The organism is Streptomyces sp. NPDC059897, assembly GCF_042730865.1.
In the GTDB taxonomy this organism is placed as follows: Bacteria; Actinomycetota; Actinomycetes; order Streptomycetales; family Streptomycetaceae; genus Streptomyces.
This window is the reverse complement of sequence record NZ_JBHWKQ010000062.1, coordinates 1-42,999: the sequence shown is the minus strand read 5'-3', so window position 1 is coordinate 42,999 and position 42,999 is coordinate 1. Positions and strand designations below refer to the sequence as shown.

At 69.2% G+C, this 42,999-nt stretch carries 32 protein-coding genes and 1 tRNA gene; 20 read left to right on the top strand and 13 right to left on the bottom strand.

Annotated features, from left to right (window positions below; translation table 11 throughout):
* Window positions 1-63 precede the first annotated feature (63 nt).
* The 4 genes from ACFV9W_RS36965 to ACFV9W_RS36950 form a co-directional block, all read right to left on the bottom strand.
* On the bottom strand, window positions 64-3,264 hold the full coding sequence (locus ACFV9W_RS36965) for a type I restriction endonuclease subunit R (protein ID WP_385770078.1): 3,201 nt from the start codon (window positions 3,262-3,264) through the stop codon (window positions 64-66).
* A 19-nt stretch (window positions 3,265-3,283) separates the two neighbouring features.
* A complete protein-coding gene (locus ACFV9W_RS36960; protein ID WP_385770076.1) occupies window positions 3,284-4,474 on the bottom strand; it encodes a restriction endonuclease subunit S in 1,191 nt (396 codons plus the stop codon).
* A gap of 83 nt (window positions 4,475-4,557) precedes the next feature.
* A complete protein-coding gene (locus ACFV9W_RS36955) occupies window positions 4,558-6,570 on the bottom strand; it encodes an N-6 DNA methylase (protein ID WP_385770074.1) in 2,013 nt (670 codons plus the stop codon).
* A gap of 92 nt (window positions 6,571-6,662) precedes the next feature.
* Entirely contained in the window at window positions 6,663-8,894 is a 2,232-nt protein-coding gene (locus ACFV9W_RS36950; protein WP_385770072.1) for an N-6 DNA methylase, read from the bottom strand.
* A 152-nt stretch (window positions 8,895-9,046) separates the two neighbouring features.
* On the opposite strand from ACFV9W_RS36950, the gene ACFV9W_RS36945 reads away from it, so the two are divergent.
* The 8 genes from ACFV9W_RS36945 to ACFV9W_RS36910 all read left to right on the top strand — a co-directional run bounded on the left by ACFV9W_RS36945 (window position 9,047) and on the right by ACFV9W_RS36910 (window position 19,635).
* Window positions 9,047-10,273, top strand: coding sequence for a DNA sulfur modification protein DndB (locus ACFV9W_RS36945; protein ID WP_385770070.1), 1,227 nt, complete (start codon window positions 9,047-9,049; stop codon window positions 10,271-10,273).
* 138 nt (window positions 10,274-10,411) lie between these two features.
* Entirely contained in the window at window positions 10,412-10,930 is a 519-nt protein-coding gene (locus ACFV9W_RS36940) for a hypothetical protein (protein WP_385770068.1), read from the top strand.
* Window positions 10,927-11,613 (top strand): hypothetical protein, encoded by a 687-nt coding sequence (locus ACFV9W_RS36935; protein ID WP_385770066.1) that lies wholly within the window; start codon window positions 10,927-10,929, stop codon window positions 11,611-11,613. The genes ACFV9W_RS36940 and ACFV9W_RS36935 overlap by 4 nt, the downstream gene beginning before the upstream one ends.
* 49 nt (window positions 11,614-11,662) lie before the next feature.
* Complete coding sequence (locus ACFV9W_RS36930) at window positions 11,663-12,805, top strand: Fic family protein (protein ID WP_385770064.1); 1,143 nt, start codon at window positions 11,663-11,665, stop codon at window positions 12,803-12,805.
* Between the two features lie 141 nt (window positions 12,806-12,946).
* Entirely contained in the window at window positions 12,947-14,419 is a 1,473-nt protein-coding gene (locus ACFV9W_RS36925; RefSeq protein WP_385770062.1) for a DUF3375 domain-containing protein, read from the top strand.
* Window positions 14,416-15,039 (top strand): DUF4194 domain-containing protein, encoded by a 624-nt coding sequence (locus tag ACFV9W_RS36920; protein ID WP_385770060.1) that lies wholly within the window; start codon window positions 14,416-14,418, stop codon window positions 15,037-15,039. Before ACFV9W_RS36925 ends, ACFV9W_RS36920 begins: the two co-directional genes overlap by 4 nt.
* Window positions 15,036-18,452 (top strand): ATP-binding protein, encoded by a 3,417-nt coding sequence (locus ACFV9W_RS36915; protein WP_385770058.1) that lies wholly within the window; start codon window positions 15,036-15,038, stop codon window positions 18,450-18,452. The genes ACFV9W_RS36920 and ACFV9W_RS36915 overlap by 4 nt, the downstream gene beginning before the upstream one ends.
* Window position 18,453: 1 nt before the next feature.
* On the top strand, window positions 18,454-19,635 hold the full coding sequence (locus ACFV9W_RS36910; protein ID WP_385770057.1) for a Wadjet anti-phage system protein JetD domain-containing protein: 1,182 nt from the start codon (window positions 18,454-18,456) through the stop codon (window positions 19,633-19,635).
* A gap of 432 nt (window positions 19,636-20,067) precedes the next feature.
* Here ACFV9W_RS36910 and ACFV9W_RS36905 read toward each other — a convergent pair whose 3' ends face one another.
* A complete protein-coding gene (locus ACFV9W_RS36905) occupies window positions 20,068-21,021 on the bottom strand; it encodes a hypothetical protein (protein ID WP_385770055.1) in 954 nt (317 codons plus the stop codon).
* A 165-nt stretch (window positions 21,022-21,186) separates the two neighbouring features.
* On the opposite strand from ACFV9W_RS36905, the gene ACFV9W_RS36900 reads away from it, so the two are divergent.
* A tRNA-Arg gene (locus ACFV9W_RS36900) sits at window positions 21,187-21,267 on the top strand.
* An 84-nt stretch (window positions 21,268-21,351) separates the two neighbouring features.
* Here the strand turns inward: ACFV9W_RS36900 and ACFV9W_RS36895 are convergent.
* The gene (locus tag ACFV9W_RS36895) at window positions 21,352-21,729 is read right to left on the bottom strand and encodes a nuclear transport factor 2 family protein (protein ID WP_385770053.1); all 378 of its coding nucleotides are present in this window, start codon (window positions 21,727-21,729) and stop codon (window positions 21,352-21,354) included.
* A 262-nt stretch (window positions 21,730-21,991) separates the two neighbouring features.
* Here ACFV9W_RS36895 and ACFV9W_RS36890 point away from each other — a divergent pair, with 262 nt between their 5' ends.
* From ACFV9W_RS36890 to ACFV9W_RS36875, 4 genes are all read left to right on the top strand, one after another.
* Window positions 21,992-22,291, top strand: coding sequence for a WXG100 family type VII secretion target (locus tag ACFV9W_RS36890; RefSeq protein ID WP_385770051.1), 300 nt, complete (start codon window positions 21,992-21,994; stop codon window positions 22,289-22,291).
* 70 nt (window positions 22,292-22,361) lie between these two features.
* Window positions 22,362-22,667 (top strand): hypothetical protein, encoded by a 306-nt coding sequence (locus tag ACFV9W_RS36885; protein WP_385770049.1) that lies wholly within the window; start codon window positions 22,362-22,364, stop codon window positions 22,665-22,667.
* A gap of 31 nt (window positions 22,668-22,698) precedes the next feature.
* Entirely contained in the window at window positions 22,699-23,394 is a 696-nt protein-coding gene (locus tag ACFV9W_RS36880) for a hypothetical protein (RefSeq protein ID WP_385770047.1), read from the top strand.
* Window positions 23,395-23,404: 10 nt separating this feature from the next.
* Window positions 23,405-24,733 carry a hypothetical protein gene (locus tag ACFV9W_RS36875; RefSeq protein WP_385770045.1) on the top strand — a complete coding sequence of 443 codons (1,329 nt, stop codon included), beginning with the start codon at window positions 23,405-23,407 and terminating at the stop codon, window positions 24,731-24,733.
* 85 nt (window positions 24,734-24,818) lie between these two features.
* Here ACFV9W_RS36875 and ACFV9W_RS36870 read toward each other — a convergent pair whose 3' ends face one another.
* Window positions 24,819-29,204, bottom strand: a complete 4,386-nt coding sequence (locus ACFV9W_RS36870) for an FtsK/SpoIIIE domain-containing protein (protein WP_385770080.1) — start codon at window positions 29,202-29,204, stop codon at window positions 24,819-24,821.
* 212 nt (window positions 29,205-29,416) lie between these two features.
* Between ACFV9W_RS36870 and ACFV9W_RS36865 the strand changes: the two genes are divergently transcribed.
* Window positions 29,417-30,367, top strand: coding sequence for a hypothetical protein (locus tag ACFV9W_RS36865; protein WP_385770043.1), 951 nt, complete (start codon window positions 29,417-29,419; stop codon window positions 30,365-30,367).
* A gap of 38 nt (window positions 30,368-30,405) precedes the next feature.
* Here the strand turns inward: ACFV9W_RS36865 and ACFV9W_RS36860 are convergent, their stop codons facing one another.
* Both ACFV9W_RS36860 and ACFV9W_RS36855 read right to left on the bottom strand, forming a co-directional pair.
* Window positions 30,406-30,993, bottom strand: a complete 588-nt coding sequence (locus ACFV9W_RS36860) for a sigma-70 family RNA polymerase sigma factor (protein ID WP_385770041.1) — start codon at window positions 30,991-30,993, stop codon at window positions 30,406-30,408.
* A gap of 146 nt (window positions 30,994-31,139) precedes the next feature.
* The gene (locus ACFV9W_RS36855; protein ID WP_385770039.1) at window positions 31,140-31,913 is read right to left on the bottom strand and encodes a LamG domain-containing protein; all 774 of its coding nucleotides are present in this window, start codon (window positions 31,911-31,913) and stop codon (window positions 31,140-31,142) included.
* A gap of 219 nt (window positions 31,914-32,132) precedes the next feature.
* On the opposite strand from ACFV9W_RS36855, the gene ACFV9W_RS36850 reads away from it, so the two are divergent.
* The 4 genes from ACFV9W_RS36850 (at window position 32,133) to ACFV9W_RS36835 (ending at window position 35,468) form a co-directional block, all read left to right on the top strand.
* Window positions 32,133-32,645, top strand: coding sequence for a toxin-antitoxin system HicB family antitoxin (locus ACFV9W_RS36850; protein ID WP_385770038.1), 513 nt, complete (start codon window positions 32,133-32,135; stop codon window positions 32,643-32,645).
* Window positions 32,646-32,740: 95 nt separating this feature from the next.
* On the top strand, window positions 32,741-33,583 hold the full coding sequence (locus tag ACFV9W_RS36845; RefSeq protein ID WP_385770036.1) for a DUF4097 domain-containing protein: 843 nt from the start codon (window positions 32,741-32,743) through the stop codon (window positions 33,581-33,583).
* A 107-nt stretch (window positions 33,584-33,690) separates the two neighbouring features.
* Window positions 33,691-34,683 (top strand): ATP-binding cassette domain-containing protein, encoded by a 993-nt coding sequence (locus ACFV9W_RS36840; RefSeq protein ID WP_385770034.1) that lies wholly within the window; start codon window positions 33,691-33,693, stop codon window positions 34,681-34,683.
* A complete protein-coding gene (locus ACFV9W_RS36835) occupies window positions 34,680-35,468 on the top strand; it encodes an ABC transporter permease (RefSeq protein ID WP_385770032.1) in 789 nt (262 codons plus the stop codon). Before ACFV9W_RS36840 ends, ACFV9W_RS36835 begins: the two co-directional genes overlap by 4 nt.
* 63 nt (window positions 35,469-35,531) lie before the next feature.
* Here ACFV9W_RS36835 and ACFV9W_RS36830 read toward each other — a convergent pair whose 3' ends face one another.
* From ACFV9W_RS36830 to ACFV9W_RS36815, 4 genes are all read right to left on the bottom strand, one after another.
* Window positions 35,532-36,440, bottom strand: a complete 909-nt coding sequence (locus tag ACFV9W_RS36830; RefSeq protein ID WP_385770030.1) for an SPFH domain-containing protein — start codon at window positions 36,438-36,440, stop codon at window positions 35,532-35,534.
* A 91-nt stretch (window positions 36,441-36,531) separates the two neighbouring features.
* Window positions 36,532-38,262, bottom strand: a complete 1,731-nt coding sequence (locus ACFV9W_RS36825) for an FAD-dependent oxidoreductase (RefSeq protein WP_385770028.1) — start codon at window positions 38,260-38,262, stop codon at window positions 36,532-36,534.
* A 16-nt stretch (window positions 38,263-38,278) separates the two neighbouring features.
* A complete protein-coding gene (locus ACFV9W_RS36820; protein WP_385770026.1) occupies window positions 38,279-40,210 on the bottom strand; it encodes an AMP-dependent synthetase/ligase in 1,932 nt (643 codons plus the stop codon).
* A 187-nt stretch (window positions 40,211-40,397) separates the two neighbouring features.
* Entirely contained in the window at window positions 40,398-41,066 is a 669-nt protein-coding gene (locus ACFV9W_RS36815; protein WP_385770024.1) for a TetR/AcrR family transcriptional regulator, read from the bottom strand.
* A 113-nt stretch (window positions 41,067-41,179) separates the two neighbouring features.
* Between ACFV9W_RS36815 and ACFV9W_RS36810 the strand changes: the two genes are divergently transcribed.
* Both ACFV9W_RS36810 and ACFV9W_RS36805 read left to right on the top strand, forming a co-directional pair.
* Window positions 41,180-41,647, top strand: a complete 468-nt coding sequence (locus ACFV9W_RS36810; RefSeq protein ID WP_385770022.1) for an SCP2 sterol-binding domain-containing protein — start codon at window positions 41,180-41,182, stop codon at window positions 41,645-41,647.
* Window positions 41,648-41,668: 21 nt separating this feature from the next.
* Window positions 41,669-42,883 (top strand): acyl-CoA dehydrogenase family protein, encoded by a 1,215-nt coding sequence (locus ACFV9W_RS36805; RefSeq protein ID WP_385770020.1) that lies wholly within the window; start codon window positions 41,669-41,671, stop codon window positions 42,881-42,883.
* The last annotated feature ends 116 nt before the right edge of the window (window positions 42,884-42,999 follow it).

Genomic DNA, 42,999 nt, shown 5'->3' with positions numbered 1-42,999 from the left:
GGTGCCGGGGATGCCCCGGCACCGCTCGCTCGCCTGCTCCCTGAGACATGACGGACCTGTACGTCAGAACCCGTCGTCGACCCCTTCTTCGCGGCGGATCATCCGCCAGGCGGCCTTGCGCGCACTGCGGTCGAGGCTCGACTTGAAGCCCTTGTCACCGCCGAAGTACTGGCGGCCGAGCCCGGCGATGGTGTCGATGTGGTCGGCCATCTTATCCTCGAAGACGTCGTCGAAGACCAGCCCGAAGTTGTCCACATCGTTGTTGGCCACGGCGGCGGCGCGCACCTTCGGATCGGCCTTGGCCTCCTCGAAGGGGCGCAGGACGTCCTGTTCGGTGAACTCGGTGCCGAACTTCTCGTTGAACTTCTCAATGAGCTCGGACAGCAGTGACTTCTCCACCTCCTTGGCGCCTCCGGCTCCGTCGCCAAACCCCTTCAGGTCTGCCGCTCCTTCGGAGCTGAGCGATACGTCGTACTCGCCGGTCTTCTCCACCCGCATGTGGCTGAGGTCGACTTCACCTATGTCCACGCCACCGTCCGCACGCCGCGGCAGCCGGTTGAGCAGATGACGGCCGTAGAGGTGCAGCCGCTCCAACTCGGCGTCCTGGTACGGCACGATCTGGGCGAGGAACCCGTACTTGCGCACGTAGTCGTTGAGGTTGGCGCGGAAGTCCTCGGCGGTCTCCACCTCCTCCTCGTCCTCGCTCTCCATCAGGGCGGTGAACCGCCCGACGGCCGGGGACAGGAACCGGTACAGCTCGGCGTGCAGCTTCTCCCACTTGGCCTGGGAGCCGCCCGCCTTCTGCTTCGCCTCGAAGTACGCGGCGGCGAACTCGTCCATCTCCTGCTCGGCGAGCACCGGCGCGGACATCACGCGTCCCTGCGCGGTGTACAGCAGATTCGGGTCGGAGGGGAGGGTGTTCGCCTCCTCGAAGTACGGGCGGAAGGCATCGCGAATGTCCTCGGCCTCGTTCACGAAGTCCAGGACGGCGAGGTCGGACTGCGCCTTGCGCTCGGCGGTCCGGTTCAGCCGGGACAGCGTCTGCACGGCGGCGATACCGGTCAGCGTCTTGTTCACGTACATCGTCGTCAGCAGCGGCTGGTCGAACCCGGTCTGGTACTTCTCCGCCACGACCAGGATCTTGTACTCGGGTTTGCCCCGGCCGCCCGCCTTGACCGCCTTGTCGTCAGCGCGCGTGTACGCGAACGCCTCGGGCAGCGCGCTCTCGGCGAGCCCGCCGTTCTCCTTGCTCTCGGTGGTCTCCTCACCGTCGACGGTGAGCGAGCCGGAGAAGGCGACCAGTACCCCGAGGTCCGGGTACTTGGTGTCGTAGTCCCGGTCCTTGATATAGCTCCTGATGGCGCGCGCCATCTGCACGGCTGACTGCCGTGACGCGGTGACGACCATCGACTTGGCGCGCCCGCCGAGCCGGCCGCGGGTGTGCGTGACGAAATGCTCCGCAATCACCTGCGCGTGCTGCGCGACGGTCGAGTCGTGGGTGAGCGCGTACCGGGCGAGCAGGCCGTTCGCCTTCGACGGGTCTACCTCCTTCTCGTCCGGGTTCTGGTTCACCAACTTCCAGTACGTGTTGTACGTGACGTAGTTGCGCAGCGGGTCGAGGATGAAGCCCTCCTCGATGGCCTGCCGCATCGAGTACGTGTGAAAGGGCCGGTACTTGGCTTCGCCGGCGATGTCGTCGAGCGTGCCGAAGAGTTCGAGGGTCTTGGCCTTGGGGGTCGCGGTGAAGGCGAAGTAGGACAGGTTCGCTGCTTTTGAGCGCTCGTTGGCCTTGCCCTTGAGCTGGTTGGTCAGCGACGACGTGGCTGCTGAAGTCGCGGGGGCCGTGGTGGCGCCGGGGTCCTCGGAGTCGGAGTCCAAGCCGAGGTCGCGCAGGGCAGCCTTGACGGCGGTGGCGGCGTCACCGGACTGCGAGGAGTGAGCCTCGTCGACGACGATCGCGAACCGGCTGCCCGCGATCTCGGTCGGGTTGCGCTTGATGTAGTCGAGCAACGCCGGGAACGAGTGCAGCGTGACGGTGACGATCTTCCCGGTGTCCCGGGACAGCGCACGGGCGAGCTGTTCCCCCTTGGCCCCGCCCTTCTCATCGATCTTCACGACGAGCCCGGCGGTACGCGAGAAGCTGCCGACGGTCTCGCGGAGCTGGGCATCGAGGTTGCGCCGGTCGGTGATCACGATGACCTTGTCGAAGACCGGCTCACCGGGGGTGACACGTGCGGTGGTGACGGCGTCCTGGTCGAGGGCGCGCGGGTCGGTGTCCGCGTGCAGATCGGACAGGCGATGGGCGAGCCAGCCGATGGTGTTGGACTTGCCGGACCCGGCGGACGCCATGATCAGGTAGTTCTGCCCGGAACCGTGGTGGGCGGCGTGCGCGGTCAGCTTCTTGACGACGTCCCACTGGTGGTAGCGGGGGAAGATCGTGGTCCGGCCGGCGCCCTTTTTCTGCTTCTGCTGATGCACGAAGCGTTCGAGGAGGTCTAGCCAGTTCTCCCGCTCCCAGACCTGTTCCCACAGGTAGGAGGTGGCGTACGCGCCGAACGCGGTGGGGGCGGGGTTGCCGGCGCCGCCGGGCCTGCCCGGGCCCTCGGAGCCGGTGTTGAAGGGAAGGAAGCGGGTGTTCTTGCCCTTGAGCTGAGTGGCGACGAAGACGAGATCCGGGTCGACGGCGAAGTTCGCGACGACCCGCTTGGCGAAGATCAGCTCGGTCGGATCGCGATCGGCGCGGTATTGCTCCTTGGCGTGCTCGACGCCCTGTCCTGTGAGCGGGTTCTTCAACTCGGCGGTGGCGAGCGGGATTCCGTTCAGGAACAGGGTCAGGTCGAGACGGTGGCCCCAGTCGGCCTGCTTGGTGGCGTACGGGAGTTCGCGTACGACGGTGAGGCGGTTGGCCCGGTAAGGGGCGAGGATCGCCGGGTCGGCGACGAGATTCGGCTTGAAGTAGGCGACGCGGAGCTTCACGCCGCGGTCCTTCACGCCTTCCCGGAGGACATGGAGGACGCCGTGCTCGGCGATGGCCTGGTCGAGCCGGCGGGCGAAACCGCGCTGAGCTTCGGCCTGACCGCCGTAGACGTTCGCGAGCTCGTACCACTCGTCGGGTTGGGTGCGGCCGATGAAGGTGCACAACTCGTTTGTGTCGAGGCCGAGTTCGGGGCGGTAGTCCTCGGGGTTCGCCTCGCGCCAGCCGCGGTCGAGGAGGGCGTCGACTATGGCGGAGCCGAACGCTTTCTCGTGGTGCACGTTGCTCATGGGGTCGGGACTCCGTCCATTATTCTGTTACGTTGCGGCCACTGGCGGTGGAGGCGTCGAATTGGCCGGTTACGGCGGCGGTGATTAGGGATTGGCGGCGTTCCGCGAGCAGAAGATTCTGCCGCGCGATCTTGGTGCGCAGGTCATCCAAACTTGCACGCTGCTGACCGACGTGCCGGACCGCCTTGTTCTGCGCGTCGAGATCCGCAGCGGGAAGGGGCCAAGCTTTGACTTCCTCGAAGCGGATATTTGCCATGGATTGAGAAGCACCGTTCGAGGAGGCGGCGCATAGGTCACGGATTCTAGTTCCTCGCGCCACCATCGCCACGAATTCCCCTGTCATACGCTTATCTAGGTGCACTCGAAAAATCTTGTCCGAGAGGAGAAGCTTTGCTCGCGTCTGGCCCACGACAGCCGTCGAGCCAACGAGCTGAGGTGTATTCGCTCGGGTGATGAGAAGATCCCCCGCCTGAACCTCGTGCTTGATGTCCGGCTCCAAATCTGGCGGGAGCCGCTTGTTCTCGTCGTGGATGAAGCGCCCTGGACGGAGGCAGCTGACCTTGAGAACACCCCACTCGTCCAGACCCGCAGACACTGCCTCTGCTTGGGGGCTCGTTCCTTGGTCGACGCCGAGAAGGAATCTCCTAAGAGGGACCACCCCCCAGCGCTCGGCGAGTCGATCGACCGCCGAGTCGAGTTGCGCCCTCTCTCGCTCGTCAAGCTTCTTCGCGACTTGTTCCTGCAAAAGGACCAGCTTGTCTATGCGAGAGGTCTCGGCGTCGAGGAAGTCGGCGATGCGGCGCTGCTCCTCCAGCGGAGGGAGCATTACTCGTAGCGAGCGAAGCCAGTCATTGTCGATCTCTACTTGGTTTGGGCGAACGCCTCGCGACAACGAAGAGTACTCCGCCGTGTAAGCACCGGATCGGAAGAGCCAATTGAGGAACCGATGGTCCTCGTCATGGGTTGGGCGAAAGCAGATGTAGTGACCGGACACGATCCCTCGGTAGGGAGATACGCCGACCGACCCTTGCCATGCCTTCATGCGGTTCACGACGAACCATCCCGGGTGAATCAGCTGGTAGATACTGCGGTCCAGCGCAGCCTTGTTGAAGTTATCGGCGCGCCCCTCCCGCCGTACTACGCCATGCTCGCGGTATACGCTGAGCAGCTCCTCATCGGGATGGTCAACATCCTTGATTCGCTCGAACATTGACCAGAGTGGCACTGAGCGCCAGTGAGGCGGCCAGGTCACAGGAGAGCCACTGGACAAGCGGTGCGTGTCTCCACTGAGCATCATTCCGCAACCTCCCCCAACAGCCCCTGAATCTCCGCCTCCAGCGCCTTCAGTTCCGCATCGATCTCCGCCAACGGCCGCGGCGGCTCGTACACGTAGAAGTGCCGCGTGAACGGGATCTCGTAGCCGATCTTCGTCTTCGTGTGGTCGATCCACGCGTCCGGGACATGCGGATGCACCTCGCGCTTGAGGTACTCCTCCACTTCTTCGCCCAGCGGCACGTTCTCGTAGTCCCGCAGCTCCGGGTCCGGTTCAGCCGAGCCCTTCACCTTCTGGACCTCGCCCTCGGGGTCCCGTACCCCGACCGCCTCGCGCATCGCCTTCATGAACGGGGCGCCGCCAGGCCAGAGCAGCCCGGCCGCCACCACCGCGTCCTTCAGCGCGACGAACGCCTCCGACTTCGTCGCCCAGGTCGAGCCGAGCAGCGAGCGCAGGGCCGACACGAACGCCTCCGGGTCCGGCACCACTCGCTGCACCGGCTTGGACTCCGTCAGCGCCGCCAGCGTCTCCTCCGTCACCTCGAACCGTAGCTTCAACGGCCGCTCCACCATGATCCGTTGGTAGCCGAAGGCCGAGTTGTCGAAGACCTTCACCTTGCCGTGCAGCGGGTGCTCGGCGTCCCCCGCGACGTCCACCGCCTCCGCGTACAACCGCGTGATGTCGGCGATGTGGTTGGGCTTGCCGTTCTTCCCGTTGCCCAGCTCCTTGCGCTTGTCGCCCAGCGACTTGCGCATCTTGACCCACTGGTCGCGGGCGTCCAGCAGCACGACCTTGCCTTTGTGGTCCGGGGCCTTCCGGTTCGTCAGGATCCAGAAGTACGTCGAGATGCCCGTGTTGTAGAAGAGCTGGTCCGGGAGGGCGACGATCGCCTCCAGCCAGTCGTTCTCCAGGATCCAGCGGCGGATCTCCGACTCTCCCGAGCCGGCCGCGCCCGTGAACAGCGGGGAGCCGTTGAAGACGATCGCGATGCGGGAGCCGCCGCCCCCGTCCACGTCGACCGACTTCATCTTGGACAGCATGTGCTGGAGGAAGAGCAGCGAGCCGTCGTTGATGCGGGGCAGGCCCGCGCCGAAGCGGCCCGCGTCACCCATCGACTTGTGCTCGTACTCGACTTCGTCCTTGACCTTCTTCCACTCCACGCCGAAGGGCGGGTTGGCCAGGAGGTAGTCGAACTTGTTACGGGCATGGCCGTCGTCGGAGAAGGAGTTGCCGGGGGCGATGTTCTCCGGGTCCTGGCCCTTGATGAGCATGTCGGAACGGCAGATCGCCCAGGACTCGGGGTTGAGCTCCTGCCCGTACACCTTCACCTTGGCGTCCGGGTTCAGAGCGGTGATGTGGTCCTCGGCCGCGCTGAGCATGCCGCCCGTGCCGCAGGCCGGGTCCATGACGGTGCGCGCGGCACCGGGGACGCTGAGCGCGTCGGCGTCCGGCGCCACCAAGAGGTTGACCATCAGCTTGATGACCTCGCGCGGGGTGAAGTGCTCACCCGCGGTCTCGTTGGACTGCTCCGCGAAGCGGCGGATCAACTCCTCGAAGACGTAGCCCATGTTGTGGTTGGGTACGGTCTCGGGCCTCAGGTCCAGGTCCGTGAACTTGCCGATGACCCGGTAGAGAAGGCCAGTGTCGGCGAGCTTCTTGATCTGGCGGCCGAACTCGTACTTCTCCAGGACCTCACGCGCGTTGTCGGAGAAGGCGTTGACGTAGAGCTGGAGGTTGGCCGCCGCCGTGTTGGCGTCGCCCGCGATCTTCTTCAGGGTGAGGGCGCTGGAGTTGTAGAAGGCGTGGCCCGAGGCGCGGCGCAGCAGGCGCTCCGGCTTCACGTCCTCGCCTTCGTACTTGGCGTACTCCTCGGCGAACTTCTCGCGCGTCGGTTCCAGGACGCATTCGAGGCGCCGCAGCACCGTGAACGGCAGGATCACCTTGCCGTAGTCGGACTGCTTGTAGTCGCCGCGCAGGAGGTCGGCGACGGACCAGGCGTGGTTCGCCAGTTCCGTGTGCTTGTTGCTGTTCAACGGTTTCCCTTCGGCGCCAGTCCGCGAAGAACGGGACAGACCGTGCGGATGTGATCCGATGCGATGCGATGCGTTGGAGCGGCTTGGTGTCCTTACCGGCTGGAACGGGTGGGGGCTACTCCCTCGCTGTCCCCCGACCCCGGAGGCACCAGTGTCCCGCTGGTCAGCCCCTCTGCGAGCGTCTTTGGCAGCAACGCGGCGAGTTCGGTCACCTGCCGCGCGGCCTGGCGCAATCCGTACAGGTGCCGGAAGGCTTCGCCGTATCTGCGCTGCTCCTCCAGGGGCAGGAGGGGGATGCGTAGCCTTGACGGATCGATCTGTACCGAACTGGTGCCGACCGAGGCGCTGTTGAGGTTGTCCTCCGCGGCGAGGAACCCGGCCAAGAACCAGGCGTCGAGGCGCTTCGGGTCGGGACGGATCAGGCGGACTCCGCGGCCGATCACCGCGCCGCTGTCCCGTTCGTCCGCGACGCGAGCCGTGGTGCCGTGTGCGCTGCGGATCTCCGCAAGCAGTACGTCTCCTTCGGTGACGATCACCGTCGTGTGGGGGACGGGCGTCTGAGGGTCGGCGGTGGCCCGCTGCCCCGCCACCACGTCGCGCCCGCCGAGCACGGGCCGGTTCGCGAACTCGGCGGGAGGCGGGGTGTCCCGCTCTTTGCTGGAGGGCGGGCCGGCGCGGTGCAGGGTGAGAGCCCCGCCGCGCGTGAGGTCGGCGAGCGTCGCTGTTCGCCACTGACGGGCTTCGGCGCCCGAAGCGGGCCACTCCTCCGCCCGCGCCTCGGCAGCCAGCCCATCGGCAACTTGCGCCAGTTCACGCCTCAGCCGAGCCGCTTGCTCGGCGACGGCGAGCGGAGCCGCCGCGACCGCTGCCGTACGGATGTTGCGGGCGGGGGTGACATCGACCAGGTCGTCGAGGAGGTCGACCACCGGGACAGCACGCGCCTGGCCCGGTACGTCCTCGAACGCGGCGGGGTCGGTGACGTACGAGGTCCAGTAACGCAGCACGCCCTCGCTCAGAGCGTCCCAAGCGGCGGCAGCGGCGCCGTCACGCCCTGCCGCCCCGCCGGAAGCACCCGTCCGGGCAAGCCGCGCGGTTGTCTTCCCGTCACCGCCGGCCAGGGCCGCCCCGTCCACGCAAAGGACCGAATGGTGTTCCGGGGCCGCCAGTTCAGGTCGCTGGAGCACCCACACATGCAGTCCGATGTGGAGGGGCGGCGCGACGCCGGCCGGCAGGGAGATGACTGCGCGCAACGCGCCGGTGCGGATCAGCTCCGCGCGGATGCGGCGGCTGAGGGACCGGGAGGCGGTGGCCGGAGTCAGGAGTACGACAGCGAAGCCCCCGGGCGTGACGTGGGCCAGCGCGTGCTGGACCCAGGCCAGCTCCGAGTCCCCGCGTGGAGGCACGCCGTAGGCCCAGCGCGGATCGTAGGCGAGCTCGTCATGGCCCCAATCACGGTCTGCGTAGGGCGGGTTGCACAGCACACCGTCCGCGGTGAGGTCCGCGAAGGCGTCGGCACGCAGAGAGTCCTCCGCACGGATGTCCGCCGAGGAGTCAGGGGCTTCGATGCCCAGGTGGATCAGGGTCCGCCTGGCCTGCACGGGCACGAGGTCCTGACCGTACAGATGCCGCGCGCCCTGCCGGGCCGCGGCGACGAGCAGCGCGCCACTGCCGCAAGCAGGGTCGAAGACCCGTACGGGATTACGGGATGGGGACCCGGCAGCGAGCAGCCGTGCCATCAGCTCGGCCACCGGGCCCGGTGTCGTGTACGTGCCGCCGGTCGTCTCGTCCTCCAGCTCGCGCTCCGCCAGCACGTCGACGGCGCCCTGGGTCTGACCGGCGTCGATGCAGTGAAGGATCGCTCGGAGCAGGGGTGCGTCCGGCGCAGTGTACGTCACGTCGCCGAAGTGCGCCTCGGGTGGCGCGGGAAGTTCACGGACGAGCGCTTGGGCCCGGGCCGCCACGTCGCTGTCCGGGAGGGCGTCAGCCGCGTTGAAGAGGTCGGGGCGCCGACGCTCGGCGAGCACGAAAGGCAGAAGGCGGACTGCCGCCTCGCGGGCGTGCGCACTCAACCGCAGCAGTGTGCGCAGCTCTTCGAGCGGCGGGATCTTCTCGCCGTGCCCGCGCCCCGCCAGCCAGCCGCGCACCTCACCCAGGTCGTACAGCGGACTGCTGTCCGTGCCCCCTGCCGGAGTCGGGAAATCCGCGTGGCGCCGCCGCCAGTTGCTCACGGTCGCCCGTGTGACCCCCGCGAGCCGGGAGATCTCCGCCGCCGTGACCTGGGCGGATGCCCCGGGTGCGGCAGAGGCGTCGGGCTGCTTCGGCATGGCAGGGGTTCCTCGCTGTTCGGCGTGAGCGACAGGCAACAGATTACACGCACCTAGATCCACGCTCAATCGTTTGACAGTGCTTTCATTCTCATGCTCAACTTTGAATGTCGCCAGCCTTAAGCGGCTGGCATCACTCCCAGGGGGAACCCATGACCATCGCCATGCCCACCGCCACCGTCGAAGGCATCCAGCTCACCGTCACCGCCTTCCGCCCGGACGCCGTCATCGGCACCATCGGGCTGCCCACGCTGCTCCAGCTCGTCCCGTCGCCGAAGGCGGAGGAGGACAAGCGGGCGCTGAAGTACGCCTCCGGTTCGGTGCGCCGCCACGCCGAGGTGCGCGCCCTGGTCCAGCGCATGCTGAAGTCGACACAGAAGGGGCGGAACGTGACCACGTACGCCTCGTACATCGCGAGCGGCGTGAGCGGCGGGCACGGCGCCGCGTGGTCCACGCCGCCCATCACGCTCTGGCTGGACGGCCAGCCCGGCGCGGTCGGCGACGAACTCGTCCCGGGCAGCGGCATCTGCCGGATCACGGTGCTTCCGGGCTCGCCCGTGGTGGCCATCGACGGGGAAACCCAGGTCGCGGCCTGGCATGAGCTGTACGACGCCCCGGAGCGGTTCGGCGTGACGTTCGAACAGCTGAGCCGGGTCCGGGTGCCCTTCGAGCTCTACTTCGGAATCAGCGTCCAGGACGCCCGGCAGATCTTCTACGACCGCAACGTCGAGGGCGTACCCGTCGCCAAGAACCTCGCCATGTCCATGGACCAGCGAGACATCGGCACGCAGATCGCGCACCGGATCGCCGAGACGGTCAAGGTCGAGCACGAAGGGAAGGTCGTACCGCTCACCAAGCTCGTCCAGAACCGCAAGCGGCAGCTCACCAGGACCGACCCTGAGGTCGTCACGCTCTCCGCACTCCGCGTCCTGGTCATCACCGCACTGCACGGTCGCGCGGGGCTGAACCTGTCCTCGTCCACGGTGCACGACGCCGATCTGCCGGACCACGTGGACATCGAGCAGGCCGAACGGGAACTCGTACCGCTGCTGTCGCAGTTGATCGCCGGACTCTCCCCCCACTTCGCGGCGCGTGACGCGGTCAGTGCTCCCGCCGTCCTCGCCGGCATCGGCATCGCCGCCCACCAGGCGACGAGCTGGGCGGCAACCGGCACGCGGCTGACCCCGGATGAGCTGGTACACATCATCGAACCGGTGCGCTTCGAGCGCGAGGCCCGCTACTGGGACGGGGTGGCCGCCAGCGCCAACGCCTCCGGCACCCTCAACTTCGGCGGCGGCGCCAAGGACTCCGGCGGCCGGGTGGCCGACGCGATCCTCGGCCCCGACACGGACCACGGCCGCCGGATCCGGGGCTGGTGACGAAATGGCGCCCGCACCGGGCCGTAACGGCTCCCGGTGCACTGCCCTGAATCCTGACGCCCGCCTGGCCGGGGCGGCTCAGCCCGCTCATGGCCGCCCCGACCACGCCACCCGCCCCACACACATCCGGAGGACAAAGTGAACGCACTCGAAATGCGTGAAGTGGAGGACCTCCTCAGGAACCTCATCAGGTCAGCAGGGCTCGACTGGCTGATCGACGAGCTCGACGAGGCCATCGCCACGGGCGTCGCGGAGGAGAAGCTGCTTCAGCGCCGCCGCGGCGCGTCAACCGAGGAATACGAAGCCCTCGCCGTCGCGGACGTGGGCACGGACAGCTTCCACAGGTCCCTGAAGCGCGGGGCATCCGTGGTGGTCACCACCCGCCCCATGAACGCCCGCGAGCGTACGGAGCTGCATCTCGACGCGCTGCGCCGGCTCTTCCTGGAACTCCCCGAGATCGAAAGGGCCACCCTCAAGATCATGGGTGCCGAGGGTGATTCGCACCGCGCACCCGTGCGCAGCGTTCGGTTCGTCCCCGACGAGGAGCTCACCGGGCGCCGCGACCAGACCCACGAGGTCGCCGCCCGCCTTCCCGAAGACACCCGCGCACACCTTCAGAACCTGTTCCGCGAAGCACGCGAGGAGATCAGCCGATGAGCGCCGTCAACACCCTGCTCCACGAGATCCAGACCCTGCTCGCCGGCCCCGGCGTCTCCTACACCTCCGCCTCCCAGCCCTGGGACGTCTACGAGGGCTACCTTTTCTCGCTGGCCACCTCCACCGCGAGCAGCCTGGGAGCCTCCGTCCATTACCGGGACGTTGACGGAAACACCGTGAACAGCCTGGTGTTCCGCACCAGTCCCGGACAGCTCTACAGCACCACGCACCCTTACACCCACGCTGTGGTGGAGTTTGACCGCGCCCCGGCCCTGGAGGTGCACCTCGGCGTCCAGGTCCAGGGGAACTCCGGCGTACTGCACGAGTGCGACGTCCTGATCCTGCCTGCCGACGAGGCGGCGCTCTCACGGCAGATCCGGATGGCGCCGCGGGGCAACAAGTGCCTCCTGGCCATCGAGTGCAAGTACTACACCGCCAGCCGGGTCGGCATCGGCCACGCACGCAACTTCGAAGGGCTGCACAGCGACCTGCGGACCGCCCGGAACCTGTTCGTCTCCAACACGGGGGCGTCGAGCGTGGTCAAGTATCTTTCCGCCCGCAAGCGCGGGTACGAGCGCGAGGTCGTACCCGCCAACGTCAACACCGTCGGCTACACCCGCGGCCAGATCCGCGAAGCGTTCAAGATCTACCTCGGGAAGACCGCTCCGTCCACAGTGATCTGAGTAGGTTCACACACTTGACTCCATGACACAATTATCGTGCCATGGAGTCATGCTGTACGCCACTCCGGCCCTGGACTCCGACGACCAGCGCGCCCTCGACGAGGTCGAGGACATGCGCCGCTCCCTGCGCCACATGCTCCGGGCCACCCCGCGCTGGACCCGCCAGCTGCGCCGCAACCTCACCGCCCGCGCGATCGCCGGATCGAACACCATCGAGGGATACGCCGCGACGGTCGACGACGTGGAAGCCCTCATGTCCGGCGAGGAGCCCCTGGAGACCGGCGAGAAGACGCGCGCCGAGCTGGAGGGCTACCAGCGGGGCATGACCTACATCCAAGCCCTCGCCGATGCCGGTGATGACTTCCAGTACGACGCCGGGCTACTCAACGGCCTGCACTTCATGCTGCAGGGCCATCACCTGGACAAGCGCCCCGGCCGCTGGCGCGACGGGCCCGTCTACGTCACCAGCCCTGACGACCCCCTGGTCCCCGCCTACACCGCACCAGACCAGGCGGACGTCCCTGCTCTGATGGCGGAGTTCATCGACTGGCTCAACGAGGGCGACCTCGACGCCCCCGTCCATGTCCGTGCCTCCATGGCCCATCTGAACCTCGTCAAGATCCACCCGTGGAAGGACGGCAACGGACGCATGTCCCGAGCCCTGTCCACCCTCGTGTTCTCCCGCGAGGCGCTGATGCCACCCGAGTTCTCGTCCATCGAGGAATGGCTCGGCCGGGGACAGAACACCTACGCCTACTACCAGATCCTCGAGGAGGTGGGCGGACCGCACTGGAGCCCCGAGCGGGACACCCGCCCCTGGATCCGGTTCTGCCTGACCGCCCACCATCGCCAGGCCCAGCAGGCCCAGCGCCGCTTCGACGTGATGTCGCGGGCCTGGACCCGTCTGGTCGAAGGCGTCGAGGCCACCGGTCTGGACGAGCGGGTGGTCTATGCCCTGCTGCCGGCCTTCTCGGACGCGAAGGTGCGCCGCACCGTCTACCAGCAGGACGCCGACCTCAGCGACCAGCAAGCCATCCGCGACATCCGGGAGCTCGTGGCCCGCGGCTGGCTCGTCCCCCATGGCAAGGCCCGCGCCCGCTACTACGCGCCCGGGCCCCTCATGGACCCAGTCCGAGACGAGGTCCGCCAGTCCATGGAGCCGTACACGGACCCCTACCGGCGCCGGCACTGACCCGCCCCACTCTCTGTCCGCCTCATCGGTGAACCTGCTGGTCAGGGACGTTTGCACCTGCATTGTCAGTGGTGCCTTCTACCGTGCATGCGTGGGTATCGAACGACTCGGGCAAGCTGCGGGCATGTGAGGGCGGGGTACATGGAGTACGACGATGTGGTCCGGCTGCGTAAGCACCATCCGGCGTGGCGTCTGCTGCGGGCCGAGAACGCGGCACTCATCCTGAGTTTCTTCGACAAGGTCTTCGTCGAGCAGGGAATCCGTTCGATCTCCGGCGTGGAGTTGGTCGACCGGCTGGATGACGAGCTGTATGCGCTGAACGAGCGGCTCGGAGCGCAGACGTTCCCGAAGTCCGCGAAGGCTTACCTCGACGACTGGTCGGCCACGCAGTCGGGCTGGTTGCGCAAGTACTATCCGCCGGATTCGGACGAGCCACATTACGACGCGACGTCCGCCGTGGAGAAGGCCGTCGCGTGGGTCCACTCCTTGGAGGCCCGTTCCTTCATCGGCACCGAGTCGCGCCTCAACACGGTCTTCGAGCTACTGCGGCAGATGAAGTTCGGGGCCGAGAGCGATCCGGAGGCACGGCTGGACGAGTTGAAGCGCCGACGCCGGGAGCTTGATGAGGAGATCGCTCGTGTCGAGCACGGCGAGGTGTCCTTGCTCGACCGCGCCGGGTTGAGGGACCGGTACCAGCAGGTGACCGCGACCGCACACGAGCTGCTGGCCGACTTCCGAGAGGTCGAGGCGAACTTCCGTGATCTGGACCGGGACCTGCGCCGGCGCATCGCTGTGTGGGACGGGGCCAAGGGCCAGCTGCTCGACGATGTGCTGGGCAGCCGGGAGAGCATCTCCGAGTCGGACCAGGGCCGCAGCTTCCAGGCGTTCTACGACTTTCTGCTGTCCTACCGGCGCCAAGAGGAACTGAAGCAGCTGCTGGCCGAGGTCGAGGCCATGGACGCGATCGACGACCCGGATCCGCGAATGCGGCGCATGCCCCACGCCTGGCTGGACGCCGCCGAACGCACCCAGGCAACGGTACGGCAGCTGTCCGAGCAGTTGCGTCGGTTCCTCGATGACCGCGTCTGGTCGGAGGACCGGCGCGTCATGGAGCTGATGAGCGGCATCGAAGCCCGCGCCGCCGGCCTGCGGGACATACCCGTCGATCTGGTCACAGAGGTCGATGCTATGGCTCCGACCATCACATTGCCGATGGAACGACCGCTCTACACGCCAGTGACCCGCACTCCGATCGACAGCACGGACATCCAGGCCGGAGACGAGGAGTTCGCTGCCTCCGCGTTGTACGAAGCCGTCTATGTGGACCCTGCCCGGTTGACCGCGGCCGTGGAGCGAGCGCTCGCCGACCGGGCGCAGGTTCCACTGTCGGAGCTTGTGCGCGCCGCCCCGTTGGAGCAGGGGCTCGCCGAACTCGTCGCCTACCTCGCCCTGTCCGGCGACACCTTCACCGTCGTCTTCGACGACGTCCGCACCGAGGACATCACCTGGGTCGATCCGGACGGGGTCGAACACACCGCGCACGCTCCGGTCGCCACCTTCGTCCGCGTACCGGGCAGCGCCACCCTGGCACATGCAGAATCGGAGAAGCCTTGACCGTCCCACCGCCGCCGCACACCCCGCAGACCCACAACCTGTCGCTGCCTGTGAACCAGCTGCTCAAAGGGCCGGTCTTTCGCGACCAGCACGAGCGCGCCTGGGAGGCGCTCCTGCAACTGCGCGCACGCGTGCAGGACCACGTCGACGTCATGGGCCTGACCGTCGTGATCGACGAGACCGAGGGATACGCGTTCCTGCGCTCCAGGCCCGACGACGAGCACGACGATCCTCGTTCGGCTCCCCCACGTCTCATGCACCGCCGTGCTCTCTCCTACCCAGTGAGTCTGCTGATCGTGCTGCTACGCAAACGGCTCGCGGAGTTCGACGCGGGATCCGGCGACACACGCCTGATGATCACCAGGGACGAGATCGTCGAGATGATCCGCATGTTCCTGCCCGCCGGCAGCAACGAGGCACGACTGGTGGACCAGATCGACACCCACATCAGCAAAGTCGTAGAGCTCCAGTTCCTGCGCCGATCCAAACAGCAGGAGCACCTGTACGAGGTGCAGCGCATCATCAAGGCGTACGTCGACGGGCAATGGCTTGCCGACTTCGAGCAGAACCTGGCCCGATACGCGGACTCCCTCACCACCCCCACGGAGCCCACGCAGTGATCCCGACGCAAACCACCCCTCGCGACGACGCACACCCTTCGGCTCCGCAGCTCCCCGGGTTCCGGCTCGACCGCCTGGAGGTCTACAACTGGGGCACGTTCAACCGCCGCGTGTGGACCTTCACGGTCGGCGGTGCCAACGCCCTGCTGACGGGGGACATCGGCTCCGGCAAGTCGACGCTCGTCGACGCCATCACCACCCTGTTCATGCCCGCGCACCGCATCGCCTACAACCGTGCCGCGGGCGCCGAGACCCGCGAGCGGAACCTGCGCTCCTACGTACTCGGACACTACAAATCCGAGCGAAACGAGACCACCGGCTCCACCCGCCCCGTGGCCCTGCGCAAGCCCGGCAACTACTCGGTGATCCTGGCCGTGTTCACCAACTCGGCGTACGACGCAACGGTCACCCTGGCTCAGGTCTTCTGGATGGCCGATGCCAACGCCACCCAGCCCGAGCGGCTGCTCCTCACAGCAGACCGCGCCCTGTCCGTCACCGAGGACTTCGCCGACTTCGGCACCGACGTACGCGCACTGAAGAAGCGGCTCACCGCCGACGGCGTACGGATACACCCGTCCTTCCCCACGTACAGCAAGGACTTCCGCCGCCGGATGGGCATCGAATCCGAGCAGGCCCTGGACCTCTTCCACCAGACCGTGTCCATGAAATCAGTGGGCAGCCTGGACGAGTTCGTTCGCTCCCACATGCTCGAACCGTTCGACGCCGCGGCGCTCACCGACACCATCGTGTCTCACTTCGACGCGCTGACCAGCACCTACGACGCGGTTCAGCGCGCCCGTGCCCAGATCGAGGCCCTGACGCCGCTGCTCGCCGACTGCGACCGGCACGACGAGCTCGGGGAGCAGATCGTCGAAGCCAGCGCTCAGCAGGAGGCCCTTCCCCACTTCTTCGCCCGCAAGACCTCCGCCCTGCTGGAGACGGATCGAGCCACGCTCACGTCGAACCTGCTGGACACGCAGCGCCGAGAACGCGAGGCCAAGAAGCGGACCGCAGACCTTCGCGAACACCAGAAGGCCCTGGAGCTGCGGCGCGCCGGCCTCGGCGGCGAGCGGCTGGGTGAACTGGAACGCCAGATCGCGGAAGGATCCCGGCTGCGCGACGCTCGGCGCGCCCGCGCAGACCACTACACCCGCCTCCTCGAACAGGCCGGTCTCGACCCCGCTGATACCGCCGAACTCTTCGCAGCCCGCCTCACCGACATCGCGTCCGCCAGGGACACCACCCGTACCGCACACCAGCAGAGCCAGAACGAGCTCGCCGACATCGCGGTCGAGACGGACCGCCTACGGCGTGAAGCGGACGATCTCAACTCGGAACTGGTCAGTCTCCGTTCACGGCGGGGCAACATTCCCAGAAGGCAGCTCGATCTGAGGTCCCGCCTGTGCCAGGAGCTCGGGATCGACGAGACGGAGCTTCCGTTCGCAGGCGAGTTGATCCAGGTACGCGAGGACCAGCAGGAGTGGGCCGGTGCCGCGGAGCGGCTGCTGCACGGCTTCGCCCTGTCCCTGCTCGTCCCCGTCAGCCGGTACTCAGCGGTGTCCGACTGGATCAACGACCACCACCTCCGGGCCCGTCTGGTCTACTTCCGCGTCCCCGACACGGCACCCGTCCGGCGCCCAGCGCGTTCCACGGTGCCCCTGCTGTCCGCCAAGCTCGAGGTCAAGTCCGACTCCCCCTTCGCGCACTGGCTGCTCGGCGAACTGGACCGCCGAGCCGGCCACGAGTGCGCCGAAAGCATGGCGGACTTCAAGCGAGCTGATCTGGCCATCACCAGACAAGGGCTGATCAAGGGAGTTCGGGGTCGCCACGAGAAGAACGACACCACCCGGATCGACGACCGCAGCTCCTACGTGCTCGGCTGGAGCAACCAGGCGAAGATCGACGCCCTGATCGAGCGAGCCGCCACGGTGCAGCGGGAACAACAGCGAGTCACGGCCGCCAACAGGACTGTGGCAGAGTCCCAGGCCAAGCAGATCGCCCGGGGTGAGACGCTGGCACAGCTGCAGCAGACCACGCAGTACTCCGACATCGACTGGCAGGGCGCAGTCAACCGCCTGGGCCAGCTGGAGGCGGAGAAGAAGCTGATCGAGCAGACCTCACAGGAGCTGGACGACGTCTCCCGGCGCATCGACTCCATCGGGAAAGACATCGAGGAAGCCGAGAACGCACGGGACGCCGCAGTCAGTTCCATCGGCCGCCTGAACAGGGACCTGGAGGACGTCACCCGCCGACTCGGCATTGCGCACAAGCTGCTGACCTCACCCGACGCCACCGCCCACACGGCACTTTCCCCCGCACTCGAAGGGCGTCTCGGTAAAGCCCACCTGTCCTGCACCACCGTGGACGCATGCGCCACCGCCGAGAAGCACCTCGAGGACGAACTCGTTACGGCGAAGGACAGCTGGGCACAGCGGCAGAACCGTCTCGGACAATCCATCGCATCCCGCATGGGCGCCTTCCGCCGCGATCACCAAGTAGAGACCACGGAACTGGACGACTCGGTCGCCTCCGCTCGCGGCTACCGGGAACTCCACCAACGCCTCGTGGCAGACGACCTGCCGCGCTTCCAGCAGCAGTTCAAGACCTACCTGGAGACCAACGTCATCCGGGACATCGCAGGATTCCACGCCCAGCTCGCCGGACAAGCCGAGCAGATCCACGACCGAGTCACCACCATCAACAAATCGCTCGCCGACATCGACTACAACCCGGGCCGCTACATCACACTCAAAACGGACCGGACCCCCAACATCGAGGTCCGTGACTTCATCACCGACCTCCGCGCCTGTACCGATGGAGTCGTCTCCGACGATCACAGCGACGTCTACACCGAAGAGAAGTTCCACCAAGTACGACGCCTCATCGAGCGCTTCAAAGGACGCGAAGGATACACCGACCTCGACCGGACATGGACCAAGCGCGTGACCGACGTCCGCAACTGGTTCGTCTTCAGCGCCAGCGAACGCCGCCGCGAAGACGACGCCGAATACGAGGTCTACTCCGACTCCGGTGGCAAGTCCGGCGGCCAGAAGGAGAAGCTGGCCTACACCATCCTGGCCGCCTCCCTCGCCTACCAGTTCAAGCTCGACCCGGACGCCACCCGCTCCAAGACGTTCAGGTTCGTCGTCATCGACGAAGCCTTCGGCCGCGGCTCGGAGGAGTCCGCCCGCTTCGCCCTGGGTCTCTTCCAGCGGCTCGGCCTGCAGCTGCTGATCGTCACACCGCTCCAGAAGATCCACGTCATCGAGCCCTACGTGTCCGCTGTGGGCTTCGTCGAGAACCCGAACGACTGCGACTCACGCCTCCGCAACCTGACCATCACCCAGTACCGGCAGGAGCGTGCCGCCCACACCCTGGCCGCACTCAAGTCGACCAGCGGCGGGAAGGCGTGAGATGACCACTCGCGACCGGCGGCGCTGGACCACCCCCGACGACGTCGTCAACCGCCTGCGCAAGAGATGGGAGCGCGGTACCTATCTCACGGCGCTCGCCGAAGGGACCCCCTGGGAACCCATCTGCATTCCTCTGACCGGCCCCAAGCCAGGCGACATCACCAGCGACCTCGCCGCCGTACTCACCTGGACCCGGTCATGGGCCGCCGACGCCGGGCCGCTACGTGTCACAAATCGCCGCGTGGGCGGACGCGTCGCCGGCACCAACGACCTTCCACATCAGGCGTGGGTCGATCGTCCCGAGAGCCTGTGGGAAATCCTCGGTGTCGCGGACGACGTCGATCGGTACTTGCGCCACCTGCGTTCGGCAGAGACAACAGCACCCCAACTCGTGGGATGGATCAGAGCCAACCCGCTGAAGGTCCTGGCCCACACCTTGGCGTGGCCACGGCTCCAAGCCACCGTCTGCTGGCTCACCGACTATCAAGGGCCCTCCCTGCACATACGGCAGGTCGACGTACCGGGCGTGGACACCAAGTTCATCGAGAACCATCGCGCAATTCTGGCTACCCTCCTGGACATCAGCCTGCCACCCGAACGCATCGACTCCACGTACCCGCGGGCGAACTTCGCGGAACGTTTCCAGTTCTTGAGGAAGCCCAGGTACGTCCGATTCCGCATCCTGGACAGCGGATCAATGTTGGCCGGCTTCAGCGAACTCACCGTACGAGCAGATGAGTTCGCTGAACCACCGCCGGGGATCACCAACGTATACGTGGTAGAGAACGAGACCACCTATCTAGCATTTCCCTCCATGCCGGGCAGCATCGTCATCCACGGCGGCGGCTATGCCGTCACACAACTTGCATCGCTGCCCTGGCTTCGCGGAACGCGCATCGTCTACTGGGGAGACCTCGACACCCATGGCTTCGCGATCCTCAACCGCCTACGAAAGCACTTTCCGCACACGGAATCGATGCTGATGGACAGGTCCACACTCATATCCCACCGCGACCACTGGGCACGCGAAACCGTCCCCACGGATGAACATCTCGAACTGCTCTCAGATGAAGAAGCAGAGATCTACCAGAGCCTGACCGACGGGGATTTCGGGCCAGGCGTTCGCCTGGAACAGGAGCGAATCCGATTCTCCGCACTCGAATCCGCGCTGGCGGAGATATAGGTCCCCCAGCGCCTTGCTGCGCCATAAGGAGCTCACGCTGTGGACGAGCTCAACGAGACATCGCTTATCTGGTCGAGTCGGCGTCTCAGATCATCGCTCTGTCCACTGATGCACTGCGCATACGTGGCAAACAGCATGGCAACGCTGGTGCCGGCCCACTCGGCCACCTGAGCAGGCGGAATGCCGTTGTTCAGCCACATCGTCAGCCTGGTGTGCCGAAGGTCGTACACGCGTTGTCCTGTCGGTGACGCATACACGTGGGGCGGCAGAGTTGCCCTGCAGGCGTTGTCCCACGTACGGCGGTAGACGGAACCGGCGAGGACTCCGCCGCGTTCCCCGGGAACGAGCCGATCGTCGGGGAGCAGGTTCGCCTCCTGGATACGCGCCTGCAAGAGGGTGGACAAGGACGGAGGGCACGGCACTATGCGCGTTTCACCCTCTGCTCTGGCTTTCAGACGTCGCCGATCGTGCCGGGTTCCACTGTCGGTCCACGTGCGCCCGATCTCGGGCTCGGCGGTGTGGACCACGATGTCGGCCCACCGCCCTACTCCCGAGGCAGGCAGGACAAGGTCCGAGACACGCAGCGCGACCGCTTCTTCCGGGCGCAGCCCCGTGAAGTACAACGTGGCGAAGAATGCTTGCAGTCTTTGCCCGCTGCGCCGCCTGCCGCTCGTTCAGCAGACGGCGCCGGTCGATCGCACTGGCAGACCGCTGTGTGAGGTTCCGCGACTCGGGAACAGGGTCGGCCAGCAGAATGCCGCGGACGATCGCATACTTCATCAGCAGACGCAGGACCCGTCGATGCCGCTTCTCGGACGAGGCCGCCGCCTGTCTCCCGTCCAGCAGCGTCCCTACTACCAGCAGCACGTCCTCAACGGCCAGCGGATCAGTCCAGACGTCCATGGTCGGAGTGTGCCGCCGCACCCAGCCGAGTACTGCGGCCACGTCATCCGGGGCCTCGTCACGACGGCCGGTGTTGAAAGCCCACTCGCTCAGGGCCGTACGGACCCGGCGGGAAGGGACGCCCGGTGGATCCCGGTCCATCAGCGCAGTGGTGACGATCATCAGAGTGCGCGCCGTGTTCTTCCGGTGATTCGACGACACACGCGGCCACTGGGCGTCCGTGAACTGGACGGCAAAGTCGTACCACCCGACCGAGGAAGCTTTCGGCTCATGCCGGTCCGGCAAGCCGGTCGACATGTTGAACGGCTCTCCGGCATGCGTCGCGGCCACCAGCTCCGCTCGGAAACCATCGGCCAGCGCGAACGTCTGAAACGTCTTGTGATGGCGCTTTCCACCGACGGACCAGCGGACTCCGTAGGACTCGCGCAGCTTCCCGGAGCCCCGCTCGATCTGCCAGACCCTTACGTCAAAGGTGGTATCCATGGTCGGCACCTCGATCAGGTCTGGCCCGTGGCGCCCCTCGTCAAGGAAACGGATCCCCGAATCGCTACGGACTCTCCCTCCATGATCCCACCACCAGTCGGCGAGCAAGATCGTCCCACATACGTCCCCCAAAACCGCTGACGATGCGTCACCGAGTTACAAAATGCCAGGTCAGAACGGTAGAGATAGCGTTAGACTAAGTGCTTTCTAAGCGCTTGGCCGCAGGTTCGAGTCCTGCCGGGGGCGCCTTTCTCAAGGCTCCGCTTCGGCGGGGCCTTTTTGCTGGGCGGGCGGGTGCCGGGCGGCGCTCGGGAGCTGGCCGCTCTCGCCTCAGGAGGCGGGCGGCTCGATTTCGCCTGCGAAGACGATGATCTGGTCGATGAGGCTCCGGCGCAGGTGGACGACGTCCGTTCCCGCCAGGCGGGGGCCTCCGGCCGGTGTGGTGAAGACCCACTGGTAGCGGGCCCACTCGCTGGGCATGTCCACCGCTGAGCAGCGCACCATCGTGCCGGTCCCCGCCGGGTGGTGCCGGATGTCCAGCACGAACCGTTCGACCTCCGCGATTCCCTCGCTGCGGCCCAACGGCCCCCAGAAGACCACGTCCGAGGTCAGGGCCTGGGAGAGCAGGGACGTCACATAGCTGTCGTCCGAGGTGTTGAACGCCGAGATGAACGTGTCGATCGCCGAACGTGCCGTCTCTTCCTCCATGCCCCAGTAATACCAGCCGTTGCGCGTGCACTCGTCGGGTGAGCCGCCTTCCGGTCACTGTGGTCCGGCCGAGCGCCCGCCCCTCCCGGCCGGTTGCCGTGAACAGTTCGGCGTCGCAGCCCCCGGCGGGCCGCCCCTCCCCTTTCGTCACCGTTCCGCAACAGCCCCCGCCCACCCGTGAACCGCCTTGTCAGGCGCCCCGTAGACCCCACTGTGCGCGGATCTAGGACCGCGGCGAGTCGAGATGAGAGAAGGACGCGAGATGGCCGGCGGCAACATTCAGATCAGCCCGGACGAGATGCGGGAGGCGTCGGTCTGGCTGCAGAACCAGAAGGAACTCATGCAGCAGAGCCTGCACGAGGCCAACACCAAGATGGACGAGATGGTCGAGGCGGCCTACGCGACGCCGGGCTCGGAGTCCAAGTTCCGGCCGTTCTGGGAGGAGTACAAGAACGGCACGGAGAAGGCCATCGAGGGTCTGCAGGGCGTCAGCGAGTTCATCAAGCAGGTCGCCGACGCGTTCGTCGACACCGACGACCAGACGTCCGGCTCCATCGGCTGACGTCTCCTCATGTCCGGCTCCGCCCTCGCTGGGGGCGGGGCCGGGCTGCCGGAGCGGGAAGGAGACATCGATGGGGCGCATCAGCGTTCCCGTACAGGACCTGAAGGACACCGCCAAGGAGCTCGAGAGCATCGGGGAGCTGATCGGGAACTCCGCGACCCTCTTCCATGCCGCGGGCGACGACAAGTCGTTCAAGGACTTCGTCGGTGACGACACGCTCGCCGACGCGCTCGACCAGTTCGACAAGGACTGGGTGGCGGGGCACGAGCGGGTCGCCGACAACGTGAAGGTCTTCGTGGAGAACACCGACACGATCGCCGAGAACTTCACGAAGACGGACGACGAGAGCGCCAACGCGCTGGAGAAGGACGCGTGACAAGAAGCGTCGTGCAGAAGGGAATCGCGTCATGACGCATCCGGTCACGGAGCGGCCGCCCGGGGCGCCCGCCGGTTACCGCCTGAAGTTCCCCGGCTCGTGGTGGCACCTCGATCTGGACCCCAATACCAGGGACGCCTCGATCCGCCGCAAGGTCGAGGCGCAGGTGAAGAACGTCCCCGGGCTCTCCCGCGAGCAGGTGGACACGCTGGTCCGCGACACCCGGCGCACCGCCCGCGACGCGTACGCGCAGGGTGCGCTGCAGGCGTCCGGGATGCTGCGGGTCCTCAACTACAGCGACGGGCCCGTGGTGCTCAGCGCCACGACGATCGTGCTGCGGGTGTCCGTGCCCGAGGACCAGTCGGAGGACCTCGCGGACCTGGTCATCGCCGCGGCCATGCAGCTCGGCAACGAGGCGGAGGGCTCCGGACTGCCCGTCGGCGAGGTCGAGATGGTGGATCTGCCCATGGTGGGTCCGGCGGGCCGGGTCACCCGGATCGAGGAGGTCGACCTCAAGGGGCGGCGAGTGCCCACGGCGATGCGGCACACCCTGATCCCGGTGCCGAACAGCCGGGACTACCTGGTGCTCGCGTGCTCGACCACGAGCATGAACCTGGCGGAGCAGTTCTACGAGGTCTTCGACGCGATCGCCGATTCGTTCCACTTCGAGGACCCGCCCACCCGGACCGGTGAGGCTCCCTCGAGCACCGAAGACACAGGAAAGTGAGGTCGCGACCATGGTGCGGCCAGAGGTATCCGAATGGGAACGGGTCTTCGGGTTCTCCGACGACCCGACTCCGGGCGACGCGGACCTTCTAGAGAAGCTCGCGAACAGCTACCGCTCCGTGGCCAACGACGCGGGCGACGCCCTTCCGCTCGTCACCCAGCTGGAGAACCAGCAGGTGGGCGAGGGAAAGTCCATGGAGAAGCTCCGGGACAAGCTCGGCGATCTGGCCAACCAGGTGCGCAAGCTGCACAGTTCCTACGACCAGGCGGCGACCGCGCTGAGCAGGTACACGCACTCCCTGCGTGACATGCAGAAGAAGGCCGACGACGCGCTGGAGGACGGGCGGAAGGCCAAGGAGCGGCTGGATTCGGCGACCGCGGTGGTGGCCGCGGCCGGGGCCGACATCAGCCGGCTGGACGGGGCCATGCCTCCTCCGGACGAGCACGAGGCCCGGCAGAGCACGAAGCGCGCGCTGGACGAGGCCAATACCCGGCGGTCCACCGCGGAGGGCGACGTCAGCAACGCCCAGGGCGATCTCGACGCCGCCCGGCTGCTCGCCGAGGATGCGCGGGAGGTGCGCGAGACGGACGCCGCCACCGCGGCCCGTGCGCTGGACGAGGCGCGGGACGAGGCGGTCGCGGGCAAGAGCATCTGGGAGAAGATCCGCGACAAGCTGAGCCTCGCGTTCGGCATCATCGGCGGTGTCCTGGGCGTGCTGGCCATGCTGATCCCCGGTCTTCAGGGGCTCGGCCTCGCCCTGACGATCGGCAGCTTCGCGTTCAGCGCGGCGGCGTTCGGCATCAACATCGCCAAGAGCATCCAGACCGGGGAATGGGATCCGCTCGACATGGTCCTGAGTGTCATCGGGCTCGGGCTGGGCGCCGGCGCGATCTTCAAGGCCGGTGGCTCGATCGGCACGCTGCTCAAGGGCGCCGGGGGCGAGTTCAAGGAGATCATCCCCACGGTCAAGAACCTCCCCACCACCATCAAGAACTCCCTCGACTCCTTCAAGGACCTCCCCGGTGACATCGGCACGGCCCTGAAGGGACTCGGGTCCAAGATCGACGACCTGAAGTGGCTGAAGGAGTTTCCCAAGAACCCGATGAGCGCGCTGAGCACTTCTCTGAACCAGAGCATCAACGCCCTGGTCGACTTCCAGAAGCTGCCCATCAAGATGCCGGGCGTCGGCGCGGCGCTGGGCGTCATCGGCAAATGGTCCCGCACCGAAGTGGCGGGCTTCTTCCTGGGGGTCGCCGGACTCATCTACGGACCGGCCGCCTACGCGGGGCACACCGCCAAGCAGGTCCACACCTCCAGTTATCTTCCGGGCACCACCTGACCGGGGCCGCGGCCCCCTTGCGCGTTGAGGGCTCCTTCCCCGGCCACGGCCGGGGAAGGAGCCCTCAATTCGTCTCTACGTATGGTCAGTTCAGCGCCGGAGGCAGCACCGTCTCCGGAACCTGGACCGTGCGCAGCACCCCGTCACCGAGGTGCAGGATCGCGCGCCCCGCGGTGGGCGCGTTGAGGCGGCTGCGCGGGATCTTGACGCCGATCAGTTCGCCGTCGCTCATGTTCTGCGGCTTCAGGAGCATGCCGCAGCGGTTGCGGCGGGCCTCCGTGTGCCAGCCGGAGAAGCCGGAGGAGAGGCGGTCGGTCTGGCCCGCGATGACCAGGCCTCGGCCGTTCTCCGCGCCGGTCTTGGCGATCTGGGTGAGGACCGGTTCGGCCTTCGTCTTCAGCAGCAGGTCGGCGTCGTCCAGGATCACCACGGCGCCCTTCGGCGCGGAGGCGAGGACCTCTTCCAGGGCCGTGGGGCTGATGTCGGACTCGTCGTACACCGCGAGGACCCCAGGGCGGCCCGCCAGTTGGCGCAGCTGCGACTTGGCGGGGGCGCCGATGACGATGGGCATCCGCACCGAGAGCAGCGACATGGCCAGCGTCGCGAGGACCGTGGTGCGGCCCGACCGGGCGGGCCCCGCGACGAGGAACGTCGGCGTGACCGAGAAGTCGGGTCCGTAGGCGAGGAGTTCGTCACCGCCGACGCCCGCGATGGACCAGTGGGCGGACGGCAGCGGCCGCGGCAGGTACCGGGTCGCATCCTCCCAGCTGAGCCGGTCCGGCAGCGTGTCGACGCGGAATGGGCGTGTCCCAGGCGGGAGTTGGGCTGCTTGTGAACGGCAGTGTTCCGCGATCCGGTGCAGCTCCCCCGCCTGGGCCTGGCCCTCCGGGTTGTCCGTCAGGAGCGCGATCTGAACCTCCGCCTTGTCGGCGGCGCGGAAGGCGCGGCCCGGCGGGATCTCGTCGGGGACGTTGCGCTGGGTGATGCCGATGGCGCCGTACTCGGACTTCTCGTTCAGCTTGAGGACGAGCTTGTCCTCGGTGGTGCCGTTGACGCGGCTGGAGAACAGTGCGCGGTCGCCGGTCATCAGGAGGTGGATGCCGACGCTCGCGCCGTCGCGGAGCAGGTTCATGACGGAGGTCAGCAGGTTGCCGGAGTCGTACTCGCCGAGCTGCTTGTCGAAGACCTCCCAGCGGTCGATGAACAGGACGATGTGCGGCGGGCGTTCGGCCTCCGGCAGGGAGCGGCGCAGTTCCGGGAGGTCGGCGCTGCCGCGGGCGGCGAGCATTTCCTGGCGGCGCGTCATCTCGCGGGTGAGGCGCGCGAGGAGCCGGGCGACGCGGTCGGGCTGGGTGCGCTGGGTGATGGCGCCGCAGTGCGGCAGGCCCTCGATGGGCAGCAGTGCGCCGTTGCCGCAGTCGATGCCGTACATGTGCAGTTTGTCGGCGGGGTTGGCGAGGGCCAGGGACCCGGCGATGGTCCGCAGCGTCTGCGACCTGCCCTGGCGGGGCGAGCCGACGATGTGCAGGTGGCCGAGGGTCGCCGGGTCGATGACCAGCGGCTGGCGGGCCTGCTGCGCGGGCAGGTCCACGACGCCGTACGCGACCGGCTGGAGGTCGTACGTCGTGGGCGCGGGCGCCGGGAGTTCGCGGGTGACGAGGGCCTCGGGCAGCGGCGGGAGCCAGGGGCTGTGCTGCCGGGGGATGCCCATCTCCCGGTCGGCCTCGCGGATCGCCGTGACGAGGCCGGTGAGGTCGGTCTCGACCTCGGCGGGCGCGGCGGCGGCGCGGGGGCGTGCCGGGAGCGGGTCGCCGAGGCGTTCCCAGCCGACGGCGACCGCCCAGGGCGCGGGCAGGGAGACCGTGGAGGCGCCGGGGCGGCGGCCTCCGACGCGTCCGGACTGGAACGGGACGAGCGAGTTCTGGCCGAGGCGGACGTACGCCCGGCCCGGGTTGCTCTGCGAAATCCCGGCCGCCTCACCGGAGTTGAGGACGTCCTGACTCTCGCCGGAGTCGGTGACGCGCAGCGCGATGCGCAGGTTGGTGTTGGCGCGGATCTCGGAGGAGACGACGCCGCTGGGGCGCTGCGTCGCGAGGATCAGGTGGATGCCGAGCGAGCGGCCCCGCTGGGCGATGTTGACGAGGCCCTTCACGAAGTCCGGCAGGTCGCGGACCATCGAGGCGAACTCGTCGATGACGATGAGGAGTCGGGGCATCGGGTCGTGGCCCGCCCCGGGCCGGCGCTCCAGGAGGTCGATGTAGTCCTCGATGTCCTTGGCGCCGACCGCGGCGAGGATGTGCTCGCGGCGGGTGAGTTCGGCCGTCAGGGACACCAGGGCGCGCTCCACGAGGTGCGCGTCGAGGTCGGTGACCATGCCGACGGTGTGCGGCAGGTCGACGCAGTCCTTGAACGCGGAGCCGCCCTTGTAGTCGACCAGTACGAAGGTCATCGCGTCGGGGCGGTTCGCCACGGCGAGGGAGGCGACGATGGTCTGGAGGAGTTCGGACTTGCCGGACCCGGTGGTGCCCGCGACGAGGCCGTGCGGGCCGTCGCGCTTCAGGTCCAGGTGGAACGGGCCGTCGAGGGAGACGCCGACCGCCGCGCGGGTCGAGCGGCCGCCGGCCGTCCAGCGGGCGCGGATGCCGGAGGCCTGCGGCGGGTCGAGGGCGATGACGTCGAGCAGCCGCGCGGAGGCGGGCAGCACGGCGGCCTCCTCGTCGCCGCCGCCCGGATCGCGCAGCGGGCCCATCGCGCGGGCCAGCGAGCGGCAGTAGTCGACGGAGACCAGGTCGGGCCGGACGCCGGTGACGGTGCCGCGGCCCGAGCGGCCCACCCGGACGGTGCCGCCGGGCTCCTCGGCGACGACGGCGAGGCACTCCTCGGGCAGCAGCAGCTCCTCGGCGTCGAGGCAGACGGCACGGACGCCGACAGCCGGGCCCTCGCGCAGGATCTGCGTGACGCCGGGCAGCGAGCGGAGCCTGCGGGCGCCGTCGAGGACGACGAGGACATCAGGCCCGGCGGGCTTGCCGCGCCGTTCGGCCGCCGTCGCCGTGGCGCGTTCGGCGATCAGCGCGGTGAGTTCGGCGACGCGGCGGGCGCAGCTCTCGGTGCCGTAGCCGATGGAGGCCGGGGTGTCGCCCGACTTCTTGCGGACGTGCGGCAGCCAACGCAGCCAGGACCAGCCGTCGCGGCCCTGTTCACCGGTGGTCAGGAGGTGGATCTGGAGGTCGCGGGGGCTGTGCAGGACGGCGGCCTGGGCGACGGTCCAGCGGGCCACGGACCGCGCGGTCTCCCCCTGGCCCGCGATGCCGAGGACGTGGTGCTCGCGCAGCGGGACCGTGACGGGGACGTCGTAGGCGGTCCACGGGTCCTGGCGGCGGTGCTCGTCCTTCGTCGGGTCCTGGAGGACGACCTCGGAGTCCATGTCGTGGGTGCCGACGCGCAGTTCGAGGAAGTCGGCGTCGGTGGCGCGGCGCTCCCAGAGGCGGCGGCGGGGCCCGACGGCGGTGAGGACGACCTCGGCCGGGTCGGGGAAGCCGCGGCGGCGGGCGGTGCGTTCGGCCGTCAGGGCCTCGTTCGCGTCGCCCTCGATGCGCGCCTTCTTCTCCTCGAACTCGGCGACCCTCTCGGAGTGGGTCTGCTTGCCGGAGCGGCGGCTCACCACGTAGTTGCCGACGATCACGACCGGGGAGAGCAGCCCGAACAGCAGCATCGACATGCGGTCGAAGACCATCGCGCCGACGACGGCCATCACGATCGGGGCCGCGGCGGTGATCCACGGGAGCGGCCGGGCGGCGAGCGGGGCGGGCGGCGAGGGCAGCGCGAAGTGGGTGGCGCGCTCGGCGGGGCGAAGGCGCGGCGGCCGGTTGTAGTCCCAGCCGGTGCCGTCCTCGGACGCCTGCACGGCGGCGTCCGGCTTCTGCGGCAGGGCGAGCTCCAACAGGGTGCCGCCGACGAGGAGTTGTGCGCCGACGGGCCAGGGCGCGGCCTCGGTGAGGTCCTCGCGGTCCAGCTGCGCGGGGTCGCCGCCGCTCGCGTCGGGCGCGATCCGGCAGCGTCCGCCGGGTCCGACCGTGAGCACGGCGGACGGCCGCTCGGGGACGGCGCGCAGCACCTGCGCGGAGCCGTCGTGGCCGAGGCCGATCCGGTACTCGCCCATGTCGAGCCGGTGCACGGCCCCCGCGCCGGGACCGCCGACCGCGCGCACCTCGACGAGCCCGTCCGGTTCGGCGGACGCGGCACCGGCCGGGCGGCCGAGGCCCACGATCGCGGCGTGCTTGAGCGGCGCGTCCCGCAGCCGCAGGTCGGCGGGGAGCAGCCGGTCGTCGGCGTACAGGCCGAGGCCCTCCGGGGGCCGGTGGACTCCTCCCGCCCCGGCAAGCGCCTCCGCGACAGCGCTCATGGGCGTGTCGGGGTCGGCGTCGAGATGGACGTCGAACGCGTCACCACCCGCCTCGACCACGGTCAACATCAACGACACGAAAACGTCCTCCAGCCAGGGTGAATGAGGTCCTGGGCAGCCGCGGTCGACGGCTCCCGCACCACTGACGGGACTACGGGGCGGGCCGGTGGATGGTTCACGGAACTTTCCTGTGAACCATCCGCGGGCCGGCCCCGTAGTGGCCATCGGGTGCACGGCGCAGCGGCCGTGCCGCCCCTCGTTTTGTGACAAGGAGTCAGTGGATGATCTGGTACGTCCTGGCCGCGGTGCTGGGTCTTGCGCTGATCGCGGCGGTGGTGGCGCTGATCGTCACCGAGCGGAAGCCCCGCCCGCCGAAGCCGGTCGCCGCCTCGGCCGCCGTCACGAGCCGCGGGGCGCTCGAGGTGGTCAACGCGGGCCTGCTCCGCCTCACGGGCGAATGCCTGCGCTCCGGCCGCTCGCTGCCCGACCTGTACGCCGTCGTGTACTCGGAGGAGCGGCTCGGGCTGCTGCTCGCGGGGGCCGGCGACGAGGGCGCGAAGGCTCCCGCGCCGTGGACCGTCGAGCAGGACGGCGAGCGCTGGTCGATCTCGACCGACGACCTGCACCGGCCGGGGCCCGAGGGCGAGCCCGCGGTGCCGTACGCGCTGACGGTGACGGTGGGCCTGGACGGCCCCGAGCGGGTGCTCGTCGATCTGTCCCGCGCGTCGGGCCCCGTCTCGGTGACGGGCCCCGACGCCGAGGTGCGCGCGCTGGCGCGGGCCCTCGTGATCGAGGCGATCGCGGGACCCGTGGGCTCGCTCGCCCAGGTCACCCTGATCGGCTCGCTGGGCGACGGACGGCTCCTCAGCGGCGACGAGACGCGCAGCTCGCGGCTGCACCACGCGGCGAGCCTGGAGGAGGCGTTCGCGACGGCGGCATCGGCGAACTCCGGTGCTCCGCGGCCCGGTTCGGCCGACGTCACCCAGGTGTTCCGGCTCATCGAGGGCAGCAGCAGGCTCGCCGTGCAGGGCGAGGTGCCGCACCTGTTCGTCGTGGAGGCCTCGCAACTGCCCCGCCAGGAAGGGGTACTGGCGGGCCTTCGCCGCACGGACGCCCTCCTCGTGCTCGGTGAGGCGCCCACGGGGTGGCGCTGGAAGGCCGGCGCGGACGGCACGCTGGACACCGGGCCGCTCGGCCTGGACATCACCCGGCACGCGGGGCGGATGGCATGAGGGTCAGCCACCGCGCGGGACGACCGGCGGCCTGAGTGTCACGCCGCCTCGCTGTCCGCCACGCCGTGCGCGTAGAGCCCGCGTCTGTTCAGGGCCTCGCGCATGGCGCGGGCGGCGTAGTACGTGCGGGACTTGACCGTGCCGGGCGGCACGCCGAGCACCTGGGCCGTCTGGTTGACGGTGCGTCCGAGGTAGTGGACGTGCAGCAGGACCTCCCGCTGGGAGGGGCGCAGGTCGCCGAGCGCCTCGACGAGGACCTGGGTGGTCAGGAGGTGGTCGACGTTGTCGGACACCGGAAGGTGGGCGAGTTCGGGGTCGCCGGTCTCCGGCGGTCTGGCCTGCCGGGCGCGGTGGCCGTCGATGACGAGGTTGCGCAGCGCGGTGAACAGCCAGGGCCGCGCCGAGTCCGCGGTCGGGTCGAGTTCCGCGGCATGCCGCCAGGCACGTATGGCGACTTCTTGCAGGATGTCCTCGGCGCGGTGCCAGTCGCCCTCCAGGCGGCGCGCGGCGAACTGCAGCAGCGCGGTTCCGTGGAATTCGTAGAGCGCTCTGAGGAATTCGTCGGGCTGGAGGTCCGCGGCGTGGGGGCCGGGTATCCGGTCTTCGGGCGAAGCGCTGGCCGACAAGGGCCTTTCCTCTCCGGATCGTCTGTGGGGGAAGACGGGTTCCGCCGGGGGCGGGGAGAACCGACAGGCGCCGCCGCCGGGCGGCGTGCGCCCGTGCGGCGCACGCCGGCCCGCGGCGGCGGTGATGTTCGGCGCGTCGGCGCCGGTCAGCCCGGTTCGCCGGAGGAGAGCGCGCTCACCTCACGGGATGTCAGCTCGCGGTCGTAGACATGCACGTCGGCGATGTCACCGTTCCAGTGGTCGGCGGCCTTGCCGCCGAACTTGCCGCGTCCGATCATCACGCTGCCCGTGGGCTTGACGTCGCTGGAAGCAACCCTGGTTCCAGCGAGCTTGCCGTCCACGTAGATCCGCATCCGGTGGTCCTTCTGACTGTACGTGCCGGTCAGGTGGTACCAACGTCCGGGCCGCGGCGCTTGCGAGGACTCGGCGACGGTACGGGCGCCGGGGAAACTGAAGGCGAAGTTCTGGTCCTGGCCCGAGTACTGGAGGAAGAACGCGCTGTTCCTCTCGCCCTCCTGGGACAGCGCGGTCTGCATGCCCTTCAGGCGCCCGTCGGCGAGGCGCACGCGGGCCGCGGCCGAGTAGTCCTTGCCCGCGGTGTCGAGGCGGGTGTTGGTGTCGGCGTATCCGCTGGTGCCGTTGAGCCGCAGGGCGCCGCCCTCGGGGCCGTCGGTCCACTTCACGCCGTCGCCGAACACGGCGTCGTGCTCACCGACCTTCGCGGTGCCGGAGCGGTGCAGCGGCCACCAGCCGAGGCCGTCGAGCGACTCGGCGTCGCCGCTGGGACTCGACGAGGCGGCCGGTTTCGCCTCCGCCTGCTCAGCTCCCGAATCCTGGCCGCGCACCAGTTGGACGCCGACGAAGACCAGCGCGGCGGTCAAAACGGCGATCGTGCTGATTAGCGCCCATCTGCGCGTCATGAAGTTCCTCAGAGGTGCGGCATAAACGTGTCACTGGTTGGCTACGCACCTCGGCGAAAAACGGTTCACTATGCACGCAACCTTCACGTGACGCCACCGCGACGTCACATGACGCCATGCGGCACCACGCGACACCAAGTGGCGCCACGTGACACCACGCGGCGCCACCTGGTGCCATAACACTTGCGCATGGCGCCATAGTGGTGCCACTATGACGTCATGGACCTCACGCCCTACGTCGACAACCTGCACCGCGAGCTCGCGGTGGCCGCCGAAGCAGGCGGGGACGAAGCACGCGCGCTGGCCGAGCGGCTGACCGCTCCCCTGGAGTCGGCGACCCGGCTCACGATGCTCAACGTGCTCTCCGCCGCCATGGACGAGATCACCCGCGACCTGGCGCCCGGTTCGGTCGACGTACGGCTGCGGGGGCTCGACCCCGACTTCGTGGTGACACCGCCCCCGCACGACACCCCGGCGGCACCCGCCGAGCCCGAGCAGAGCCCCGCCCCGCCGCCCGCCCCGGAGACCGAGGAGGGCGGCACCGCCCGCGTCAACCTGCGGCTGCCCGCCCAGCTCAAGGCCCGCGCCGAGGAGGCCGCGAGCCGCGAGGGCCTCTCGGTCAACGCGTGGCTGGTGCGCGCGGTCTCCGCAGCGGTCGACGGCGGCGCGCCGCCCCGTCCGACGGAGAAGACCCGCACCGTCGGACAGAGCTTCACGGGGTGGGTGCGCTAGCCGCGCCGCCACCCCGCAAGCACCACCGCCAACAGAACGGCACACCACGTCCCACCAGCGGGGACGCCCCAACGAGCCAGGAGGACGGGACAGCCATGCCTACGTACGAGACCCCTGAAGCCATCTCGGTCAACGCCCATGTGGGCGCCGGTTCCATCCAGTTCACCGCGAGCGAGCGCGGCGACACCGTCGTCGAGGTGCGGCCCGGAAATCCCAAGCGCGGCAAGGACGTCAAGGCCGCCGAGCAGACGGAGGTCTCCTACGCTCGCGGCGTCCTCACCGTCAGGACGACGGAGCGCCGCATGATCGGCCCCAGCGGGATCGTGAACGTCACGGTCGAGCTGCCCACCGGCTCGGCCGTCGACCTCACCGGCTCCTGGACCCATGTCACCGGCGAGGGCCGGCTCGGCAAGGTCGACGTGAAGACCTCGGGCGGCGACTTCCGCCTCGACACCACGGGGCCGCTGCGCCTCAGGTCGGCGCACGGCTCGATCCGCGTGGACCGGGTCGAGGGCATGGCCGAGATCACCGCCAGCTCCAGCCAGGTGCGGGTCGGCGTCATCGACGGCCACGCGGTCCTGAAGAACTCGCACGGCACCACGATGGTCGACGCCGTGACCGGCGAGCTCCGGGTGAACGGGGCCCACGGCGACATCGAGATCGGCCGCGCCGAGTCCTCCGTCGCCGCCACCACCGCCCACGGCGCCCTGCGCGTCGGCGACGTCGCCCGCGGCACCGTCCAGCTGGAGACCAACTTCGGCGCCATCGAGGTCGGCATCCGCGAGGGCACCGCCGCCTGGCTGGACGCCAACGCCGAGAACGGTCAGGTCCGCAACAACCTCACCGCCTCCGACGCGCCCGCCGAGTCCGAGGACTCCGTCAAGGTCCGCGCCCGCACCAAGTGGGGCAACATCGACGTCCGCCGCGCCGCCAACTGAGCGTACTCAATACAACTCCCGTACGCGGCACGACACTTCACCGGCGCCTTCGCCGGCCCCCATCACCCCGCACCCTCACACCGGAGGGCCCCATGCCTTCATCTGTCATGTCCACATCCACCCGCGGCGAGGCCGGACAGGTCCCGCTCGCCGTCTCCACCGTCGGCCTGCGCAAGTCCTACGGCGACAAGACCGTCCTCGACGGCATCGACCTGAGCATCCGCGCAGGTTCCGTCTTCGCACTGCTCGGGCCGAACGGGGCCGGGAAGACGACGACCGTACGCATCCTGTCCACGCTCATCGACGCCGACGGCGGACAGGCGCAGGTCGCCGGGCACGACGTCGCCGGCTCGCCGGACGGCGTGCGCGCCGCGATCGGTGTCACCGGGCAGTTCGCCGCGCTCGACGACCTGCTCACCGCCGAGGAGAACCTGCTCCTCATGGCCGACCTGCTGCGGCTCGGCAAGCGCGAGGGCAGGCAGCGGACCAAGGAGCTCCTCGAACGGTTCGGCATCGCGGACGTCGCGGGCAACCGGGCGGCCACCTTCTCCGGCGGCATGCGCAGAAGGCTCGACCTCGCCATGACGCTCGTCGGCGACCCGCGGATCATCTTCCTCGACGAGCCGACGACCGGGCTCGACCCGCGCAGCCGCCGCACCATGTGGGAGACCGTGCGGAACCTGGTCGCCGGGGGCGTCACCGTCTTCCTGACCACTCAATACCTGGAAGAGGCCGACCAGTTGGCCGACCGGATCGCCGTGCTCGACGGCGGCCGGATCGTCGCCGAGGGCACCGCCGCCGAGCTCAAGGCGCAGATCCCCGGCAGCCACGTGCGGCTGCGGTTCAACGCCACGGACGAGTACGAGCGGGCGGCCGGGGCCTTCCCCGGCGCGGCCCGCGACGACGAGGAGCTGGCGCTGCGGATCGCGGGCGACGGCGACCTCGCCTCGCTGCGCACCCTGTTCGACCAGCTGGACGCCGCCGGTGTGCGGGCGGCCGACTTCTCCGTGCACACCCCCGACCTCGACGACGTGTTCCTCGCCCTGACCGGCGACGGCACCGACGCCAACCCGCTGCACGTCAAGGAGACCCTGCGATGAGTACCGCCACGAACACCCTCACGTACGCCGTGCACGACTCGATGACGATGCTGCGGCGCAACATCAAGCACGCCCTGCGCTACCCCGCGGTCTCGATGGGCGCGTCCATGATGCCGATCCTGATGCTGGTGCTCTTCGTGTTCGCCTTCGGGGACTCGATGTCGGGCGGGGCGGGCCGGGACGCGTATCTGGAGTACCTGACGCCCGGGATCGTGATCATGGGGGTGGCGGCCGGGTCCATGTCGACCTCGATCGCGGTCTGCCAGGACATGACCGAGGGCATCATCAACCGCTTCCGCACCATGAACATCACGCGTTCCTCGTTCATGACGGGCCATGTCGTGGGCAGTCTCCTCACGACGATGGTGAGCCTCGTCCTCGTGGTGGCCGTGGCGGTCGCGCTCGGCTTCCGGCCCGACGCGAACCCGGTCGAGTGGCTGGCCGCGGCCGGTCTGCTGGCCGCCATCACGTTCGCGATCACCTGGCTCGCGGCGGCGCTCGGCCTGAAGTCCAAGACGGTCGAGTCCGCGAGCAACAAGCCGCTGCTCATCCAGTTCCTGCCGTTCCTCGGCTCCGCGTTCGTGCCGGCCGAGTCGATGGCGCCCGGCCTGCGCTGGTTCGCCGAGCACCAGCCGTTCACGCCGATGACCGAGACGCTGCGCGGGCTGCTCACCGGTTCGGCGATCGGCAACGACGGGTGGATCTCGCTCGCCTGGTGCGCCGGGATCACGGTCGTCGGCTTCGCCTGGTCGCGCAGGCTGTACAGCATCAACACCGAACGCTGACCGGCCGGTTCAGCGGTTCACAGTGGGGGGCTCCGCGCCGGAGCCCCCCACTTCCATGCGCCCTCACGTGCCCGAGTCGCCGCGCGCGAACGCCACCGTCAAGTCCCGTACCAGCGCGTTGCGTTCGTACTCGTCCAGCTCCACCAGGCCGCGCCCCGTGAGCCGTTCGAGCGTGTCCTCCACCGAGTCGACGACACTGGTGAGCGCCCCCGCCCGCTGCCGGGCGTCGAGCGCAGCGATCCGGCGGCGGTGCATCGCGTCGGCGACCTCCGGCGCGTACTCGATGCGCGTCGGGCGCACGGCGAGCACCTCGACGCCGATCGCCGCGCACTCCGCGGACAGCACCTGGGCCAGTTCGGCGCCGACGGCCTCGGGGTCGCGCAGCGTCGGGGCGGACTCGTGGAAGGCCTCCGGCGGCAGCCGCGAGAACACCCGGGCGAGCGCCACCTCGATCTGTCCGCGCAGATACGCGTCGTGGTCCTGCACCGCGAACAGCGCCCGCGCGGTGTCCCGCACCCGCCACACCACCAGAGTCTCGACGCGCAGCGCCATCCCGTCCGCGTCGACCGCGGGCAGCGGCTCGCTGCGCCAGTGCCGCAGCCGTACGTCGACCCGGCGGCGCAGCACGAGCGGGTTGACCCAGCGCAGGCCCGTGCGCCGCACGGTGCCCCGGTAGCGGCCGAAGAGGCTGAGCCCGAGCGCGTCCCCCGACCTGCACCGGGTCAGCCCGCCGAAGGCGAGGACGGCGAGCACCGCGCAGCCCGCGACGTACGCGCCCCAGGCCGCCCGGACGGCGTCGGCGGCCCGGTCCGGGGCCCGGGGCCCGAGGAAGTCGGTGACCGTGTCGGGGATCCAGCCGAGCAGCCGGCATCCGTACAGCGCGCCCGCGAGCGCCAGCGCCCCGGCCGCCGCGCCCAGCCAGCCGGGCAGCGACCACCCCGCCCGCTCGACGACCTCGTCCCGCTGCTCCATCGGCCCTCCCGAATCCCGTGAACACGACCTCGCCGTACTCACGTTATGCGGCGATAGGCGGAAAATGCCGGAATTCGAGGGCGGTGCGGGGTCAGTCCAGCCGCAGCTCCCCGTACGCACCCGCCGGGACGGCCGGGCTGCGCGGCGCGACGGGCCGCAACTCCCGGTACCCGTCCCCCTGTTCGGGCCGCGCGTCCGCCTCGCCCCTGTTCGGCCAGTACGACATCGCCCGCTCGGCCTGCGCGGTGATCGTCAGGGACGGGTTCACGCCGAGGTTCGCGGAGACCGCCGAGCCGTCGACGACGGAGATGCCGGGGTGGCCGTACATCCGGTGGTACGGGTCGACGACGCCGCTCTCCGCGCTGTCGCCGATGGGGCAGCCGCCGAGGAAGTGGGCGGTGAGCGGCTTGCCCATGAGTTCGCCGAGGTTCGTGCCCGCGAAGCCGTTGATGGACTCGGCGATGAGGCCCGCCGCCCGCCAACCCTCCGGTATGTGCACGGGGTTGGGGGTGCCGTGGCCCTGTTCGGCGGTGAGCAGTCCACGCCGGTCGAGGCGGGTCGTCAGGGAGTTGTCGTGGGTCTGCATGACGAGCCCGATGATGGTCCGCTCCGACCAGTGCCGCAGCGCGACGGTCCGGGCGACGAGAACGGGGTGGGAGAGGAACGCGAGCGCGGCGGCGAGCGGCTTCGGCAGATTCTGCTTGTACTGGGGCACGCAGATCAGGGCCATGAGGTTGGAGCCCTTGCCGTAGCGGACGTTCTCGATGTGGGTGTTCGCGTTCGGGTGCACGGACGAGGTGATGGCGACGCCGCGCGTGAAGTCGACGTCCGGACGGCCGTAGCGGCGCGGCCAGGTCAGGGCCCCGACGAGGGCCTCGGAGTTGGTGCGGGTGAGCTCGCCGAGGCGGCGCGACAGGCGCGGCAGGACGCCGTCGTCGCGCATGCGGTGCAGCAGGGTCTGGGTGCCGTACGTGCCCGCGGCGAGGACGACGCGGCGGGCACGCAGCACGGTGCGGCGGCCTCGGCGGCGCTTGTCCGTGGGGGCGGTCGTGACCTCGAAGCCCGCGCCGTCGGGGAGCTCCCGCACGCTGGTGACGGTCGTCATCGCCCGCACTTCGGCGCCGGCCCGCTCGGCGAGGTGCAGATAGTTCTCGGTGAGGCTGTTCTTCGCGCCGACGCGGCAGCCGGTCATGCAGGACCCGCATTCGGTGCAGGCGGCACGCGAAGGCCCGGCGCCGCCGAAGTAGGGGTCGGGAACCTCCGTGCCCGCCTTGCCCGTTGTCGTGCCGTCGGCGTCCCGCCCGTCGCCGAAGAACACGCCCACGGGCGTGAGCCGGAAGGTGTCCCCCGCGCCCATCCGCCCGGCCGCGTCCCGCAGCAGCTCGTCGGCCTCGGTGACGGTCGGGTTGGTGCGCACGCCGAGCATCCGCCGCGCCTGCTCGTAGTAGGGCGCGAGTTCGGCCTGCCAGTCGGTGATGTGCCCCCACTGCCGGTCCCGGAAGAAGGCGGGCGGCGGCACGTACAGCGTGTTGGCGTAGTTCAGCGAGCCGCCGCCGACCCCGGCGCCCGCGAGCACCATCACGTTCTTCATCAGGTGGATGCGCTGGATCCCGTACATGCCGAGGCGCGGCGCCCACAGGTAGTCGCGCAGCTTCAGCGAGGTACGGGGCAGGGTGTCGCGCGAGTAGCGCCGCCCGGCCTCAAGGACGCCCACCCGGTAGCCCTTCTCGGTCAGCCGGAGCGCGGAGACGGACCCGCCGAACCCGGAGCCGACGACGAGGACGTCGTAGTCGTACGCGGCGCCGTCGGCGTCCTCGGTCACCGTGGGGCTCCCCGGTCTAGTCACCGTAGAGCTCCTCGATCTCCCGCTCGTACTGGCCCACGACAGCCGCGCGCTTGATCTTCAGGGACGGGGTGAGCAGCCCGTTCTCCTCACTGAACTCGCCCTCGACCACGGTGAACTTCCGGATCGACTCGGCGCGTGAGACGGCCTCGTTGGCGTAGTCGACGGCCTTCTGGACGTCCGCGACGATCCGGGGGTCCCGGACGATCTCGGCCATCGGGGTGTCGGCGGGCATCTTGCGGACGCTCAGCCAGTGCGCGACGGACTCCGGTTCGAGGGTGATCACGGCGCCGACGTACGCGCGGTTGTCACCGACGACGATGCACTGGCCGATGGGCGAGCGGCTGCGCAGCCGGTCCTCCAGGACGGCGGGCGAGACGTTCTTGCCGCCGCTCGTCACGAGGATGTCCTTCTTGCGCCCGGTGATCCGCAGATAGCCGTCGTCGTCCAGCTCCCCGAGGTCACCGGTCGCGAACCAGCCGTCCTCGTCCAGGACCTGGTCGGTCGCCGCCTGGTTGTTCCAGTACGCGCCGAAGACGATGCCGCCCTTGATGAGCACCTCGCCGTCCTCCGCGATCCGGATGGCGGAGCCGGGCACGGGCAGGCCGACGGTGCCGGGCCGCGGCCGCAGCGGCGGGGTGATCGTGGCGGCGGCCGTGGTCTCGGTCAGGCCGTAGCCCTCGTAGATCACGACCCCGGCGGCGTAGAAGAACAGATTCAGATTGCGGTCGAGCGGCGAGCCCCCGCTGATCGCGTACCGCAGCCGCCCGCCCAGCTCCTTGCGCACCCGCCGGTAGACGAGCAGGTCATAGAGCCCGTGGGCGAGCCGGAGCCCGATTCCCGGACCCTCTCCCCCGCCCAGGAACCGCGACAGATGCGCCTCGGCGAAGCGCACCGCGATCCGGTCGGCGCGGTCGAAGGAGGAGCCGCGCCCGAGCTTCTCGGCGGTCGCGCGCCCGGTGTCGTGGATCTTCTCGAAGAGGTACGGGACGCCGACCACGAACGTCGGCCGGAAGGAGCGCAGTTCGGGCCGCAGCTCGTCGGGCTTGATGCTCGGGCAGTGCCCCAGCTCGATGCGGGCGAGCATGCACGCCACCTGGATCGTCCGCCCCAGGATGTGCGCGAGCGGCAGGAACAGCAGGGTCGACGCGGTCTGCCCGGTGATCGCCTTGAAGATCGGGTGCAGCAGCTCGACGGTGTTCGCGGCCTCGGCGTACAGGTTCCCGTGCGTGAGGACGCAGCCCTTGGGCCTGCCGGTGGTGCCGGAGGTGTAGCAGACGGTCGCGATGGTGTCGGGGGTGAGCGCGGCCCGCCGCTTGACGACCTCCTCGTCGGCCACCTCGGCGCCCAGGGCGGCGAGTTCGAGCACGGCACCGCCGTCGATCTGCCGGACGCCGGGCCGGTCGCCCTCGGGAAGGGCGGCGGTGCCGCGCTCGGCCGTGGCGGCGTTCTCCGGGGTCTCGACGATCAGCATCGTCGCGCCGGAGTCCCGCACGATCCACTCGATCTGCTCGGGCGAGGACGTCGCGTAGATGGGGACGGTCTGCCCGCCCGCGGCCCAGATCGCGAAGTCGAGCACCTGCCACTCGTAGCGGGTGCGCGACATCAGGGCGACGCGGCCGCCCGGTTCGAGCCCCGCCGCGATCAACCCCTTGGCGGTGGCGGTCACTTCGCGGGCGAACGCTGCGGCGGTGACCGGCCGCCACTGCTCGCCCTCCTTGCGCCGCACGACGACGGCGTGCGGCTCCGCCTCGGCGTTCAGGAACGGGATGTCGGCGGGCGTGGACCCGTCCTTCGGCGGCTCGGCGAGCGCCGCGACCCGCGCCTCGCGCACGGCCCCGTGCTCGTCCCTGACGAGTTCGACCTTGGCCCGGTCGGCCAGGTCGGCGCGCTTCCCGGCCCGCTTCAGATCTTGACGTACGCCCATGACGGCTCCCGTGTGCGCGGCTGCCCGACTCGTACTTGCTCGCTCGTACTTACTCGGGAGTCAACTTACCTACGCGTAAGGAAAATTCAATGGCCCCGTACGAATCGGCGACCACCATGAACGGACCGGGGACCAACTGGGGACCAGCCGGGCACCAAGCGGACGCCAACCGGACGCCAACCGGGGACTACGGGGCCCAGACCTCACCGTCGAGGACGTCCCGCATGCCCACCCACACCATGTTCATCAGCCGCAGGGTGATGCCCTCCGGGGACTGGTCCGGGTGGCGTTCCATCCAGTCGGTGAGCGAGTCGGCGGCGCCCACGAGGGCGTGCGCGACGAAGTCGGCATCCTCGTCGCCCAGCTGAGACCCCCGGCCACTGTCCGAGATGCCGTCCCTGATGAGCCCGGCGACCTCGGCCATGACCGCGCGCCGCGCGTCCGCGACGGCCGCGGCGATCGCCTCGCTCAGCTCGGAGGCCTGCCGGTGCAGCACGACCCAGCTGTCGCGGTGCTCGGCGACGAACGCGAAGAACGCGGAGAGCCCGGCGTGCAGCCGCAGTTCGGGCGCGCCTCCCGCCCCCAGCGCGGCCTCCTGGAAGGTGGCGACAAGCCGCCCGGCCTCCCGCTTCAGGCACGCAAGGAAGAGCCCTTCCTTGGATTCCAGGTACAGATACACCATCGGCTTGGAGATTCCGGCGAGTTCGGCGATCTCGTCCACGGACGCCGCGTGGTAGCCACGCTTGGCGAAGACCCGCACGCCCACGTCGATGATCTGCTGCTCGCGCACCTGGCGCGGCACGCGCTTCCTGCGCGCCGCCGTACGCCCTTGAGCCGCTCCCGAAGTGCCCGTCACCCTTGTCAGCCTATCCACGTCGCCAGTACCTTACCAATCAGTAAACTTACTAGGCGGTAAGGTCGCGATAAGCGACGACCCGACTGAATCCCGAATGAATGGAGAGTGGGCCCATGAGCGGTGCCGAGGAGATCGCGGCGCTCGACTTCGCGAGCGTCACGCCCGAGGAGTTCGCACGGATCGTGAAGGGTCTCTCCGCGAAGGAGATCAACGAGATCGCGCGGGACGAGGCGCTGCGCGCCCGCGTCCTCAAGGAGGTCTTCGGGCGTATGGAGCGGCAGTTCAAGCCCGACGTCGCGGGCTCCCTCGAAGCGCTGATCCGCTGGAAGGTGGCCGGCCAGGACGAGGTCCCCGAGGCGGTCTACGAGACGAAGATCGCGAACGGCACCTGCACGGTCACCGAGGGCCGCTCGGACGCGGAGCCGCGCGTCACGCTGATCATGGGCGACGCCGACTTCCTCAAGCTGGTCTCGGGCAACTCCTCGCCCGTCACGATGTTCATGATGCGCAAGGTGAAGATCGCCGGCGACGTCGCGCTCGCCTCCGGCCTGACCCGCTACTTCGACATCCCCAAGGCCTGAGGAAGGAGCGACGGGTCCACCATGGCTTTCTCTCTTGAACTGGGCGAGGAACAGCGCGATCTGCGGGACTGGGTGCACGGCTTCGCCGCCGACGTCGTCCGCCCCGCGGCCGCCGAGTGGGACGAGCGCGAGGAGACGCCCTGGCCGGTGATCCAGGAGGCCGCGAAGATCGGCCTGTACGGATTCGAGTCCCTCGCGGAGATGTTCGGCGACCCCAGCGGCATCTCGCTCCAGATCGCCAACGAGGAGCTGTTCTGGGGCGACGCGGGCATCGGCATGGCCCTCTTCGGCACGTCCCTCGCGGTGGCCGGGATCTTCTCCGCCGGCACGCCCGACCAGCTCGCCGAGTGGGTGCCGCAGTGCTACGGCGACGAGGACGACCCCAAGGTCGCGGCGTTCTGCGTCTCGGAGCCGCAGGCGGGTTCGGACGTGGCGGGGATGCGCACGCGCGCCCGCTACGACGAGGCGAAGGACGAGTGGGTGCTGTCCGGCCAGAAGGCCTGGATCACCAACGGCGGCATCGCGAACGTGCACGTCGTCGTCGCCTCCGTCGACCCGGACCTCGGCTCGCGCGGCCAGGCGGCGTTCATCGTGCCGCCGGGCACACCGGGCCTCGAAGGCGCCAAGAAGATAAAGAAGTTGGGCCTACGGGCGTCCCACACGGCCGACGTCTTCCTCGACGACGTCCGCGTCCCGGGCCACTGCCTGCTGGGCGGTCGCGACCGGCTGGACGCGCGCCTCGCACGGGCCCGCGAGGGGACGTCGGGCTCCCGTCGCCAGGCCGCGATGTCGACCTTCGAGGTCAGCCGGCCGACGGTGGGCGCGCAGGCGCTCGGCATCGCGCGCGCCGCGTACGAGTACGCCCTGGAGTACGCGGGCGAGCGGGAGGCGTTCGGCCGCCCCATCATCGAGAACCAGGCGATCGCGTTCGCCCTGGCGGACCTGCGCACGGAGATCGAGGCGTGCCGCCTGCTCATCTGGCAGGCGTCCTGGATGGCCCGCAACGACAAGGTCTTCGACGCGGGCCAGGGCTCCATGTCCAAGCTGCGCGCGGGCGAACTGGCGGTCGCGGCCAGCGAGAAGGCGATCCAGGTCCTCGGCGGGGCCGGCTACAGCCGGGAGCACCCGGTGGAGCGGATGTACCGGGACGCGAAGATCTACACGATCTTCGAGGGCACGAGCGAGATCCAGCGGCTCGTGATCGCGCGGGCGATCTCGGGGCGGCAGATCCGCTGAGGCGGGGTCCGGGCCCGCGGCGGTGCGGGACTGTGACGCAGGATGACGGCCGGGCCGTCAAACAGAGTAACAAAACCCCAAACATCCCCCCGAAGACACCACCACCATTAGCCCCG

What these genes read in the sequence shown, in the direction of transcription:
- ACFV9W_RS36965 (WP_385770078.1), bottom strand. Translation starts at nt 3,264, where the DNA reads ATGAGCAACGTGCACCACGAGAAAGCGTTCGGCTCCGCCATAGTCGAC.
- ACFV9W_RS36960 (WP_385770076.1), bottom strand. Translation starts at nt 4,474, where the DNA reads ATGTTCGAGCGAATCAAGGATGTTGACCATCCCGATGAGGAGCTGCTC.
- ACFV9W_RS36950 (WP_385770072.1), bottom strand. Translation starts at nt 8,894, where the DNA reads ATGCCGAAGCAGCCCGACGCCTCTGCCGCACCCGGGGCATCCGCCCAG.
- ACFV9W_RS36945 (WP_385770070.1), top strand. Translation starts at nt 9,047, where the DNA reads ATGACCATCGCCATGCCCACCGCCACCGTCGAAGGCATCCAGCTCACC.
- ACFV9W_RS36935 (WP_385770066.1), top strand. Translation starts at nt 10,927, where the DNA reads ATGAGCGCCGTCAACACCCTGCTCCACGAGATCCAGACCCTGCTCGCC.
- ACFV9W_RS36930 (WP_385770064.1), top strand. Translation starts at nt 11,663, where the DNA reads ATGCTGTACGCCACTCCGGCCCTGGACTCCGACGACCAGCGCGCCCTC.
- ACFV9W_RS36925 (WP_385770062.1), top strand. Translation starts at nt 12,947, where the DNA reads ATGGAGTACGACGATGTGGTCCGGCTGCGTAAGCACCATCCGGCGTGG.
- ACFV9W_RS36910 (WP_385770057.1), top strand. Translation starts at nt 18,454, where the DNA reads ATGACCACTCGCGACCGGCGGCGCTGGACCACCCCCGACGACGTCGTC.
- ACFV9W_RS36905 (WP_385770055.1), bottom strand. Translation starts at nt 21,021, where the DNA reads ATGGATACCACCTTTGACGTAAGGGTCTGGCAGATCGAGCGGGGCTCC.
- ACFV9W_RS36895 (WP_385770053.1), bottom strand. Translation starts at nt 21,729, where the DNA reads ATGGAGGAAGAGACGGCACGTTCGGCGATCGACACGTTCATCTCGGCG.
- ACFV9W_RS36890 (WP_385770051.1), top strand. Translation starts at nt 21,992, where the DNA reads ATGGCCGGCGGCAACATTCAGATCAGCCCGGACGAGATGCGGGAGGCG.
- ACFV9W_RS36885 (WP_385770049.1), top strand. Translation starts at nt 22,362, where the DNA reads ATGGGGCGCATCAGCGTTCCCGTACAGGACCTGAAGGACACCGCCAAG.
- ACFV9W_RS36880 (WP_385770047.1), top strand. Translation starts at nt 22,699, where the DNA reads ATGACGCATCCGGTCACGGAGCGGCCGCCCGGGGCGCCCGCCGGTTAC.
- ACFV9W_RS36875 (WP_385770045.1), top strand. Translation starts at nt 23,405, where the DNA reads ATGGTGCGGCCAGAGGTATCCGAATGGGAACGGGTCTTCGGGTTCTCC.
- ACFV9W_RS36870 (WP_385770080.1), bottom strand. Translation starts at nt 29,204, where the DNA reads ATGTTGACCGTGGTCGAGGCGGGTGGTGACGCGTTCGACGTCCATCTC.
- ACFV9W_RS36865 (WP_385770043.1), top strand. Translation starts at nt 29,417, where the DNA reads ATGATCTGGTACGTCCTGGCCGCGGTGCTGGGTCTTGCGCTGATCGCG.
- ACFV9W_RS36855 (WP_385770039.1), bottom strand. Translation starts at nt 31,913, where the DNA reads ATGACGCGCAGATGGGCGCTAATCAGCACGATCGCCGTTTTGACCGCC.
- ACFV9W_RS36850 (WP_385770038.1), top strand. Translation starts at nt 32,133, where the DNA reads ATGGACCTCACGCCCTACGTCGACAACCTGCACCGCGAGCTCGCGGTG.
- ACFV9W_RS36845 (WP_385770036.1), top strand. Translation starts at nt 32,741, where the DNA reads ATGCCTACGTACGAGACCCCTGAAGCCATCTCGGTCAACGCCCATGTG.
- ACFV9W_RS36840 (WP_385770034.1), top strand. Translation starts at nt 33,691, where the DNA reads ATGTCCACATCCACCCGCGGCGAGGCCGGACAGGTCCCGCTCGCCGTC.
- ACFV9W_RS36835 (WP_385770032.1), top strand. Translation starts at nt 34,680, where the DNA reads ATGAGTACCGCCACGAACACCCTCACGTACGCCGTGCACGACTCGATG.
- ACFV9W_RS36830 (WP_385770030.1), bottom strand. Translation starts at nt 36,440, where the DNA reads ATGGAGCAGCGGGACGAGGTCGTCGAGCGGGCGGGGTGGTCGCTGCCC.
- ACFV9W_RS36820 (WP_385770026.1), bottom strand. Translation starts at nt 40,210, where the DNA reads ATGGGCGTACGTCAAGATCTGAAGCGGGCCGGGAAGCGCGCCGACCTG.
- ACFV9W_RS36810 (WP_385770022.1), top strand. Translation starts at nt 41,180, where the DNA reads ATGAGCGGTGCCGAGGAGATCGCGGCGCTCGACTTCGCGAGCGTCACG.
- ACFV9W_RS36805 (WP_385770020.1), top strand. Translation starts at nt 41,669, where the DNA reads ATGGCTTTCTCTCTTGAACTGGGCGAGGAACAGCGCGATCTGCGGGAC.